The organism is Rhodanobacter hydrolyticus (assembly GCF_044904645.1).
Genome location: NZ_JADIKK010000008.1, coordinates 2,166,872 through 2,224,542 on the forward strand (window position 1 = coordinate 2,166,872; position 57,671 = coordinate 2,224,542).

General features: G+C 64.8%; 44 protein-coding genes, 1 pseudogene and 1 riboswitch (2 of these 46 running past the window's edge). Of the genes and pseudogenes, 32 read left to right on the forward strand and 13 right to left on the reverse strand.

Translation table 11 applies throughout. The features are described 5' to 3' along the window. On the reverse strand, positions 1-175 hold the 5' portion of the coding sequence (locus tag ISP25_RS12405; protein WP_192156088.1) for a YdcH family protein. Its footprint begins 32 nt before the window's first position; 175 of the gene's 207 nt are visible here — the first part of the coding sequence; its start codon is at positions 173-175; the stop codon falls past the left edge of the window. A gap of 98 nt (positions 176-273) precedes the next feature. Here ISP25_RS12405 and ttcA point away from each other — a divergent pair. From ttcA to ISP25_RS12425, 4 genes and pseudogenes are all read left to right on the forward strand, one after another. Beyond that, a pseudogene (gene ttcA / locus ISP25_RS12410) lies at positions 274-1,146 on the forward strand (tRNA 2-thiocytidine(32) synthetase TtcA); the annotation flags it as partial. Between the two features lie 197 nt (positions 1,147-1,343). Further along, on the forward strand, positions 1,344-2,546 hold the full coding sequence (locus ISP25_RS12415) for an amino acid aminotransferase (protein ID WP_404614263.1): 1,203 nt from the start codon (positions 1,344-1,346) through the stop codon (positions 2,544-2,546). Positions 2,547-2,612: 66 nt separating this feature from the next. After that, complete coding sequence (locus ISP25_RS12420) at positions 2,613-3,530, forward strand: recombination-associated protein RdgC (protein WP_192155816.1); 918 nt, start codon at positions 2,613-2,615, stop codon at positions 3,528-3,530. Positions 3,531-3,785: 255 nt separating this feature from the next. Continuing rightward, positions 3,786-4,556, forward strand: a complete 771-nt coding sequence (locus ISP25_RS12425) for a M48 family metallopeptidase (protein ID WP_192155818.1) — start codon at positions 3,786-3,788, stop codon at positions 4,554-4,556. Between the two features lie 123 nt (positions 4,557-4,679). Here the strand turns inward: ISP25_RS12425 and ISP25_RS12430 are convergent, their stop codons facing one another. Further along, on the reverse strand, positions 4,680-5,108 hold the full coding sequence (locus ISP25_RS12430; protein WP_404614265.1) for a nuclear transport factor 2 family protein: 429 nt from the start codon (positions 5,106-5,108) through the stop codon (positions 4,680-4,682). Positions 5,109-5,447: 339 nt separating this feature from the next. Between ISP25_RS12430 and ISP25_RS12435 the strand changes: the two genes are divergently transcribed. From ISP25_RS12435 to ISP25_RS12455, 5 genes are all read left to right on the forward strand, one after another. Further along, positions 5,448-6,086, forward strand: a complete 639-nt coding sequence (locus ISP25_RS12435; protein ID WP_404614267.1) for a carboxypeptidase regulatory-like domain-containing protein — start codon at positions 5,448-5,450, stop codon at positions 6,084-6,086. A 4-nt stretch (positions 6,087-6,090) separates the two neighbouring features. Further along, on the forward strand, positions 6,091-8,436 hold the full coding sequence (locus tag ISP25_RS12440) for a putative bifunctional diguanylate cyclase/phosphodiesterase (RefSeq protein WP_404614269.1): 2,346 nt from the start codon (positions 6,091-6,093) through the stop codon (positions 8,434-8,436). Next, positions 8,433-9,662 (forward strand): porin family protein, encoded by a 1,230-nt coding sequence (locus tag ISP25_RS12445; RefSeq protein ID WP_404614271.1) that lies wholly within the window; start codon positions 8,433-8,435, stop codon positions 9,660-9,662. Before ISP25_RS12440 ends, ISP25_RS12445 begins: the two co-directional genes overlap by 4 nt. A 104-nt stretch (positions 9,663-9,766) precedes the next feature. Next, on the forward strand, positions 9,767-9,922 hold the full coding sequence (locus ISP25_RS12450; protein ID WP_404614273.1) for a hypothetical protein: 156 nt from the start codon (positions 9,767-9,769) through the stop codon (positions 9,920-9,922). A gap of 102 nt (positions 9,923-10,024) precedes the next feature. Beyond that, positions 10,025-10,645 (forward strand): methyltransferase family protein, encoded by a 621-nt coding sequence (locus ISP25_RS12455; protein ID WP_404614275.1) that lies wholly within the window; start codon positions 10,025-10,027, stop codon positions 10,643-10,645. 67 nt (positions 10,646-10,712) lie between these two features. Here the strand turns inward: ISP25_RS12455 and ISP25_RS12460 are convergent, their stop codons facing one another. Further along, positions 10,713-12,329, reverse strand: coding sequence for an alpha-glucosidase family protein (locus ISP25_RS12460; RefSeq protein ID WP_404614277.1), 1,617 nt, complete (start codon positions 12,327-12,329; stop codon positions 10,713-10,715). Positions 12,330-12,427: 98 nt separating this feature from the next. Between ISP25_RS12460 and ISP25_RS12465 the strand changes: the two genes are divergently transcribed. From ISP25_RS12465 to ISP25_RS12490, 6 genes are all read left to right on the forward strand, one after another. Further along, positions 12,428-12,598: a hypothetical protein gene (locus tag ISP25_RS12465; RefSeq protein ID WP_404614279.1), complete on the forward strand. Its 171-nt coding sequence runs from the start codon at positions 12,428-12,430 to the stop codon at positions 12,596-12,598. A gap of 164 nt (positions 12,599-12,762) precedes the next feature. After that, on the forward strand, positions 12,763-15,711 hold the full coding sequence (locus tag ISP25_RS12470) for a TonB-dependent receptor (RefSeq protein ID WP_404614281.1): 2,949 nt from the start codon (positions 12,763-12,765) through the stop codon (positions 15,709-15,711). Positions 15,712-15,875: 164 nt separating this feature from the next. Further along, positions 15,876-17,456, forward strand: a complete 1,581-nt coding sequence (locus ISP25_RS12475) for an alpha-amylase family glycosyl hydrolase (RefSeq protein ID WP_404614283.1) — start codon at positions 15,876-15,878, stop codon at positions 17,454-17,456. A 19-nt stretch (positions 17,457-17,475) separates the two neighbouring features. Continuing rightward, on the forward strand, positions 17,476-19,839 hold the full coding sequence (locus ISP25_RS12480; RefSeq protein WP_404614284.1) for a TIM-barrel domain-containing protein: 2,364 nt from the start codon (positions 17,476-17,478) through the stop codon (positions 19,837-19,839). A gap of 157 nt (positions 19,840-19,996) precedes the next feature. Next, positions 19,997-22,021, forward strand: coding sequence for a glycoside hydrolase family 13 protein (locus ISP25_RS12485; protein WP_404614286.1), 2,025 nt, complete (start codon positions 19,997-19,999; stop codon positions 22,019-22,021). Between the two features lie 238 nt (positions 22,022-22,259). Beyond that, on the forward strand, positions 22,260-24,446 hold the full coding sequence (locus ISP25_RS12490; RefSeq protein ID WP_404614288.1) for an alpha-L-rhamnosidase-related protein: 2,187 nt from the start codon (positions 22,260-22,262) through the stop codon (positions 24,444-24,446). Positions 24,447-24,961: 515 nt separating this feature from the next. Here ISP25_RS12490 and ISP25_RS12495 read toward each other — a convergent pair. Next, positions 24,962-27,847 (reverse strand): sensor domain-containing protein, encoded by a 2,886-nt coding sequence (locus tag ISP25_RS12495; protein WP_404614290.1) that lies wholly within the window; start codon positions 27,845-27,847, stop codon positions 24,962-24,964. 77 nt (positions 27,848-27,924) lie between these two features. After that, on the reverse strand, positions 27,925-28,989 hold the full coding sequence (locus ISP25_RS12500; protein WP_404614292.1) for a LacI family DNA-binding transcriptional regulator: 1,065 nt from the start codon (positions 28,987-28,989) through the stop codon (positions 27,925-27,927). Positions 28,990-29,102: 113 nt separating this feature from the next. Between ISP25_RS12500 and arfB the strand changes: the two genes are divergently transcribed. The 4 genes from arfB to ISP25_RS12520 all read left to right on the forward strand — a co-directional run bounded on the left by arfB (position 29,103) and on the right by ISP25_RS12520 (position 32,761). After that, positions 29,103-29,525 carry an alternative ribosome rescue aminoacyl-tRNA hydrolase ArfB gene (arfB, locus tag ISP25_RS12505; protein WP_192155833.1) on the forward strand — a complete coding sequence of 141 codons (423 nt, stop codon included), beginning with the start codon at positions 29,103-29,105 and terminating at the stop codon, positions 29,523-29,525. Further along, positions 29,522-30,118, forward strand: coding sequence for a 1-acyl-sn-glycerol-3-phosphate acyltransferase (locus ISP25_RS12510; protein ID WP_404614294.1), 597 nt, complete (start codon positions 29,522-29,524; stop codon positions 30,116-30,118). The genes arfB and ISP25_RS12510 overlap by 4 nt, the downstream gene beginning before the upstream one ends. A 79-nt stretch (positions 30,119-30,197) precedes the next feature. Next, positions 30,198-31,514 (forward strand): ABC transporter permease, encoded by a 1,317-nt coding sequence (locus ISP25_RS12515; protein WP_404614296.1) that lies wholly within the window; start codon positions 30,198-30,200, stop codon positions 31,512-31,514. Positions 31,515-31,525: 11 nt separating this feature from the next. Next, positions 31,526-32,761: an ABC transporter permease gene (locus ISP25_RS12520; RefSeq protein WP_404614298.1), complete on the forward strand. Its 1,236-nt coding sequence runs from the start codon at positions 31,526-31,528 to the stop codon at positions 32,759-32,761. A gap of 28 nt (positions 32,762-32,789) precedes the next feature. Here the strand turns inward: ISP25_RS12520 and ISP25_RS12525 are convergent, their stop codons facing one another. Then, entirely contained in the window at positions 32,790-33,824 is a 1,035-nt protein-coding gene (locus ISP25_RS12525) for a LysR family transcriptional regulator (RefSeq protein ID WP_404614300.1), read from the reverse strand. A 129-nt stretch (positions 33,825-33,953) separates the two neighbouring features. Here ISP25_RS12525 and aceB point away from each other — a divergent pair, with 129 nt between their 5' ends. Together aceB and aceA are read left to right on the forward strand one after the other, a co-directional pair. Continuing rightward, positions 33,954-35,552: a malate synthase A gene (gene aceB / locus ISP25_RS12530; RefSeq protein ID WP_404614302.1), complete on the forward strand. Its 1,599-nt coding sequence runs from the start codon at positions 33,954-33,956 to the stop codon at positions 35,550-35,552. Between the two features lie 207 nt (positions 35,553-35,759). Further along, on the forward strand, positions 35,760-37,055 hold the full coding sequence (gene aceA, locus ISP25_RS12535; RefSeq protein ID WP_404614304.1) for an isocitrate lyase: 1,296 nt from the start codon (positions 35,760-35,762) through the stop codon (positions 37,053-37,055). 81 nt (positions 37,056-37,136) lie between these two features. Here the strand turns inward: aceA and ISP25_RS12540 are convergent, their stop codons facing one another. From ISP25_RS12540 to ubiK, 3 genes are all read right to left on the reverse strand, one after another. Continuing rightward, positions 37,137-38,927, reverse strand: a complete 1,791-nt coding sequence (locus tag ISP25_RS12540) for a cation:proton antiporter (RefSeq protein WP_404614306.1) — start codon at positions 38,925-38,927, stop codon at positions 37,137-37,139. A 115-nt stretch (positions 38,928-39,042) separates the two neighbouring features. Further along, positions 39,043-40,542, reverse strand: a complete 1,500-nt coding sequence (locus tag ISP25_RS12545) for a YifB family Mg chelatase-like AAA ATPase (protein ID WP_404614308.1) — start codon at positions 40,540-40,542, stop codon at positions 39,043-39,045. A 174-nt stretch (positions 40,543-40,716) separates the two neighbouring features. Beyond that, entirely contained in the window at positions 40,717-40,974 is a 258-nt protein-coding gene (ubiK, locus tag ISP25_RS12550; protein WP_192155845.1) for a ubiquinone biosynthesis accessory factor UbiK, read from the reverse strand. Between the two features lie 182 nt (positions 40,975-41,156). Between ubiK and glnK the strand changes: the two genes are divergently transcribed. The 8 genes from glnK (at position 41,157) to ISP25_RS12590 (ending at position 49,593) form a co-directional block, all read left to right on the forward strand. Then, the gene (gene glnK, locus ISP25_RS12555; RefSeq protein WP_192155849.1) at positions 41,157-41,495 is read left to right on the forward strand and encodes a P-II family nitrogen regulator; all 339 of its coding nucleotides are present in this window, start codon (positions 41,157-41,159) and stop codon (positions 41,493-41,495) included. Positions 41,496-41,537: 42 nt separating this feature from the next. Then, positions 41,538-41,751, forward strand: a riboswitch (cobalamin riboswitch). 149 nt (positions 41,752-41,900) lie between these two features. After that, positions 41,901-44,378, forward strand: coding sequence for a ribonucleoside-diphosphate reductase subunit alpha (locus ISP25_RS12560; protein WP_404614311.1), 2,478 nt, complete (start codon positions 41,901-41,903; stop codon positions 44,376-44,378). A gap of 6 nt (positions 44,379-44,384) precedes the next feature. Further along, entirely contained in the window at positions 44,385-44,756 is a 372-nt protein-coding gene (locus ISP25_RS12565) for a DUF4180 domain-containing protein (protein ID WP_404614313.1), read from the forward strand. Positions 44,757-44,776: 20 nt separating this feature from the next. Then, a complete protein-coding gene (locus ISP25_RS12570) occupies positions 44,777-45,802 on the forward strand; it encodes a ribonucleotide-diphosphate reductase subunit beta (protein ID WP_192155853.1) in 1,026 nt (341 codons plus the stop codon). Positions 45,803-45,854: 52 nt separating this feature from the next. Further along, positions 45,855-46,415, forward strand: coding sequence for a TetR/AcrR family transcriptional regulator (locus tag ISP25_RS12575; protein ID WP_404614315.1), 561 nt, complete (start codon positions 45,855-45,857; stop codon positions 46,413-46,415). A 38-nt stretch (positions 46,416-46,453) separates the two neighbouring features. After that, entirely contained in the window at positions 46,454-47,131 is a 678-nt protein-coding gene (locus tag ISP25_RS12580; protein ID WP_404614317.1) for a CPBP family intramembrane glutamic endopeptidase, read from the forward strand. A gap of 100 nt (positions 47,132-47,231) precedes the next feature. Then, on the forward strand, positions 47,232-47,618 hold the full coding sequence (locus tag ISP25_RS12585) for a BlaI/MecI/CopY family transcriptional regulator (RefSeq protein ID WP_192155856.1): 387 nt from the start codon (positions 47,232-47,234) through the stop codon (positions 47,616-47,618). A 1-nt stretch (position 47,619) separates the two neighbouring features. Then, entirely contained in the window at positions 47,620-49,593 is a 1,974-nt protein-coding gene (locus tag ISP25_RS12590) for a M56 family metallopeptidase (RefSeq protein ID WP_404614319.1), read from the forward strand. 103 nt (positions 49,594-49,696) lie between these two features. Here the strand turns inward: ISP25_RS12590 and ISP25_RS12595 are convergent, their stop codons facing one another. After that, positions 49,697-52,039, reverse strand: a complete 2,343-nt coding sequence (locus ISP25_RS12595; RefSeq protein WP_404614321.1) for a S9 family peptidase — start codon at positions 52,037-52,039, stop codon at positions 49,697-49,699. A gap of 200 nt (positions 52,040-52,239) precedes the next feature. Here ISP25_RS12595 and ISP25_RS12600 point away from each other — a divergent pair, with 200 nt between their 5' ends. Further along, positions 52,240-52,632, forward strand: coding sequence for an acyl-CoA thioesterase (locus ISP25_RS12600; RefSeq protein WP_192155862.1), 393 nt, complete (start codon positions 52,240-52,242; stop codon positions 52,630-52,632). A gap of 52 nt (positions 52,633-52,684) precedes the next feature. Here the strand turns inward: ISP25_RS12600 and ISP25_RS12605 are convergent, their stop codons facing one another. Further along, on the reverse strand, positions 52,685-53,059 hold the full coding sequence (locus tag ISP25_RS12605) for a hypothetical protein (RefSeq protein ID WP_192155864.1): 375 nt from the start codon (positions 53,057-53,059) through the stop codon (positions 52,685-52,687). A gap of 501 nt (positions 53,060-53,560) precedes the next feature. Next, positions 53,561-55,231, reverse strand: a complete 1,671-nt coding sequence (locus ISP25_RS12610; protein WP_404614323.1) for a S53 family peptidase — start codon at positions 55,229-55,231, stop codon at positions 53,561-53,563. A 462-nt stretch (positions 55,232-55,693) separates the two neighbouring features. Here ISP25_RS12610 and ISP25_RS12615 point away from each other — a divergent pair, with 462 nt between their 5' ends. Next, positions 55,694-56,443 carry a glutathione S-transferase family protein gene (locus ISP25_RS12615; protein ID WP_192155867.1) on the forward strand — a complete coding sequence of 250 codons (750 nt, stop codon included), beginning with the start codon at positions 55,694-55,696 and terminating at the stop codon, positions 56,441-56,443. 60 nt (positions 56,444-56,503) lie between these two features. Here the strand turns inward: ISP25_RS12615 and ISP25_RS12620 are convergent, their stop codons facing one another. Further along, a complete protein-coding gene (locus tag ISP25_RS12620) occupies positions 56,504-57,403 on the reverse strand; it encodes a LysR family transcriptional regulator (protein ID WP_404614325.1) in 900 nt (299 codons plus the stop codon). Between the two features lie 116 nt (positions 57,404-57,519). Between ISP25_RS12620 and ISP25_RS12625 the strand changes: the two genes are divergently transcribed. Further along, a protein-coding gene (locus ISP25_RS12625; RefSeq protein WP_404614327.1) for an aldo/keto reductase crosses the window boundary here: on the forward strand, positions 57,520-57,671 show its 5' end (the start). 841 nt of this gene lie beyond the right edge of the window; 152 of the gene's 993 nt are visible here — the first part of the coding sequence; the start codon lies at positions 57,520-57,522; the stop codon falls past the right edge of the window.

A 57,671-nucleotide genomic window follows, 5' to 3' on the forward strand; every position in this document is an offset into this window, starting at 1 on the left:
CCAGCCGTGCGATGTGGTCCTTCAGCAGCAGCTTGCGCTTCTTCAGACGGGTGAGCTGCAGCTCGTCGCGGCCGATCGCGGCGGCCAGTTGGCCGATGGCGGAGTCGAGGTCGCGGTGCTCCTGCCGGAGTTCGGCGAGCAGTCGGGCGGTTTCGGCTTGATCCTGTACCTGCATGGCGGGCGCGACGGTGCGGATGATGCCCGCTAGTGTAGCGCCGCCCGATGCAGCCTGAGCGGGCAGGTACAATGGTTGTCCTGCCGTCCGCCGTCCCGATGCCCGCCATGTCCGCGCTGCCCGAATCCACCGCCACGCCCGCCGCCGAGACGGAACGCCTCGCCACGCGACTGCGTCACCTCACCGGCAAGGCGGTCACGGATTTCCGGATGATCGAGGACGGCGACAAGGTGATGGTGTGCCTGTCCGGCGGCAAGGATTCCTACACCCTGCTGGACATGCTGCTGCAGCTGCAGGCGAAGGCGCCGGTGCGCTTCGAGCTGATCGCGGTGAACCTGGACCAGAAACAACCGGGGTTTCCCGAACATGTGTTGCCGGAATACCTGAGGTCGCGCGGCGTTCCGTTCCACATCATCGAGCAGGACACCTACAGCACGGTCACCCGGGTGATCCCGGCGGGCAAGACCATGTGCAGCCTGTGTTCGCGGCTGCGGCGCGGCTCGCTGTACACGTGGGCGGCGGCGAACGGCATCACCAAGATCGCGCTGGGCCACCACCGGGACGACATCCTGGCCACCTTCTTCCTCAACCTGTTCCACCAGGCCAGCCTGAAGGCGATGCCGCCCAAGCTGCGCTCGGACGACGGCCGCCACGTGGTGATCCGCCCGCTGGCGTATTGCCGCGAGAGCGAGATCGCCGAATACGCTGCTCTGAGGGAATTTCCCATCATCCCCTGCAACCTTTGTGGCTCGCAGGAGAACCTGCAGCGCAAGCAGGTGCGGCGCATGCTGGACGAATGGGAGCACGAACACCCCGGGCGCAGCGAGACGATATTCCGCGCGCTGGGCAATGTGGCTCCTTCGCAGCTGGCCGACCGCAAGCTGTTCGATTTCGAGGGATTGGGAGCCTGCCGGACGTTGGCCGATCGGGCTGCAAATCCGCCTGATGCGGCTTCGACTTCCGCCGAGTCTTGCCTTGTGCCATCGGCACAGGGCGGCAATCCGTCGAAACTCGATCCTCGCGCAGTCGAATTTTCGCCTAGATCGCCAACATCCGACCGGCTCCATGGCGCCGGCGGCAGCGAAATCTGACATCATTGGGTGTTCGTCCGTATGGACGTCCATACTTCCATTTGAGTTCCCCATTCAAAGCAGCAGCGAGAAAACACGTGTCCATCTTTGCTTCCGTTGAAATGGCGCCGGGCGACCCGATCCTCGGCCTCACCGAAACCTACCTAGCCGATCCGCGCAAGGAGAAGGTGAACCTTGGCGTGGGCATCTACGTGGACGAGCAGGGCAAGGTGCCGGTACTGGGCGCGGTGCGTCAGGTGGAACAGGCGCTGGCCCGCGACGACCAGCCGCGCAGCTACCTGCCCATCGATGGCCTGCCCGCGTACAACCGCGCGACGCAGAAACTGCTGTTCGGCGAGGGCGCGACCATCCTCGAAGCGGGCCGCGTGGCCACCGCGCAGACCATCGGCGGCAGCGGTGCGCTGCGTGTGGGTGCGGATCTGCTCAAGAAAGTACTGGGCGCGAATGCGAAGCTGGCGATCAGCAATCCCAGCTGGGGCAACCACCACGTGGTGTTCCGCACCGCCGGCTTCCAGCTGATCGATTACCGCTATTACGACGACGCCAGCCATGGCCTCGATTTCGCCGGCATGCTGGAAGATCTCGGCAAGCTGGAACCCGGCACCGTGGTGCTGCTGCATGCCTGCTGCCACAACCCCACCGGCGTGGACCTGGACGCCGCGCAGTGGGCGCAGGTGGTGGCGCTGGTGAAGGATCGCGGCCTGCTGCCCTTCGTCGACATGGCCTACCAGGGCTTCGACAAGAACTCCACCGACGATGCCCTCGCGGTGCGCCTGCTGGCGGATTCGGGCATTCCGGCCTTCGTGGTGGCGAACTCGTACTCCAAGTCGTTCTCGCTGTATGGCGAGCGCGTGGGCGCGCTGAGCTTCATCGGCGCGGACCGCAGCGAGGCTGCGCGCCTGCTGTCGAACATCAAGACCACCATCCGTGCCAACTACTCCAGCCCCGCCACGCACGGCGGCAGGCTGGTGGCCGGCGTGCTGGAAAGCGCCGAACTGCGCGCGTTGTGGGAGCGGGAGCTGGGCGAAATGCGCGGCCGCATCCACGCGATGCGTGCGGCCTTCGTGGACAGGCTTGCCGCGTTGGGCGCACCGGACTTCGGCTTCATCAACAAGCAGGCCGGCATGTTCTCTTACTCGGGTCTGAGCAAGGCGCAGGTGGATCGCCTGCGCGAGGAATTCGCCATCTACGCGCTTTCCACTGGCCGGATTTGCGTGGCCGCGCTCAACACCGGCAATATCGAGTATGTGACCAGGGCTATCGCTGCTGTCTGCCGCTGATCCCGTTGGTTTGTCGTTCCGCGAACGGCCGCCGCAAGGCGGCCTTCGCATCTGCATGGATATCCAATGTTCTTCCGCAACCTCACCCTGTTCCGTTTTTCCCCTGCCGTTGCCGACGACCTGAAGCGCCTGGATGAAGCGCTGGGCGAACATCGCCTGCGTCCTTGCGGTCCGCTGGAGATGTTCACCAAGGGTTTCGTGCCGCCGGTCGGCCGTGGCGAGGAAGCCGCCCTCACCCATGCAGTGAAGCACTGCACATGGCTCACCGTGGGTGGCGAAGACAAGTTGCTGCCCGCTGCCGTGGTCAACGACGAGTTGCAGCGCAAAGTGCGCAAGATCGCCGAAGAGGAAGGCCGCAAGGTGGGCGGGCGCGAGCGCAAGCGGCTCAAGGAAGATCTGCTCACCGAGCTGCTGCCGCGCGCCTTCGTGCGCAGCTCGCGGCTCTCCGCCTATGTGGACACGCGGCACGGCTGGCTGGTGCTGGACACCTCCAGCCGCAAGAGTGCCGAGAACGCGCTCAGCCAGATCCGCGAGGCGCTGGGCAGCTTCCCCGCCGTGCCGCTGGCGCCGGAGGAAGGTCCGCGCGTGCTGATGACCGACTGGCTCGCCAACGGCACGCTGCCCGCCGGCCTCGCGCTGGGCGACGAGGTGGAACTGCGCGACCCGGCCACCGCCACCGGCGCCATCGCCAAATGCCGCCGCCAGGATCTCGATGCGGAAGAGGTGAAAGAGCACCTGCGCAACGGCAAGCAGGTGTTCCAGCTCGGCCTGGTGTTCGACGATCGCATGAGTTTCGTGCTGGGCGAGGACCTGATCGTGCGCAAGCTGAAATTCCTCGACGTAGTGACGGAAGAACTGGGCGACAGCCACGAGGACGCGGCCGCCGAGGCCGACGCCGGGTTTGCCCTGCTCACGCTGGAACTGGAGCGTTTGCTGGCCAAACTGGAGGAATGGTTCGGCCTACCGCGTCCCGCCGATGCGTGAGATTGGGCTCGGACAAGGGTTTGCGGGCACCATGACCCGCGGCCCTTGCGTCAGGGCGTAGTCCTCCCCCCATACTGTCCATCCGGGCTCTCGCCAACCCATGGCGGCGCCCGCGGCACAGGGACGGGCCGCACGCGGTCAAGCACGCAAGTGCCTGATCCGCGACAGCGAGACCGGACAGGTGCCGGACTCGCTGACTCGAACAATCGCCAGAAGGCGGCAGTTCGGGATTCCGGTTAGGCAGGCAGCAGGATCATGGCGCAGCATCTCGAAGGCGACTGGCTGGAACTGGCGACCGCAGGCGGCAACACCATCCGCGTGCTCAAGGCCGCCCATCCGCGCGCGCGGCGCCTGCGCCTCACGGTCACGGCCAGGGGCGCGCGCGTGACCTACCCCGACGGCACCCATCCGGCGCAGGTCAGCGCCTTCCTGCGCCACCACGCCGACTGGCTGGAACAGAAGCTCGACGAGCTCAACCTGGTCGTGAAGCCCCTGCCGCCGCTGCGCGTTGGGCACGCCACCACGGTGTCGTTGCGTGGAGAGGAAGTCGCGCTGGACTGGGACGAAGGCGCCTATCCGAAGGTTGAGGCGTCCGCCGGCGGACTCACCCTGGTGATCCCGCGCCCGCACACCCGCGCCCTGCTGGTGGCGCGCGGCCTGCTGGCCTCGCATTTCGAAACGCTGATACGCCGAGACGTGTCGCGCTGGCTGGCGTTGTACGTGCCGCAGCTGGGCCTCGCACCCACCGCGTTGAAGGTGCGGCCAATGAAGAGCCTGTGGGGCAGCCTCGACACCCGCGACCGCATCAACCTCGACCTTGCCCTGGCCTTGGCGCCCCCCGCTGCGCTGCGCTACGTGCTGGTGCATGAGCTCTGCCACCTCAAGGTACGCAGTCACGCACCGCGCTTCTGGGCGCAAGTGGAACAATTGATGCCCGAGTGGCGCGAACAGCGCGACTGGCTGCGCACGCACGGCGCCACGCTGAAAGCGGAACTGGATCGGCTGGTCGCGGACGTGGCGGACTGAAGTGCTGGAGGCTAGCGATGGCGTAGCAGCACGCCATCGCATTGCCGATCAGGCCATCGCGCCTGGGTGTAAGCAAATGGCGCGCATGGCGGTCGCTTGAAGATCAAGCCATCCTCGGGCCGGTCAGCTCTGCGGCGGAAACCAGACATGCCGGATCTTGCCGTCTCGCACTTCGTATACCGCGACGGCCTCGGGCTGCCCCTTGCCCGGCGGAAGACCCATCAAACGCTCCTGGTCGACCACGACGGGGCCGTTGACGACGCGCTGGACGATCACCACGCGAAACTCCTTCGGTGCAGTCGCAAGAAAGGCATAACCGCGCTTCAGCGCTACGACGCCTGTAATCGCCGGACGTTTGCCGCCGAGGTCGGCGACGGTCACGTCATCGGCGTAGCAGGAGGCAAACGTGGCGACATCGTGCGCGTTGTAGGCGTCAACCTGCGCCTGGACAACCTCCGCCGGATCATTCGATTTGTTTGCGCATGCCAGAGCGGACAGCGGATGCAACAAGGCCAGTATGGAAACGGAAAGAATTCTGGTAACTGCAGACATGTGCTTCTCCGAAGTGGTGACGCGCATCATCGGACCCATTCGTAGCCTGTGCCAGCGTTCGTTGAACTGTCCCCGTAGCAAATTGCCGGGTGGCTCTAGCGCTCCTGTCCAGACAATACGAGCCGCCAGGCATCACACGGAACGGTCCACATCAAACACACACCGGCAGCCCCTGAGGCGTCCGGCGCTTCAGATCCATATGCCCCTGCCGACAAATGTCTGGATGCCTTGGTCCGCGCTCCAATCGAGACTCAGAGATCAAAATCCGGCGATAAACCTCGGTTAGCCTGTATGGCGACCGGGGTAGACGATGTGGTGTGCTCAAGCAGGGGGCTGTCGATGAACCACTGGCGTTCGCGCGTGCTGTGTCTGTGCGCCTGGGGTGCCGCAATGGCCGCCCACGCCGGTTCCTTGACCGTGAAAATGGTCGATAGCCAGGGTCACCCCATCAGCGACGGAGTGGCGACCATCGACCGCGCCTACAAGCCATCCGCACCGAGCACGCACTACGTCGACCAGAAGAACGAGACCTTCATCCCGTATGTGGAAGTCGTGCATCCGGGTGACAGCGTGGTGTTCCGCAACAGCGACAGCACGCGTCACCATGTTTACACCTTCTCCCCGCTTGGCGCGTTCCAATTCATCCTGAGCCCGGGTGAAAGTTCGCCGCCGGTGGCCTTGAACCGCGCCGGCGTCATCGCGGTCGGCTGCAATATTCACGACCACATGATTGCGTATCTCGTGGTAGCTACTGACTTCGCGGAGGTCACCACGCAGAATGGCCAGGCGCATTTCGACGACCTGTCGCCTGGCCACTACACCGTCACGGTATGGCATCCGCAGCTATGGCCAGGCCGTCCGCCGATAAGCGCGGCCGTTGACGTTCCGGCCGAAGGCGCGACACAAGAACTGGCGTTCACGCTGAAACTCATGCCCGATCCGCGTCATTTCGTCGATCGGGAACATCTGGACTACTAGCGCGATGCGTATGGTCCTCGGCTTCCGTCTCCGCCTTGCGCTGTTCTTTGTCGGAATGCTGGCGGCGCTGCAGCTGATCACCGGCGCACTCGTCTATGGTGTGACGCGGCATGCGCTGATCGTGGATGGCGAGCGCCAGCTGGCCGCCAGCGCCAAGGCCTTCACTGCGCAGCTGGAGGACGTTTCCGCGCGCATTGCGGGCAACGTGCGGGTCATTGCGCTGGACTTTGCATTGCGCCAGGCCATTGCCCAGGGAGATCGCGGCACCGTGCTCTCGGTCCTGCACAATCATGGGCGCCGGGTAGGCGCTTCGCGGATGCAGCTCGTCAATATGGATGACACCATCGCCGCAGACACGGCTGACGGCCATGCCGATGGCAAGTTGTTTCAGTTTCCCGAATTGATCCAGCGAGCCTTCAATCAGCAGACCGCCGTGATGACCGCCGTGCAAGGGCACGTCTACTGGATCGTTGTCGTGCCCATCTACGCACCTCAGCCGGTGGGGCTGATCGTGGTCTATGTGCAGGTCGACGACGAGCTGCTCGCACACATGCAAGAGCTGAGCACGTTGCGGCGCGATGTGGCACTGGAAGTGCAAATGGCACCATCTCAGTGGCGTGCCGTGGCGCGAGGCGATCGATCCACGCCTTTCGCACGCGGGCTGGAACAGGTCACCGGTGATTTCCCCACCGAGCCCGGGTTGCGCCGAATCGCGCAGAGCGATTACATCGTGTTGGCGCAACCGCTTCAGCATCCCGACAACAGCGCGCCCGTCGTGGCGCTGTTTGGTTACTCGCTGGACGACGCGCTACGGCCCTACCACAACCTTGTATTGGCCTGGTTGGCACTGCTCGCGCTGGGACTGGCTGCCGGCCTGCTGGGCATCTGGGTGATTGCACGCAACGTTTCGCGGCCGGTTGAGTGGCTGGCCACCGTGGCCAAGCGCATCGAGCAAGGCGACTATCACATCCCGGCGCGCTCGAACCGACGAGACGAAATCGGCGCGCTGGCCAACGCCATCGGCACGATGGCGGCAGCCGTGCAGCAGCGCGAGGAACGCATCTATCACCAGGCAACGCATGACGACGTAACAGGTCTTCCAAACCGCGCGTCGATCGAAGATGACATCGCGCGCGACATGGCCGGCAACGTGACGCGTGGCAGCCTGTTGATGATCGGCCTTACACGGAGGCTGGAGATCATCAAGACCATGGGGCATGCGCTGTGCGATCGCTTGATGCGCGAGGCTGGCGAGCGTATCCAGCGCGCCGCAGTCGGCGCTCAGGTCGCACGCGCCACCGATGGCAATTTCGCCGCATGGTTTGCGGGGAGCGATCCCGACGACGCTGTCAGTGCAGCGAACCGCATTCTCGATGCACTTGCCATGCCCTATACGGAATCCGGGGTGAGCATCGACATGGGGCCCGCCATCGGCATTGCCCTCTACCCCACTCATGCTATTGCCGCCTTTGCATTGCTCCGTTACGCCGAAACTGCTCAGTTCGCTGCTGCCGGTTCGTCCAAGGCATGGGCGTTTTACGATGCATCGATCGATCCTCATCGCCCGGAAAGACTTTCACTGATGGGGGAGCTGCGCGAAGCGATCACGCAAGGCCATCTGGAGCTCTACTATCAACCTAAGTTGACGCTGGCGACGCGCCACCTGGAAGGCGTGGAAGCTTTGGTGCGCTGGAATCATCCGCAGCGGGGTTTGATATCGCCTGACGTATTTATCGCCATGGCGGAGGACACTGGGAATATCCAGCACCTGACCCGCTGGGTGCTGGGTGCGGCGGTCACTCAGGCCAGTCGATGGCATGAGCAAGGTTTGAATCTGAGCATGGCGGTAAACCTCTCGGCTCATGATCTGAGCGATGTGGACCTTCCTAGATACCTTGCCGACCTGACCGATTTGCATCGTTTGCCGCACGCGCTGTTGACGCTGGAAATTACCGAGCGTGCGGTGATCGGGGAATTTGAATCGGCCTTGCGTGTGCTGCAGCAACTTGGCGAGCACGGCTTTCAGATTGCCATCGACGACTTTGGTGTAGGCCAATCGTCATTGTCATACCTGCACCGACTTCCGGTCGACGAACTGAAGATTGACCAGAGCTTCGTCAAACACCTGATCGACGATGTCGATGACCGTGTCATCGTGCGTTCCATTGTGGAGCTCAGTCACAACCTCGGGTACAAGGTCACGGCAGAAGGCGTGGAGGACGAAGGTACGCTCCATTACCTGTCCTCGATCGCTTGCGATCACGCACAAGGTTTTTTTGTGGCAAGGCCGATGCAGGCCAGGGCGCTCCACGACTTCGTCGCCACCCAAATCGACAGCAGTGACGTATGAAAGTCCGTCGACTGTACCCAATGCTTGCGTTGTTGATCGCCACGACATCGCTGCGCGCGCAGGACTATGTTCTGCATGCCTATATCGATGAGCGGCTGGTCGCGGCGCCCGACGACACCAGCTGGACCAACGGAGGTTTCGGAAAAACCCGCTACGGCGGCAACCAGACACAGCTTCATTTTGGCGGTGCCGCGGTATACGGCGCGGCACAAATCACGCCGGATCTGCTCGCGATGGGGCAGGTGCAATACCAGACGGGCGACCGTGGCAGAGTCAGTTTGCTGGAAGGCTGGATTCGCTACCGTCCGGTCTCCACGACACCATGGCGCTGGTCCTTGCGCGCTGGCGCGCTGTTTCCTCCCGTATCGATGGAGAACGACGGTGTCGGCTGGACCAGCCCGTGGACGCTCAGCTCTTCCGCCATAAATACCTGGACGGGAGAAGAATTGCGCGCAGTCGGCGGCGAGTTTGAGCTGGAGCATCGCGGCGAGGTCAGCAATTGGGATTTCCGTGCATCGCTGTTCCGTCGCGACGATCCTGCGGGCACCGTGTTGGCCATACGGGGCTGGTCCATCGGCGATCTGGTTTCCGGCATCGGCACTCGCTTGCGCGAACCCGATGCCGAGGTCAGCGAGGAGGATGAGACGCCGCCAAACTATTACGACCCGTTCCGCAGTATCGGCGCATCGCACTGGGGCGACTATGTGGCCGTCAGCTGGCACGCGCCGGGTGAGACGAGCGTGAGTGTCATGCATTACGACAACCATGCCGATCCGGGCGCATCCGCTCCTTATGCCGGCGGTGACGAGCAATACGCCTGGCGAACCCGTTTCTGGAGCGCTGGTGCGCGCACGGATACCGGCGCCATCACCTGGATCGCGCAGGCATTGGACGGTTACACCACCATCGAACCCGTGGAGGACGCATACCAGCGCACGCATTACCGCTCCGCCTTCTTGCTCGCGGGATGGAATCGCGGCGCATGGCGTCCCGCTTTGCGAATCGAGCACTTCAGCACCCTGACGCCGTCGAGCGATGTCGACTGGAGTCAAAGCGAGCACGGCAATGCGGTGACCGGGGCCTTGAATTGGAGACCGCGCAGCTATCTGCGCCTTACGGCTGAAGTACTGCGCATCGACAGCACGTCAACGCTGCGCGCCGAATACGGATTGCCCGCAAGAATCATCGACACCCAACTCCAGCTAAGTGTGAGGTTGCTGTATTAGCGCGTCATGCGTATGCGCCTCCGAACGGCACTCATGGAAGAAGTTTGCGGTGGCGTGGCAGGTGGGTGCGAGATGGTTGCTCAGATACCGTAGCACCCTGTCCCGTGACCGGCTGGACCGACTGCGCGCTGATGCTCTACCCCGACATGGCTGAGCGGCCAGAGCGCAAGGCGTTCGAAAACCATGCTGACAGCAGGACGCCGCGCAGCCACACGCCGCTCGAAGGCGCCTCGCGGCAGGTTCGTCTGGCGTTTGCGTAGCGATAACCGCCCCAGGCTGACGCCGGCTTTCGAAAGCGAAAGAGGGCGGCTGGTCATAAGCCACCTGACAACCGTCACTCGATCAGGCCATGGCAACGGCGCATGCTTGGCGCATCGTCCTCGCTGGTTACCGTCATGTCGCCTTTCGAGAACTACACCAAGCTTGCCGTCGCCGTGATCTGGGTGGCGTGGCTGCTGTACTGGTTCATCAGTGCATTCGGCAACAAGGCGGCGGCGCGGGTGGATGGCTGGGCTTCGTTCCTGACCTACCGCGTGCCGCTGATACTCGCCTTCCTGCTGCTGTTCGGCAGGGCCCTGGGACGGTTTTGGCCCTGGTTGGGGCAGCGCTTCTTGCCGCATGGCATGGCGTGGCCGTGCGTCGGGCTGGCCGTATTGCTGCTGGGCTTGGCGTTCGCGTGCTGGGCGCGCGTTGCACTCGGGCGCAACTGGAGCGCCACGGTGCAGCTGAAGCAGGGCCATGAACTGGTGACCGCGGGGCCGTACCGATGGGTTCGCCACCCGATCTACACCGGCATGTTGTCGGGCGTGCTGGGCAGCGCGCTGGTGATAGGCGAATGGCGCGGCCTGATCGCGCTGGTGCTGGTCTTCGCCTCATTCGCCTACAAGCTGCGCCATGAGGAAAGCTGGATGCGCGAGCAGTTCGGCGCCACCTACACGGAATACATGCGGCACACGAAAGCGTTGATTCCCGGCTTGCTGTGAAGCTACTTGCACCCGGCAGAGGAACCTGCGAAATCGCGGTGCAAAGCTCCTCGTTGAAGCGCCACAGTCAAACCACGCGCGCGAACAAGCTGCCGTGAGCCGGCAGGTTCAAACGCCCGCCATTCATCGCGCCTTCCACCAGGCCATGCCCTTGCAGCGGCTGCAATGCGTCCGATAGCGGCGGCGCACACTCCACCGCTGCGGCGGAAAGATTGAACACCGCCAGCAGGCGCTCGTCGCCCAGTTCACGCACGAAGGCGAGCACCGGTTCGGGCGTTTCGAGGAAGCGGATGCTGCCGTGACGCAATGCGGGTTGTTCGCGCCGCCAGCGCATGAAGCGACGGTAGCCGTTGAGTGCCGACGCGGGATCGTCCTGCTGGTACGCCACGTTCAACGCACCATGCTCGGTCGGCACCGGCAGCCATGGCGTGGCGCGGCTGAAGCCGGCGTGCTCGCCGTCGTCCCACGGCATCGGCGTGCGACAGCCGTCGCGACCCTTGAATTCGGGCCAGAAGGTGATGCCGTAGGGATCGCGCAGCGCTTCGTAAGGCAGCTCGGCTTCGGTGAGGCCCAGTTCTTCGCCTTGGTAGACGCATACCGAACCACGTAGCGCACAGACCATCGCAGTGAGCTGGTTCGCCATCGCAGCGGAAGCGCGACCCTTGCCCCAGCGGCTGAGCACGCGTTCCACGTCGTGGTTGGAGATCGCCCAGCACGGCCAGCCTTCGGTCATCTTCGCCTCCAGCGCGCGCACGGTGTCGCGGATGTAGGCAGCGCTGAAGTCGTTGGTGAGCAGCTCGAAGCTGTAGCCCATGTGCAGGCGGCTGCCGCTGGTGTATTCGGCCATCGTCGCCAGCGAATCCTCGGAGGAGATCTCGCCCAGCGTGGCGATGTTGGGGTAGCGGTCCATCAGCGCGCGCAGATCCTGCAGGAACGCAAGATTCTCCGGCTGCGTGTTGTTGTGGAAGTGGTACTGGAACGCGTACGGGTTGTCCGCGCTGAAGCCGCGACCGGTGCGCATGGCCTTGGGCTTGGCCGGGTTGTCGCGCAGTTGCGCGTCGTGGAAGCAGAAGTTGATGGAGTCTAGGCGGAAACCGTCCACGCCGCGGTCCAGCCAGAAGCGCAGGTTGTCCAGCACCGCGGCGCGCACGTCCGGGTTGTGGAAGTTGAGGTCGGGCTGGCTGGCGAGGAAGTTGTGCAGGTAGTACTGGCCGCGCCGCGGCTCCCACTGCCATGCGCTGCCGCCGAAGATCGAGAGCCAGTTGTTCGGCGGCGTGCCGTCCTCGTTCGCGTCGGCCCACACGTACCAGTCGGCCTTGGGATTGTCGCGGCCCTGCTTGCTTTCCTTGAACCACGCATGCTCGTCCGAGGTATGGCTGAGCACCTGGTCGATCATCACCTTGATGCCGCGCGCGTGCGCTTCGCCCAGCAAGCGGTCGAAGTCGCCCAACGTCCCGAACAGCGGATCGACATCGCAAGGATCTGCGATGTCGTAGCCGAAATCCGCCATCGGCGACTTGAAGAATGGCGCCACCCAGATCGCGTCCACGCCGAGACTGGCCACGTAGTCGAGCCGTTCGATGATGCCCTGCAGATCGCCCACGCCATCGCCATTGGTATCGAGGAAACTGCGTGGGTAGATCTGGTAGATGACGGCTCCGCGCCACCAGGGTGAATTGGTCATTGCTGTCCCCATGACGTGAGGCAATCCGCCTGTCGTCGAAGTGGCGATCAGCTTAGTGGCAGGCCGCGCGCACCCTGCACAGTGCTGCATACGTATTCATGGATGCTGCAGTCGCGTCATGCCTCGAAACAAATGGACGTCCAAATGATTTTCCGCCGATTGATCCGCATGCGAGGAAATTCAGCAACGGCGCGGCTTGGCGCGCAAAAGAAGGCGTGACGGACCGCGCGATGCTGCACTGCGGCGGCCGCATTTCAGCCGCGCCATGAATACGTATGCATGAATCGCTCGCGTCGAAAACGCAGGCCTACCATGCAGTCACGCGAAAGGGGCACGCATGCGCAAGCCGGCTTTCCGACTGCCGCCGCCGAGGAAATCGCCGGACGGTTCGCGCGACAACGACAATAATCATTCTTCGTGGGGAGACGAAAACATGCTGATGAAACACAAGCTGTTGGCCATGGCGATCGCGACGGCCTGCTTCGGCGCCTGCGCCGTGGCGAATGCCGCCACCGCGCCTGCCGCGCAGCAGCAGGACACACAGGCGACTTCGCAGGGCACCACTACCGGCACCAGCGCCAATTCCCAGTCCGACGGCCAGAACAAGAAGGACAAGGAAAAGGCCAAGCAGATGCAGGCCGTGCAGGTGAACGGCTTCGTCAGCAGCATCGAGAACTCCACCGCGCTGAAGAAGAACGCCGACACCATCGTCGAGGCGGTCTCGGCCGAACAGGTCGGCAAGCTGCCCGGCGCCTCCATCGCCGACGCGCTGGGCCGCCTGCCGGGCATCGCGGCGCAGGACGTGGACGGCCGCCCGCAGGTGCTGAACATCCACGGCCTTGGCCCCGACTTCTCCAACGTGTTGATCAACGGCGGCCAGCAGGTCAGCACCAACAACAACCGCGACGTGGCGCTCGACCAGTACCCGTCGAGCTGGTTCGACAACGTGGTGGTGCACCTCTCGCCCGAGGCCGACCTGATCGGCCAGGGCATGGCCGGTACGACCGACATGCATACCATCCGCCCGCTGGACAAGAGCGGCCCCGAGGCGGCCGTGAACGCCAAGTACATCTGGAACAGCATGTCCCAGCTGGCTCCGGGCGAGGGCGAGGGCGTGAGCAACAAGGGCTACAACGTCAACGGCGTGTGGGTGGACCAGTTCGCCGACCACACCTTCGGCGTGACGCTGGGCGTGGACCTCGAGAACAACCCGACGCAGATCGAGCACCAGGCGCCGTGGGGCTACCTGGCCGACAGCAACGGCGACCAGGTGATCGGCGGTTCGAAGAACTACGGCATCACCGACTCGATGAAGCGCAACGGCCTGCTGGCCACCTTCGAGTGGCAGCCGAACGAGCACTACACCAGCACGCTCGACCTCACCTACGACAACTTCAAGGAAACCCAGGTAGCCAAGGGCATGGAGCTGCCGTTCCTGTGGGGCAACGGCGCGATCAAGCCCGGTCCGACCCTGGTGCCCGGCAATGTCGAGAACGGCTTCGTGCAGAGCGGCACGTACCAGAACATCGACCCGGTGATCCGCAACGACTTCAACAGCACGACCGCCCGCGTCTACAACTTCAACTGGGACAACAAGTTCACGATCAACGAAGACTGGTCGATCGACGCCGACGCCAACTACTCGCGCGCCACCCGCCAGGACGTGAACCTGGAAAGCTATTCGGGCACCGGCTACTACGATGCGGCGGCCGGCACGCGCGGCCAGCCCGGCAACTTCGGCTTCGCCGAGCTGCCCGACGGCATGCTCTACGCCGTCCCCTCGCTCGACTACACCCAGGGCGTAGTGCTGACCGACCCGCAGGCCTGGGGCTCGGGCAGCAACGTGGTGCAGGCGGGCTTCATCAACGCACCGCATACCGTCGACTGGCTGGCCAACTTCCGCGTCGCGGTGGAGCGCGACTTCGACAGCGGCATCTTCTCCAGCCTGAAGTTCGGCCTGTCTGACACCACCCGCACCAAGACCTACAACATCACCCAGGACTTCCTGACCCTGGGCGGCGGCACCCTGAGCAGCGGCAATGCGGTCATGACGGCACCGTTCAGCGGCAGCACCTGCAGCCCGCTGGCGTGGATGGGCATGGGTTCGGAGGAGTGCTACAACCCGTTCAGTCTGATCGACAACGGCACCCTGGTGGAAGTCCCCACCTTCATGTCGTCGCTGCCGCTGCCGCCGGACTGGCGTGTGCATGAGCGCGACTTCAACCCCTACCTGCAGTTCAACCTCGACACCACACTGGGCGCCGTCGCTCTGCGCGGCAACTTCGGCATCCAGATAGCCCACACCGACCAGACCTCGGATGGCGAGCGCGTAGCGCCCGGCAGTGCGCTCACCGGCGGCCAGACTCAGCTGATCCCGGTGACCGGTGGCACCAGCTACACCCGCTACCTGCCCAGCGCCAACCTGATCTTCGGCTTCACCGACAACGACGACCTGCGTGTCAGCGCAGCCCGCACCATGGCCCAGCCGCGCATGGACCAGATGAACGCCAGCCAGAGCGTGAGCGGCAACATCACGAACCTGGCGTCCACCAATCCGAACCAGGCGTTCTTCAGCTCCACCGGTGGCAATGCAGCGCTGCTGCCCACCATGGCCGACAACTACAACATCAGCTACGAGCACTATTTCTCGGGCCCGATCACCGGCGGCTACCAGTGCAACGACGCCGACCAGAAGAACTCGGACCTGTGCCGCAACGGTGGCGGTGGCGGCTACATCGCGGTGTCGGCCTACTTCCTGAGCCTGCATGACTACATCGACCCGAACGCGGCCTACCTGTACGACTTCAGCGCGTTCATTCCGAACTACCTGACTTCGGCGCAGCAGGCCCAGCTCGGCACGCCGTACGGCATCGTTTCCGGTCCGACCAACGACGGCCACGGCTTCATCCGTGGCGAAGAGGTCACCTTGAACCTGCCGTTCAACTTGCTCACCCCGGTACTCGACGGCTTCGGCACCATCCTGACCGGCACCCACAACGACAGCTCGCTGGTGTACGGCAGCAATCCCACGCCGATCACCGTGCCGGGCCTGTCGAAGTGGGTGGCCCACGGCACGCTGTACTACCAGCACAACGGCTTCGAGGCGCGTATCAGCGACGACTACACCTCCAGCTTCCTGGGCGAGGTGTCGGGCATCAGCGCCTCGCGCATCGAGCAGACGCTGAAGGGCGGCAGCACCTACGACGCACAGGTGAGCTACACGTTCAGCAGCGGCACCTTCAAGAACCTGACCCTGATCGCGACGGGCTCCAACCTGTCGAACAAGATCTTCTCCACCTACCAGAACAACGATCCGCGCCAGGTGCTGATCTGGGAACGCTACGGCCGCACCTACTCGCTGGGCGCCTCGTACAAGTTCTAAGTTCCGACGATTGCCACTCCCCGACCGCCCCGCCGCGTACCAACCCGTCCGGCGGGGCATTTTTTTGTGGCAGCCATTCCTGGCGGCCACTTACGGGCCATTGCCGGCGCGATGTCAAAAACCGCTGCTGGCGATATTCCCGGCCGAGAAACGACGGATGTTCCATGAAAACCCACCTTCGCCTTGCGCTGCTGCTGTCCGTTGCGCTGTTGCTGTCCACGTCACCCACGTCACCCGCATCGGCCGCCACAGCCGCTGTTGCGACAACAGCACAGGCGCCCTCGGACACGTACTATGAAATCTTCGTGCGCAGCTGGTACGACACCAACGGCGACGGCGTGGGTGACCTCGATGGCGTCACCGCCAAGCTTGATTACCTGAAATCGCTAGGCGTGGACGGCATCTGGCTGATGCCGATCAACCCTTCGCCCAGTTACCACGGCTACGACATCACCGACTACGAAGCGATCAACCCGCAGTACGGCACGATGGCGGACTTCGAACGCCTGGTGCAGGAAGCGCACAAGCGCGGCATCAAGGTGGTGATGGACCTGGTCATCAACCACACCAGCGATCAGTCGCCATGGTTCAAAGCCGCGCGGGATCCGCGCAGCCCATACCGCAACTGGTACGAGTGGGCCACGCGCGCCACCGACCTCAAGCAGATCAGTGCCACCGGCGGCTCGCTGTGGCACCCACTGCCGGGCGCGGACAAAAGTTCAGGGCAGTTCTACCTCGGCGTGTTCACGGCACAGATGCCCGACCTCAACTACGACAACCCGGCCGTGCGCGCGGAGATGGTGAAGGTGGGGCGCTTCTGGCTGGACAAGGGCGTGGACGGTTTCCGCCTCGACGCTGCACAGCATATCTATGACGACAGCGAGGCCGACATGGAGAGTCCGGCCGCGCTGAAGAAAAACCTCGCGTGGTGGCATGAATTCCACCAGGGCATCGATGCGTCGAACCCGCATGCGTGGCTGGTCGGGGAAGTGGCGCGACACCATGAAAACGAACTGCCGCCATGGATGGCCTCGCTGGACGCGGTGTTCAACTTCCCGCTCGCGACGCGCCTGGTCGACAGCGCGAAGCAGGAACGCGATCGCGACATCGGTGCCACGCTGGAGCGCATGTACGACGCTTTCCGCACCGATGCGCACGGCCGCTTCGACGATGCGCCTTTCCTGTCGAACCACGACCAGGAGCGCGTGATGAGCCAGCTCGACGACAACCCCGAGCACATGCGCACCGCCGCGGCGATGCTGCTCACCCTGCCCGGCCATCCCTTCGTCTATTACGGCGAGGAGCTTGGCATGCGCGGCGAAAAGCCCGACGAACACCTGCGCGAACCGATGCGCTGGTATCGCAGCGGCAAGGGCGCGGGCGAGACGACATGGGAAAGCTGGAGCGCGGGCGACGGCAACGCCGTATCCGTGGAGGCCGAGCAGGCCGACCCCCATTCGCTGCTCAACTGGTATCGCATGCTGATCCAGTGGCGCCGCGACATCCCCGCATTGCGCACAGGGGTGCTGCACAACTGGCGCGACGCCGGCGAGCATGTCGCCGCGTGGGAACTGGACGACGCGCAGGGCGACGTCCTGGTGCTGCACAACCTGGCCGGCACACCGCAAACGGTGCCCCTACCAGCACAACGTTTCCACACCTTGCTGAAACATACTCTGCCTGGCACCACCGTTGCCGACGGCCACCTGCAACTGCCCGCCTACGGCAGCGCAATCCTGCATTGATTTTCAAAGGAGCAGCATGATGACGACACCGAAACGGCGCACGCTCGCACTTACCGTGCTGCTGGGCCTGGGCCTTGTTCCTGCCGCATTCGCTGCGCCCGGCACCGCCGTCGCGCAGGTGCAGAGCGTCGGCAGCGACCGCCTGAACCTCACGCTGGGCGACGGCACCGTCACCTTGCAGCTGGCCGCCCCTGGCGTGCTGCATGTGCACTACCTGCCGAAGAGCGGCGCCACGTCCGCCAACCTGGTGATGGACCCGAAGCCGACTGGCACGGCGGCATTCCAGCCACAGGTACAGCAGAACGGCGACACCGTGACACTGCGCTCCGACCGCCTCGTCGCCATCTGGCATCGCGCCGCCGGCAGGCTCGACGTGAGCGATGCCCAGGGCCATCCGCTGCTGCAACAGGCCGACCTCGGCGCGCTCGCGCAAGGCCGCATTGTGTTCGACCACGCCGCCGGCGACGCGCTGTACGGCATCGGCGGCTACGACGCCTTCGAGAAGGACACCAGCGCGGGCATATTGCGCGAAGGCAAGCAGGTGGCGAAGGCCGGCGAACAAGGCCATCCCGGCGCACCTTTCGTGTGGAGCACCGCCGGCTACGGCGTGCTGGTGGATTGCGACGGCGCGGACTTCAATCTCGCACACGGCCGCATCGCGATCGACAAGACCGCGCGCCCCGACGCCGACTACTACATCCTCGCCGGCTCGCCCACCGAGCTGTTCGGCGAGCTCGCCGACCTCAGCGGCCACGCGCAGCTGTTCCCGAAGTGGGCCAACGGCTTCATCAACAGCCAATGGGGCATCGACGAAAAGGAATTCCGCGGCATCGTCGATACCTATCGCGGCAAGCACATCCCGCTCGATGCCTTCACCTTCGACTTCGACTGGAAAAACTGGGGCAAGGACTGGGGCGAGTTCAGCTGGAACCCGGTGAAATTCCCGGACGGCCCCACCGGCAAGCTGAAGGCCGACATGGACGCACTGGGCGTGCACATGACCGGCATCATGAAACCGCGCGTGCACGTGGATACGGTGGAAGGCCGCTACGCCACCGCGCACGGCCTGTGGCTGCCCGGCGAGAAGGCCAGCCCCGACTACTTCTCGCACCTGCCGGTGAAGGACATCGACTTCGACAAACCCGAATCCCGCGCATGGTGGTTCAACGATTACCTCAAGCACAGCTTCGATACCGGCATCGTGGGCTTCTGGAACGACGAAGCCGACACCACGCCGAGCAATACGCAGTTCCTCAACATGCAGCGCGCCACCTACGAGGGCCAGCGTGCGTACTCGAAACTGCGTGCGTGGTCGATCAACCGCGATTTCTGGCTGGGCGCCCAGCGCTACGCCTACGGCCTGTGGTCTGGCGACATCTCCACCGGTTTCGCCAGCATAGCCGGTCAGCGCGAGCGCATGCTCAGCGCGATCGACGTGGGCGTGACGCAATGGGGCATGGACGGCGGCGGCTTCCACGGCCATCCCTCGGACGAGAACTACGCGCGCTGGATCGAATTCGGTGCCTTCGTGCCGATCTTCCGCGTGCACGGCGACGACAATGAAAAACGCCAGCCGTGGCGCTACGGCCCGGTGGCCGAAGCCGCGGCCACCAAGGCCATCCGCCTGCGCTATAGCTTGCTGCCTTATATCTATGCCTACCAGCACCGCGCAAGCGCACACGGCGTGGGTCTGGTACAGCCGCTCAACTTCGTGTGGCCGAACGATGCGAAGTTGCGCAACGACGTGGATGCCTGGCTGTTCGGCGACTGGCTGCTGGTATCGCCGGTGGTCGCCCAGGGCCAGACCAGCAAGCAGATCTACCTGCCCGCCGGCACATGGACGGACTGGTTCAGCGGCAAGACCTATCAAGGTGGCCAGACCATCACCGTGGCGACGGAAGCGAAGACCTGGGACGACATCCCGCTGTTCGTCCGCGAAGGCGCCATCATCCCCACCCAGCCGGTAATGGACTGGACCGGCGAACACGCGGTGGCGACGGTGAACGTCGACGTGTTCCCTGCCGCGCAAGCCACGCACTTCGACTACTACGACGACGACGGCGAGACCTACGCCTACGCGGACGGCGCGTATTTCAAACAGCGTCTCGCCGCGCAGCGCATGGGCGACACAGTGAGCTTCAGCACCGCCGCGGCCGAAGGCAGCTACCGCCCCGCGCTGCACGCCTATCTCGTGCGGGTGCATGGCGTTGCCGCCAGCACGGTCGACGGCTCGCTGCAGCACTACGCCACCGCTTCCGCGCTTGAGGCCGCCAACGGCGAAGGCTGGAGCACGGGCAGCGACCGCTACGGCGCGTTCACCGTGCTCAAGCTCGATGCCAGTGCCGCACGCACGGTGAAGCTGCAGGCGGCTGCCGCGCACTGAGGACAGGCGCGCCGCGCCGGATGGCGCGGCGCGAGTGGCAGTCCTGCTGCCAGACATGGTTTCCATCGCCGCCACGCGAGGAAATGCCGGCCCTGGGCACGGCGAGCGCGGCGACATCAGCCCAGTCCAACCAGGAGGGGTTTCGATGAGTCATCCGATGAAGCGTGAACCGTATGGCCTGCACCGGCTGCCGCTTGCCCTGTGCATGGCGCTTGCCTTGTCCAGCGCATCGCTGTGGAGCACGGCCGCGCGCGCCGCCAGCAACGACAACAACGTCGAATGGGCCGGCCTGTTCCACGACCAGGGCCCGGTCTACGACAGCGCCCCCGAGCCCACGGCAAGCACGCCGGTGACGCTGACGTTCCGCACTTACAAGGGCGACATCACCAGCGCCAACATCAAGTACTACGACAGTGCCGACGGCCAGTACCACTGGGTGGCGATGCAATGGGTGGCCAACGACGCCACCGGCACCTACGATCTGTGGCAGGGCACCATCCCCGCCAGCTCGTCAGAGAAGTACTACCGCTTCCAGATCAACGACGGCACCGCCACCGCCTGGTACAACGCGGCCGGCATCACCAGCAGCGAGCCCTCCTCCGGCGACTTCTTCATCATCCCCGGTTTCAAGACGCCGGCCTGGATGAAGAACGGTGTGATCTACCAGGTTTTCCCCGACCGCTTCTACAACGGCGACACCAGCAACGACGTCACCAACGGCGAGTACACCTACGCCGGCTGCGCCACCGAGCAGCACGCCTGGGGCACAGCCGTGACCTCCAACGTCAGCGGCTGCAACAGTGCGGTGTTCTTCGGCGGCGACCTCGCCGGCGTCGACCAGAAGCTGAGCTACATCAAGGGCACGCTGGGCGCGGACATCGTCTACCTGAACCCGATCTTCTCCTCCCCGACCAACCACAAGTACGACACGCAGAACTACTACACCGTCGACCCCGCCTTCGGCAGCAACACCACGCTGCAGCAGCTGATCGGCGACATCCACAGCGCCAGCAACGGGCCCGCCGGCTACGTCATCCTGGACGGCGTGTTCAACCACAGCGGCGACAGCAACTGCTGGTTCGGCGCGCAGACCTACGATTCGCTCACCTGCTCGCAGCCGGGCGCATACCAGTCGCAGTCCAGCCCGTACTACAGCTACTACACCTTCCAGACCTGGCCCAGCAGCTATTCCACGTTCTTCGGCATTACCAGCATGCCCAAGCTGGACTACGGCGCCAGCGGCTCGGCCACGCGCAACCAGATCTACGGCAACGCCGGTTCGGTGGTGCAGACTTATCTGGCACAGCCCTATGGCATCGACGGCTGGCGGCTGGACGCGGCGCAATACCTCGACGCCGGCGGCAACAACGGCAGCGACACCACCAACCACCAGATCATGCAGGAGCTGCGCACCGCCGTGAAGTCGGTGAACTCGAATGCCGAGATCGTCGGTGAGTACTGGGGCGACGCCTCGTCCTGGCTGGACGACGGCGCCGAGTGGGACAGCGCGATGAACTACAACGGCTTCACCCAGCCGGCGTCGGAATGGATCTGCGGCGTGGACGAAAGCGGCAACAGCGCTTCACTGACTCCCAGCCAGCTCGACAGCTGGCTGCTCGGCACGCGCGCCGACCTGCCGATCGACGTGCAACAGACCATGACCAACTTCCTGGGCAGCCACGACACCGAGCGCTTCGCCACCCGCTGCGGTGCCGACATCTGGAAAACCTACCTGGGCCTGATCTTCCAGATGACCTACGTGGGCACGCCCACCATCTACTACGGCGACGAATACGGCATGCAAGGCGGCGCCGATCCGGACAACCGCCGCACTTTCGACTGGACCCAGGCCACCACGAGCAACGCTGCAGTCGCGCTTACCCAGCAACTGATCCGCATCCGCAACGAATATCCAGCGCTGCGCACCGGCTCCTTCATGACGCTGGTCACCGACGATACCAACGACATCTACGCGTTCGCCCGTTTCGACAAGAGCAACCGCCTCGCGGTGGTGCTCAACGGCACCAGCAACACCGAAACAGTGACCGTACCGGTGTACGAGGAGAGCATGACCAACGGCAGCCAGGTCACCGACCTGATCACCGGAACCAAGTACACGGTCAGCAACGGCAATGTCACGGTGAGTGTGGAAGGGCATTACGGCGCGATTCTCGCGCAGTGAAACTGGTGTCCCTTCCGCCTCTCGGCGGAAGGGACACCGTTCGCGCCGAACAGCAGGACCTCTCGGAGTCCACATGCGCGTAGACTGGCTGCCGGTTGCGCACACCGCGACGGCGAGGGCTGCCGGCCAGCCGGTTGGAGGGCGAGATGACAACGACGGCGGGCGGATCCGCGTTTCACGACAGATCAGCAGTTCGGCAACGAGCCGGCGACGCCCCACAGTTCACGGATATTTCGGCATGAGCATTTTCAGCAGCATGATGATGGCCTTGACCGCCGGCGCTCACGGCCCGATGTGGCACGACAGCCTGCAATGGCGCGGCCAGACGGCCAGCATCGAGGTGCAGGCTGGCGGCGGCTTCCTGCTGCACTCCGCGCACGACAAGCGCCTGATTCCCGCACCACCGTACGCGGTACAAACCGCCAGTCCATTGTTCGACGGCCTTTACGCGATGGCGCAGGACGACCTGCGGCAGGATTCCGTCAGCGCCATCCGCGACGGCGCCTACGACCACGACCAGCCGATTCCCTGCGATTGCTTCGCCACCGGCGACAAATGGCCTTACGTGTGGACGCGCGACCTCTCGTATTCGGTGGATCTCGGCTTGTGGCGCTACGACGACGCCCGCTCGCGCAACGGCCTGCGCTTCAAGCTCTCCGATACCCGCGCGACCGACGCGCCGAAAGGCCCATACGTGATGCAGGACACCGGCTCGGGCGGGAGCTGGCCGGTGAGCACGGATCGCGTGGCGTGGTTCCTCGCCGCACGCCACCTGCTCGACGACAATGCGTTCGCCAGCGACACCTGGCAGGCGCTCACCAACACCCTGGAGCAGGATCGCCAGTACGTATTCGACGCCAACATGGGTCTGTACCGCGGCGAGACCTCCTTCCTCGATTGGCGCGAGCAGACCTATCCCGCGTGGACGCAGGACAACGTGGTGTTCATCGCCCAATCGTTCTCGCTGTCCACCAACGTGCTGCATTACCAGGCGTTGCTGCTCGCCGCGCGCCTCGCGAGCGAGCGCCACGATCCGCGCGCGACCGACTACCAGGCGCAGGCCGACGCGCTGAAGGCCGCGATCAACGCGCACTTCTGGCGCGACGACCGCGGCATGTACATGAGCTACATCGGCGGCGACGGCGCGCCCTTCGACACCTACGACCTGCTTGGCATCGCACTGGCCATCGACAGCGGTGTGGCCGACGGCGACCGCGCGCGGCAAACGATGGCGAACTACCCGGCGTGGCCTGCCGGCAGCCCGGTGATCTGGCCCGAGCGCACCGACCAGCCGATCTACCACAACCGAGCAATCTGGCCGTTCGTGAGTGCCTATGCGCTGCGCGCTGCGCGCAAGCTCAACGACCCGGAACACATCGCATTCGAGATCGCCTCGGTCATGCGCGGCGCGGCGCTGGCCGGCTCCAACATGGAGAACTACGAGCTGACCACCGAAGCCCCGCACGTCGACGACGGCAAGCTCAGCGGCCCGGTGGTGGATTCGCCGCGCCAGCTGTGGTCGGTGGCCGCTTACCTTGCGGTGGTGGACGAAGGCGTGTTCGGCCTCGAAAACGACGGCCGCATCGAGCCCAAGCTGCCCGTGTCGTTGGTGCCGATGCTGTTCGGCCAAAAGGATACGATCAGCCTGCAACTGCCCGGCAAGCGCATCACCCTGAAACTCCCGAAGAAACTGGACGGCAACCTGCTGGTGGCCGGTGACACCGCCCAACGCGGCAACGAAAGCGTGGTGCAACTGATGGCGATCAAGGTCCCCGTGCTGGGCGTGCGCGGCACGGTGCCGCCGTTCGCGCCGTCGGCGCCCGCCGCACCGCAGGTGACGCGCGACGGCGCCGACTGGTTGGTGCGCAGCACGGCACCTGGCGTGCTCTACCTCAACGGCAAGCCCGTTGGCGCCATCGAGGGCAAGCTCTCGGTTCCGGTGGCGAACGTGCTGCAATGCTTCAGCCTTACGCAAACCGGCGCCGGCGGCCTGGAATCGCTGCACAGCCCGGCGCAGTGCGAAGGTCCGTTCGCCAGCGTTGATGGCGCTTGGCCGCGCGCGTGGGTCGCACCCGGCACCGGCAGCTATCAGGTGGCCCTGAGCTACCGCAACGACCACGGACCGATCAGCACCGGCATCACCGCCGCAGTGAGGATGCTCGCCATCAGCTGCGACGGCAGCCCCAAGCAGCGCGTGCCGATAGTGATGCCGCACAGCGTGGGCGAAGAGCTTTCCACCACCGCGCGGTTCAGCGCGAATGCCGGTGCGCATTGCAGCTTCACGCTGGCCGACGGCTTCAACATGAGCGACCTCGCGCACAATGCGCACTACACCGGTGGTGTTGGTGGCAGCGAAGGACCGTTGAACGACGCCCATGTCGGCGCGTTGCGCGTTGTGCCGCTGCCTACGGATAGCGCTCCATGATGTGCCGCCTGGATGTGCCGGCCTCGCGTCGCCATTCCGGCAGGTATTGAACGGGTTTCGAGAGTCTGTTCCTTATCTGCAGTTCGCCCTTTCGAATTTGTGGCCGGGATGTTCTGTGTTGCCGCGAGGGGGCAACGCGGTTTCAGACGCCTGCCGGCGACCAAGTTCTTTTTTGCTGGCCTACGCCACCCAGGCGCGCGGCGAACGGCGAAGCTGGCCTGAAGGGTGGAGGGCAGGATGCCCTGAGTGAAAAGAAAGAACTGCCAAGAGAAGCGGTCGGATTCAATCCGCCGAAACTGCAGGCAAGCTGTGCCGCGGACATCGAAACCATTTCCACCCAGGCGATGGACGGCACGACCGCGGCACGGTCTATCTGGAAACCGAGGGCATTCGTCATCCTGGCAGTGGTCGGATGGATACGAAGCGCAAGACGTCCGTGGAGAAATGCGCGGCCTCGGCGTGAAGCCGTGCCCGACACAAGACACGGGGTTTTGAACAAGTTCCCAGGCTGGGATTCAGACGAGAAACGAATCCCGCACACCGACGAAGTAGCGCTCGGCATCCATCACGGGTAGCGGCATGCCGAGGGCGTAGCCCTGCAGTTCATCGCAACCCAGGCCGGCGAGGAATGCGGCTTGCGCCTGCGTTTCCACGCCTTCGGCCGAGACCAGCATGCCCAGCTGGTGGCCCAGCTCGATGATGGTCTGCACGATGGCGCAGTCGTCTTCGTCGGCAGGCAGATCACGCACGAAGCTCTGGTCGATCTTCAACTTGTCGATCGGGAACTGCTTGAGGTAAGCGAGACTGGAATAGCCAGTGCCGAAGTCGTCCAGCGACAGCTGCACGCCCAGCGACTTGAGGCCCGCCAGCGTCGTGCGGATGCGCGCCACGTTCTCCATCAGCGCGCTCTCGGTCATCTCGATGTCCAGCATCGCCGCCGGCACGTTGTAGCGCTGCAGCACTTCGGCCACCTGCTCGACCAGGTGCGGATGCTGTACCTGCTGCGCGGAAACGTTCACCGCGATGGTGAAGCCGCGATGCCCGCGGTCCAGCCATTCGCGCATCTGGCGCGCGGCCTGCGCAAATACCCAGCAGCCGATCTCAGGCATCATGCCCAGCGCCTCGGCCACCGGGATGAAGCGCGCCGGCGAAACCTGCCCCAGTTCGCCGCAGTTCCATCGCAGCAACCCTTCGAAGCCGGTCAGTTCATGGTCGAGCGCGCGGTACTGCGGCTGGAAATAGAGCACCAATTCGTCATGGCGCAATGCATCGCGCAGGCGGCCTCCCAGCATCACTCGCTCGTCCAGCGCGCGCTTCTGCGCCACGCTGAATTCGCCGATGCGATCGCGGCCGTCGCGCTTGGCCTGCACCATGGCCGCCTCCGCACCGCGCAGCAGCGCCGCCGGCGTGTTGCCATGCACGGGCGCATGGCTGATGCCGGCGCTGGCGGTCAACAGCAGACGGTAGTCCTGGCCCTCGATGGGCCGCGCCACTTCCGCGCGCAAGCGCTCGGCCAGCGCCAGCACTTCCTCGTGGTTCATGCCGTCCACCGCCATCGCGAACTTGTCGCCGGCAATGCGCGTGACCAGCCACTGTGCGTCGACCGCCGCGCGCAGACGGTCTGCTACTCGACGCAGCACGTCGTCGCCGATCACATGGCCAACCGACTCGTTGACCACCTGGAAGCGGTCCAGGCCAACCACCACCACCCATGCCTCGCTCCATGGGCTGTCCAGCATGCGCGCCATCGCTTCGTCCAGCATGGCGCGGCGCGGCAGGCCGGAGATGGAGTCGTGGCTGGCGGCATGAATCAGCTTCTGCTCGACCCGGTGGCGTTCGGTGATGTCGCGCGCCACGGCGTAGAGCAAGCCATCCGACGTGGCGAATGACGTCCATTCCAGCAGGTGCTCGCTGCCGTCTTTCGCCACGCAGCGGTTCACGAACTCGCGCGTCTGACCCGGCTCCACCGTGGTTGGAATCGCCTCCGATGCATCGCCGCCCTGAAGCGGCTGCAGGAACTGCCGGTAACCGAGAGTCTTCAGTTCGTCCTCGCCGTAACCGGTGAGGCGCTGCAGGCAGGGGTTGAACTGCACGAGGCGTTCGCTGCGCGGATCGAGAATGCAAAAGATTTCCTGCGACATCTCGAAGAAGCGATCGCGTTCGCGCAGACGACCCAGCAACCGGGCACTTTCGATGGCGATGCCGGCAAGTGGAATCAGGCGGTCGATGCTGGCCAGCTCGTCCGGCTGCGGCGCGCGCGGTTCGCGGTAATACACCGCGAACGTGCCCAGCACCTCGCCGTGGCTGCCTGGCACGGCGGTCGACCAGCAGGCGCGCAAGCCGTACGACATCGCCAATTCGCGGTAATCCTCCCAGTACGGATGCGTGGCGATGTCCTCCACCACCACGCGCTTGCCGCTCCATGCCACCGTCCCGCAGGAGCCGCGGCCTTCGCCGATCACCAGGCCGTGGATGGCCTTGGAGTAATCGTCCGGCAAGCTGGGTGCGGCACCGTGCAACAGGCGCTGGCCATCGAGCACCAACAGCGAACACAGCGAACCCGGGTTCATCACCTCGTGCTGGCACGCGATGCGTTCCAGGCTCGCCGCCAAAGGCTTGTGCGCAGCGATGTCGAGCAGGATCTGGTGCAAGCCCGCGGACATGCGTTCCTCGCGCTTGCGCGCGGTGATGTCCTGGCAGACGCCCAGCAGGCGAGTGACACGGCCGTCCGCGTCGGTTTCCACCACGCCGCGGCTGTACAGCGTGCGCTCGCCGCCGTCCGGTCGCACGATGCGTTCCTCAAACTCGAACGCGGCGCCATCGTGCAACGCCCGCTGGATGATGCCGAGCACCCGCTCCCGGTCGTCCGCATGCACCAGCGCCAGATAAGCCTCCACGTTGGCCGCATGCTGCGCGGGATCCACACCATAGATGCGATACAGCTCGTCCGACCAGGCGACGTGATTGGCGGCGACGTCCCAGCTCCAGTTGCCCACGTGCATCAGTTGCTGCGCCTGCTCCATCAGCTGCTGCTGCGTTTGCAGCCGCAACTCCTCGCGCTTGCGTGCGTCGATGTCCTGGAACAGCACCGTGATCCCGTCGGGCGCGGGATAGGCCCAGCTGGCGAACCAGCGCCCGAGCGGTGCGAACCACGCCTCGACCATGCACGGTCGCTGCTCGGCCATGGCCTGTTCGTAGGCCGCGCGGAACGGCCTGACGGTTTCTTCCGGGAATTCCGTCCAGGCGCACTTGCCGAGCAGCTCCTCGGCGCTACGGCCGAGAAAGGCGGCGGCGGCGGCGTTGACGTAGGTGTAGCGCCACTCCACATCCAGCGCCACGTACGCCTCGGCGATGCGCTCGAAGGCGTGGCTGGATGCGAGTTCGTACCGGCAGCTCCCCATGGATCGCATTGCCTCCTGTGCAGTGCTTCCTTGAGCAGGTTATGCCAGTGCCCAGGTCACTACAATGTGGAGGGCACTCATTGGTTCCGTAGCATCTTGCGAAACGCTGGCTCCGGCTCGGGCCGCAGGCTGGATCGGCGTACCTTCAACTGCGCCGGCAACATCGCGCTTTCGGCGCCTTCGCCGCCGATCTGCCGCACCAGCTGTTCCACCAGCACTTCGCCGGCCTTGCCGGTGTCCTGGCGTACCGTGGTGAGCGAAGGGTTGATGAAGCTGGCCATGGGGATGTCGTCGAAACCGGCCAACGCCACGTCGCCCGGCACCGAAAGGCCGCGTTCCGACAGCGCGCGCAGGGCACCAATGGCGATCAGGTCGCTGGCACCGAACACCGCGTCGAATTCCGCGCCGCGCTCAAGCAGCAACTCGGCGGCCTCGTAGCCGGCGCGTTCGGTAGTCTCGGCATCGGCCTGCAACACCTCGTCCACCCGCAGGCCTGCCTCGCGCAACGCCGCCGCATAGCCGCGGTAACGCTCGTGGAACTCAGGATAGTGCGGCGTGGCGTCGCCGAGGAAGGCGATCCGGCGGCAACCCTGTTCGATCAGGTGCTGGGTGGCGAGCCGGCCGCCTGCGAAGTTGTCGCAACCGATGGAGACGCCCGGCTGCCCGGGCAGCACCGCTCCCCAGCGCACGAAGCGCGTGCCCTGCGCCACCAGCTTCTCCAGCTTGTCGCGGTGCGACTGGTAGTCGCCATAGCCGAGCAGGATCAGACCGTCGGCCTTCTGGCTGCCGGTGAAGTCCGCGTGCCAGTCGCGCGAGAACTGCTGGAACGAGATCAGCAGGTCGTAACCCCGCTGCGCGCTGGCGCGGGTGATCGAACCCAGCATCGACAGGAAGAACGGGTTGATGTGCGAGTCGTCCGCGGTGGGATCCTCGAACAGCAGCAACGCCAGCGTGCCGGTGTGCTGGCGACGCAGGTTGGAAGCGTTCTTGTCCACCTTGTAGTTGAGCGTGTCGGCTGCCGACTGGATGCGCCGGCGCGTTTCCTCGCTGACCAGCGGACTGCCGCGCAGCGCCCGCGACACCGTGGACTGCGAGACCCCGGCGAGGTGTGCGATATCGAACGATGTGGCCTTTCCCTTCATCCGCGACCCAGGGCTGCGTGGCGTCCCGCCATCGTAGCAGGCGATGGATTCGGCCATGGCGATGGTACGGGCGCCGCATTCCGGCGCCGCGTGCCATCCCCTAAACTCCCCGCATGCTGACCATCAGCCGCACCCTTGCCCTGCCCGAATCCGAACTGGTCGAGCGCTTCCTGCGCGCCGACGGCCCCGGTGGCCAGCACGTGAACCGCACCGAGAGCGCAGTGGAACTGCGCTTCGACGTGGCGCGCTCGCCCACGCTACCCGAACCGCTGCGTGAGCGCCTGCTGGCCCGCAGCGACCGCCGCCTCACCGACGACGGCGTGCTGGTGATCCAGGCGCGCCGCTTCCGCGACCAGGCCCGCAACCGCGAGGACGCACGCGAACGGCTGGTCGAAATCATCCGCGTCGCGCAGGTGGTGCCGAAGAAGCGCGTTGCCACCAAGCCCACGCGCGCCTCGAAGGAACGCCGCCTCGCCGGCAAGCAGCAGCGCGGCAAGCTGAAGCAACTGCGCGCGAAGAAGCCGGGGCACGAGTGAACGGAACGGTCTTCACGCCATCGCAACTGCCGCCGCACATGCCACGCCTGCACGACAGCTGGCGCCGCGGGCTGTGCCGGGGCGTGCTGCGCCTGTGTGGCTGGAGCCTGGTCGGCACCTTCCCCGACGTGCCCAGGCTGGTGCTGATCGCCGCGCCCCATTCGTCATGGTGGGACGGCATCTGGGGCCTGCTGACCAAGGCCGCCATCGGCGCCGACGTGCACTTCATGGCCAAGCGCGAGCTGTTCCGCGGCCCGCTGGGCGCGCTGCTCGTCAAGCTCGGCGGCATCCCCATCGACCGCGGCGCCGCCGCGGGCATGGTCGAGCAGATGGTCGAACGCTTCGGCCAGCAACAGACACTGTGGCTGGGCATCGCCCCCGAAGGCACGCGCCGCCACATGCCGCGTTGGAAAACCGGCTTCTGGCGCATGGCCCACGGCGCCAGCGTGCCGGTGTTCCCGGTCGCCTTCAACTATCCCGACAAGACCATCCGACTCGGCCCGCTGTTCGACACCACCGACGACATGGCTGCCGACATCGAGCGGCTGCGTGCGTTCTATGCGCCGTTCCAGGGGAAGCATCACGGGGTGTAGCTGCCGGGCGATTACGCCTAACAACCGCCAAGATCGACGCGGCTTCGATTGAGCATCAGGCTAGGGGACAAGCAAGCGGATGTTTGGCTATTACCTTGAATTGGCCTTGCGCAGCATGAAGCGCAGTCCAGGGCTGACTGCGCTGATGATCCTGGTGATTGGCTTCGGCGTGGCGTCGTCGATGACGATGTACTCGGTATTTCGCGGTCTGTCTGCCGACCCCATTCCTTGGAAGTCATCACGACTTTTCGTGCCGCAAATCGACCTATGGGGACCGGGGTACCGTGAACCGGGTGGCGAGCCTCCCAGTGGCCTGGACTACATCGATGCAATGGCACTGATGCGCCAGCACCGGGCCATCCGGCAATCGGCAATCTATTCGATGCTGTCGTCGGTCATGCCAAACCGTGTCAACGGAGACACCAGCCCGATCCCGGTTCGGGGTTATGCGGTCTCCAACGAGTTCTTTCCCATGCTGGATGTGCCTTTCCACTATGGCAGCAGTTGGAGTGCCGAAGACGACGCGCGCCGAGTACCCGTGGCGATCATCAGTGACCACCTGAACCAATCGATATTTGGCGGTGGCAACAACGTAGGCAAGACTGTTGAAATCGGCGGGCGCGACTATCGCATCGCGGGCATCATTTCATACTGGAACCCCCAGCCGGATTTCTTTGCGGATCTCCAGTACCGGGTCGAGGCGCCGGATGTCTTCCTGCCGCTTCAGTACGTAGTCGATAACCATGCTATCGGCGACGCGGAAGCCAATTGCAAGAAGGATGCGGATGATCCCGGTACGGATTTCGCGGCGCTGCTGCGCTCGGACTGCACTTGGATTTCCTTCATGGTGGAGCTGGACGATGCAGCGGCTGTGCGCTCGTATCGCGAATACCTCGATGCCTACGCAAGCGAGCAGCAAAAAGTTGGTCGCTTCAACTGGGCACCCAACAACTGCCTACGCGACGTGCCGGCGTTTCTCGACCACGAGCATGTCATACCCGATACGACCCGAGTGTCGTTGCTGGTGGCACAGGGCCTGCTGATCGCATGCCTGGTGAACACGACCGGGTTGTTGCTGGCCAAATTTCTCCGCCGCCGCGGAGAGATTGCCATACGACGCGCTTTGGGAGCGTCGCGTGCAGCCGTTTACACACAATTCCTTGTTGAAGCAGGCCTGATCGGGATGGGTGGCGGCATCCTTGGGTTACTGCTAACCACCGCGGGAGTGCTCAGCGTCGGCCTGGTCATGCCGGCGCACCTCGCTGTACTGGCGAGAGTCGACCCAGGCCTGCTTTTGTTCGCCCTGCTGCTTGCCTTGATCGCCACTTTGCTCGCAGGTGCATATCCCGCACATCGCGCATCACGTGTGCCTCCTGCATTGCAGCTCAAGGGCTAGTAAGGGGCGTCGTGAGCATTCATCCCATCCTTGCGGCATTGAAGAAGCACAAGAGCGCCGTGCTTCTGATCGTGCTGCAAATTGCACTGACGCTGGCAATCGTTGCTAATGCGCTCTCCATCATCGGGCACAGCATCGAGCGAATGAGCCGCCCGACTGGCATCGAGGAAGATGGTTTGATCCGCGTTTTGCAGCAATGGCCAGCATCACCAGGCAGCGACGATGCTGCCGACATCAAGAAATTCGATGCCCTGCAGCGCGCGGATCTCGAAACGTTGAGGAATCTCCCGGATGTGAAGGATGCTGCTGCGTCAACAAGCAACCCCATACTGAGCGGCTATGAGGCCGGGGACGTTTCTCTAGGCGCGAGTCGCAAAGGCAAGTTTGTGCGCGCAGCCTATTACTACGGCGACGAGCACATGCGGCCTGTTTTTGGCCTGCGCCTGACTGCCGGACGCGATTTTTACGCCAGCGAGATCCGACACGGACATGGCGTTCCGGGCTCACCTGTCGTCATCGTGAGCAAACCCGTCGCCGACCAGCTCTTTCCCAACGGCAATGCACTCGGTCAGACGGTGTACCAGGATGGCAAGCCAGCCAGAATCGTGGGCATCGTCGAGCGATTGCAGACACCGAAAAGGGGGGATAGCGACTGGTCCTTCAACTCGGTTCTTGAACCGTTGCGTGCAGACGATTCATGGGCAAGCTATGTAGTGCGGGCACGCCCTGGTCGCACCGCAGAGGCGATGCGCGAAATCCACGATGCCCTGTTTGCACTCAATCCGATGCGCCTCATGCCCGAACCCTATGCCGGCATCCATTCGTTTGCCGAGATACGCGCCGCCGCCTATTTTCCGGATCGCGGCATGGCGCTGCTGATGAGCGCAATCTGCATCATCCTGCTCAGCGCTACTGCTGCTGGCATTGTCGGCCTGAGCAGTTTCTGGGTAGTGCAGCGTCATCGTCAGATCGGGGTGAGGCGGGCGCTTGGGGCGCGCAGGATCGATATCCTGCGCTATTTCCAGATCGAAAATTTCCTGATTGTCGTAGGCGGCGTAACGGGCGGCACGGCTTTGGCTTTTGGCCTCAACGCATGGCTGATGACGCATTACGAAATGGGGCATCTGCCTGTGATCTACGTGGCATCAGGCGCGATTGTCGTGGTTGCGCTTGGTCAGGCAGCAGTGCTGGTACCAGCGCTGCGCGCTTCCCGCGTACCACCAGTCGCGGCTACACGTTCGCTCTGATGGCCAAGCATCGCGACGTGTAAAGCATCTATCGACCCGAATGCCCCGACTCGTCGTAGTCCCGATGCGTCAGCAGCCCCGGGCGGATCAGGTCGATGAAAGCGCGCGCCTCGGCGCTGAGGAGCTTGCCCTTGCGCATCACCACGCCGTAACTGCGCTGCGGGAACCAGCGCTGCATGTTGCGCACGACCAGGCGTTCGCGATCAGCGTCGGTGATGCAAATGCCGGTGACGACAGAGATGCCGAGGCCCATCGCCACGTATTCCTTGATGACGTCCCAGCCGCCCACTTCGATGGCCACCTGGTAGGGCACCTGGTTCTGCTGGAACACCAGGTCCACCAGGCGATAGGTGGACAACCGCTGCGGCGGCAGGATCAGGCCGTAAGGCGAGAGATCCGCCAGCGCCACTTCCGCCTTTTCCGCCAGCGGGTGGCCGGGCGGCAGGATCAGCATGGGGTCGTACTGGCGCACGGGCGCCCACGCGATGTCGTGCGGCACGTCCAGCATGGAGCCCACGGCGAAATCGGCCTTGTCCTCGCGCAGCATCGCCATGCCGTCCTTGCCCGTGACATTGGCGAGCTGCAGATGTACGGCGGGATAGCGCTCCCGGTAACGGCGCACCAGCTCCGGCAGCAGGTACTGGATGGTGGACGTGCCGGCGGCAATGGTGAGCTTGCCGGCGGTGTGACCTTGCACCCTGGCCTGGAAGTCGCGGTCGAGATTCTCCCAGCCCTCCACCAACGGGCGCGCCAGCTCGTACAGCGCCTCGCCCGCATCGGTGAGGTTGATGCGGCGGCGGCGGCGTTCCAGCAGGGTCGCACCCAGCTCGCGCTCCAGCGCCTGCAGCTGCAGGCTCACCGACGGCTGGGACAGATACAACGCCTCGGCGGCACGGCTCAGCGTGCCCAGTTTCACCGTGGCCACGAAGGCGCGCAGTTGCTTGTGGCGGTTGCCCTTGTAGTAGAAACGGGCGCTCTCGGCCGCCGAACCATGCGCAGGCGTACGCCTTTTTGCTGCGCCGCGGGTCGGTTTTTCTGGCGATTTCGCCGCTTTGATCGGCATTTTTCGCTCTTTCATGTCAATGACTTGCAATCTGTATTGATATTTACAATATCAAAAATTGAAACATTTGCTTTGTCAAACTATAAATCGATGGCCTAGCTTCGAGTCGTCCAACGACCGGAGCCGATCATGGCCTTGCCCCGCGAACGCCTAGCCACCGAAGCCGTGCAACTGCACGCCCAGCCCAGCCCTGCGCAGCAGGCGATCCTCAGCCCACAGGGGCTGGCCTTCCTCGCCGATCTGCACCGCCACTTCGACGCCCGCCGCCGCGAACTGCTGGCCGCCCGCCGCGAGCGTCAGGCCCGTTATGACGCCGGGGAGCTGCCGGACTTCCGCACCGACACCGCCGCGATCCGCGAATCGGAATGGACGGTAGGACCGATCCCGCCCGCGCTGCGCGACCGCCGCGTGGAGATCACCGGACCGGTGGAACGCAAGATGATCATCAACGCGCTGAACTCGGGCGCAAAGGTGTTCATGGCGGACTTCGAGGATTCCTCCGCGCCCAGCTTCGCCAACCAGCTCGACGGCCAGATCAACCTGCGCGATGCGGTGGCCGGCAAGCTCGACTACACCTCGCCCGAGGGCAAGCACTACTGTGTTGCCGACAATCCCGCCGTGCTGGTGGTGCGCCCGCGCGGCTGGCACTTGCCCGAACGCCACATCACCGTGGACGGTGAAGCCATGGCCGGCGCGCTGGTGGACTTCGGCCTGTATGCCTTCCACAACGCACGCGCCCTGCACCGCCGCGACCTCGGACCGTACTTCTACCTGCCCAAGCTGGAATGCATGGAGGAGGCCGCGCTGTGGGATGCCGTGATGACGCACGCGGAAACCGAGCTGGATCTCCCGCCCGGCAGCATGAAGGTCACCGTGTTGATCGAGACTCTGCCGGCCGCTTTCCAGATGCACGAGATCCTGCACGCGCTGCAGCCGCGCGCCGTGGGCCTCAACTGCGGGCGCTGGGACTACATCTTCTCCTACCTGAAGACCCTGCGCGGCCACCGTGACCGCCTGCTGCCCGAACGCGGCCAGGTGCTGATGACGGTGCCCTTCCTCAAGGCGTATTCGGAGCTGCTGATCCAGACCTGCCACCAGCGCGGCGCGTTCGCGATGGGCGGCATGGCGGCACAGATACCCATCAAGGGCGACGCGGCCGCCAACGAGGCAGCACTGGCCAAGGTACGCGCCGACAAGCTGCGCGAAGTGAAGGCCGGCCACGACGGCACCTGGGTGGCACACCCAGCGCTGGTGCCGGTGGCGCAGGCGGTGTTCGACGAATACATGCCCGAGCCGAACCAGCGCGACGTGGAGCGCGACGACGTGCGCGTGACCCGCGAGCAACTGCTGGCGCCGTGCACCGGCACCATCACCCGCGCCGGCTTCGACAACAACGTCGAGGTGTGCCTGCGCTACACCGCGGCATGGCTGGACGGCCAGGGCTGCGTGCCCATCCACCACCTGATGGAAGATGCGGCCACCGCCGAGATCGCCCGTGCACAGCTGTGGCAGTGGCTGCACCACGGCGGCGTGGAATTCCCCGACCACGCACCGATCGACTTCGCCTTGTTCGACCATGCACTCGCCACGCACGCCCATCGCCTGCGAGATAGCGACGTGCCCGGCGCGGCGCGCGTGGATGCCGCCGCGCGGTTGCTGCGCGAACTGATCCACGCCGACACGCTGGCCGACTTCCTCACCCTGCCTGCGTACGAACAGCTCGCCTGAACTCTCCAGGCAGGCAAACGCCACTTCGCGAAACCCGATTTGCGGCAACCCTCAGCCCGAGATTTCGTTCGCGCCGAGCGTAGCTTGCGACAGCAAGCGAAATCGAAGCACCTCGCATCCTTCGACTTCGGCCCTGCGGCCTGCACTCAGCACGAACGGCAGCGGCACCCGAAAGTTTTACAGCCTCGCATCCACCGGAGCCATGCCATGAAGACCACCCTGCCAACCGCCGAACAGATCGAACTGGACTGGAACAACAACCCTCGCTGGACTGGCATCGAGCGCCATTACGGCGGCGCGGACGTGGTGCGTCTGCGCGGCACCGTGGCCGTCGAGCATTCGCTGGCCCGTCGCGGCGCCGAACGCCTGTGGAAGAGCCTGCACGAGGAGGATTTCGTCAACGCGCTGGGCGCGCTCACCGGCAACCAAGCAATGCAGCAGGTGAAGGCCGGCCTCAAGGCGATCTATCTCTCGGGCTGGCAGGTCGCTGCCGACGCCAACCTCGCCGGCGAGATGTATCCCGACCAGTCGCTCTACCCTGCGAACTCGGTGCCGCAAGTGGTGAAGCGCATCAACAACACCTTGCTGCGCGCCGACCAGCTGCACCATGCCGAAGGCCAGGACGGCATCGACTGGCTGGCGCCCATCGTGGCCGATGCCGAGGCCGGCTTCGGCGGCGTGCTCAATGCCTTCGAACTGATGAAGGCAATGATCGAGGCCGGCGCAGCGGGCGTGCACTTCGAAGATCAGCTGGCCTCGGTGAAGAAGTGCGGCCACATGGGCGGCAAGGTGCTGGTGCCCACCCGCGAGGCGGTGGACAAGCTCACCGCCGCGCGCCTCGCCGCCGACGTGCTCGGCGTGCCCACCTTGATCGTGGCGCGCACCGACGCCGACGCCGCCGACCTGCTCACCTCCGACATCGACGACAACGACAGGCCCTTCGTCACTGGCGAACGCACCGTGGAAGGCTTCTTCCGCGTGCGCGCCGGCCTAGGTCAGGCGATCAGCCGCGGCCTCGCCTATGCGCCCTACGCTGACCTGGTGTGGTGCGAAACCAGCAAGCCGAACCTGGAGGAAGCGCGCCAGTTCGCCGAAGCGATCCACAAGCGGTTCCCAGGCAAGCTGCTCGCCTACAACTGCTCGCCCAGCTTCAACTGGAAGAAGAACCTCGACGACAACACCATCGCGAAATTCCAGCGCGAACTGGGCGCGATGGGCTACAAGTTCCAGTTCATCACACTGGCCGGCTTCCACAGCCTCAACTACGGCATGTTCGACCTGGCCCACGGCTACGCACGCCGGCAGATGAGCGCCTTCGTGGAGCTGCAGGAAAGGGAATTCGCCGCCGCCGAACGCGGCTTCACCGCGGTGAAGCACCAACGCGAAGTGGGCACAGGCTATTTCGACGCGGTGACGCAGGCGATCCAGCAGGGGCAGTCATCGACCACGGCGCTGAAGGGCTCGACGGAGGAAGCGCAGTTCGCGCGCCACGCGGCGGCGTGATCTTCACATGTAGGAGCGCACTCTGTGCGCGAATGCTCTGGCGTTGATCGCAGCAAAAGCATTCGCGCACAGGGTGCGCTCCTACAAGGCAGCTTCCGGCGGCACCAGCGCAATCACCGTCCAGCCCGCCTTCGGCTCCAGTTCGCGCTTGGCGGAAGCCACGCGCAACACGCCTTTCTCCTCCACGCCGAACAGCAGCATGCTGTCCGGCCCGTATTCCTCGATGAAATGCGGCCAGTCGAAGGTGGCGCTGAGCCGCGTGGTCTTGATGCGCCAGCCGCGCGCAAGCAGATCCGCGAAGCGCGCATGCGTCATCGCCTCGTCGAACAGCGGCGGTGCCAACAGCTTGTCCGCCAATGCCATGCGGTCGGTGTTTTCTTCAGGCGCAAGCACCCGCAGGCGATAGACCTTGTGGCGGCCGAACTCCTGCCGGTAGTGCAGGCACGCCAGTGTGTTGCGCTCGCGATGGACGGACATCGCCAGCAGTCGGCCGATGCCGGCGAGATCGAGATTGCGCTCGGCATGCGTCGAAGCCGGGTTGCCGAAGAAGGTGCTCAAGCCCTCCATGCGTGCCCGGCGAATGCCGTCGTGGTCGTCGTCGGCCAGCACCACGCGGAAGTCCGCTTCATGCAGCGCCCGGCCCACGCCGCGGGCCACCGCATCGGCACCGAAGATCAGCACGCCGCGCGGCTCCGGTTCGGCGACCTTCAACCACAGCGCCAATGGCCGCGCAGTGGCGCTCTGCAGCACCACGGTCCCGATGATGAGGATGAATACCAGTGGCACCAGCGCCTGGGCACCCGGCACGCCCAGCGCCTGCAATCGCAGGGCGAACAAGGCGGAAACCGAGGCCGCCACGATGCCGCGCGGCGCCACCCAGCCGATCAGTGCACGCTCGCGCCAGCTCAGGCCGCCGCCCAGGCTGGCAACCAGCACACTGAGCGGCCGTATCGCGAATTGCGCGATCAGGAAGATCACCGCGCCCTTCCAAAGCAGGTCGCCCGGCAACGGCCACGGCAGCCGCGCCGCCAACAGGATGAACAGCATCGACACCAGCAACGTGGTGAGGTGCTCCTTGAAGTCGAGGATGTCGTCGACGTGCACGTCGCGCATGTTGCCCAGCGCGATGCCCATGATCGTCACGGTGAGCAGCCCCGAGTCATGCGCCATCCGGTTGGACAACGTGAAGGCCAGCAGTACCGTGGCCAGCACGCCGAAGTTCTGCAGGTACTCGGGAATCAGCTGCCGCCGCAACAGCTGGCCAAGCGACCACGCCGCCAACGCCCCCACCACTGCGCCGCAGAACACCGTGCCCAGGAAGACGCTGAGCGCATGCCCCTCCTCGCGCGACACCACGACTTCGTAGATCAGCACCGCGAACAAGGCACCCAGCGGATCGATCACGATGCCTTCCCAGCGCAGCGCATTGGCGATGCGCGCGTTGGGCCGCAACGTGCGCAGCATCGGTGCGATCACGGTAGGCCCGGTGACGCAGGTGAGCGCGCCGAACAGCAACGCGATCGGCCACGCCAGGCCAGTCACCAGATGCGCGGCCACAGCCAGCAGCAGCAGTGCGAGCAAGGCGCCGTAGCTCACCAGCCCGCGCACCACGCCGCCGATGCCGGGAAGTTCGTGGAAGCGCAGCGCAAGGCTGCCCTCGAACAGGATCAGCGCCACCGCCAGCGACACCACCGGGAACAGCAGGTCGCCCAGCAGCGCATCGGGGCGCAGCAGGCCAAGCACCGGCCCCAGCAGCAGACCGGCCAACAGCAGGAATACGATCGCCGGCAGCTTCGCTCGCCATGCCAGCCACTGGCACAGGAAGCCGATCACCAGCATGCCGGTCAGCACGAGGCCTGGTTCGATGCTCATCGCAATCCTCGTTCGGCGTGGCTAGACCTTATCCGAACACGCCGCGACGCGGCGCGTCCAGGCAGGCTACACGGAACGGATTCAGGGGCCAGGCCAGCTGTTTCCGCTGTACCGCTCAGAAGCGGCGGTACTGCAGCGCCTCCGCGAGATGCTCGCGCTCAAGCACGCCGGCGCCACCGTCGATATCGGCAATGGTGCGTGCCACGCGCAACACACGATGGTAGGCGCGCGCGGAGAGGCCGAGCTTCTCCAGCGCCTGCTCGTACCAGCGCCGCTCGGCCGGGCCCAAGGCGCAGTCGCGTTCCAGCTCCCGGTGGTTGATCTCCGCGTTCGGTCGACCTGCACGCATCAAGGCATGGCGCCGCGCGTTGAGCACGCGGGCGCGCACCGTGACGGAATCCTCGTCGTGCGGGCCGCGCGCCGCATCCATTTCGCGCAGCGGCAGCGAAGGCACCTCGACCGCAAGATCGATGCGATCCAGCAGAGGCCCGGAAATGCGCGAGCGATAGCGCTGGATCTGCTCCGGCGTGCACTGGCAACGCCGCCGCGTGTCGCCGGCATGGCCGCAGGGACAGGGATTCATCGCCGCCACCAGTTGGAACTGCGCTGGAAAGGTGGACTGCCTCGCCGCACGTGATACCACGATATGGCCGGATTCCAGCGGTTCGCGCAAGACTTCCAGCACGTGCCGGTTGAATTCCGGCAGCTCGTCAAGGAACAACACGCCGTTGTGCGCCAGCGAGATCTCGCCTGGCCGCGGCTGTGAACCGCCGCCCACCAGCGCCACCGCCGAAGCGGTGTGATGAGGTGCGCGAAACGGCCTGCGGCGCCAACGCGCGGGATCGGTTGGCTGACCGGCCACCGACAACACCGCGCAAGTCTCCAGCGCCTCGGATTCGGAAAGCGGCGGAAGGATGCCGGGCAGGCGTTCGGCCAACATGGTCTTGCCGGTGCCCGGCGGCCCCACCAGCAACAGGTGGTGGCCGCCCACGGCGGCGATCTCCAGCGCACGACGGGCCTGCAGCTGGCCACGCACGTCGCGCAGATCCGGACCGTCGTAAATGCCGCCCTCGGTGTCGACGCCCGTGGGCGTCGCCAGATCCTGCGCGCCGTGCAGCCAGCCGCAAACCTCGGCCAGCGAGTCAGCCACGCGCACATCCACTTCGGAAACCAGCGCAGCCTCGGCCGCATTCGCCCGCGGCACCACCATCTTGCGGCCGCGCGCACGTGCGCGCAGCAGCGCCGGAAGCACACCCGAGACGCTGCGCAACGAACCGCTGAGCGCCAGTTCGCCGAGGAACTCGCAATCGTCGAGCTTCTCGCGGGGCACTTGCCCACTGGCGGCAAGGATGCCCAATGCGATCGGCAGGTCGAAGCGGCCCCCGTCCTTGGGCAGCTCGGCGGGCGCAAGATTCACGGTGACCTTGCGGCCGGGGTATTCAAAAGCAGTGTTCTGGATGGCCACGCGCACGCGATCACGCGCCTCGCGTACGGCTGCCTCCGGCAGGCCAACGATGCTGGTGGCCGGCAAGCCGCCGGAGAGATGCACCTCGACCATTACCTGGGGCGCAGCGATGCCTTCCTGCGCGCGGCTGAGAGTGACGGCGAGACTCATGCAGCCGTCCCTAGCCGGTGTGCGTGCTGGCCCACGAACCAAGCCATTGGCAGGCTGAAGCCGCGGTCGCGCACCCGCATTGAACACTCCATGTATGGCGTCAAGTCGTAAATAACCGCCCCCGATCGCAAAACTCGGGGTGAGGGTGACGAATCGGGGGCGGCTCCCGGGAGGCTAGTCCCCGCGGGCGACGACGGCGGCCTCGAGTTCGGCCACGCGCCGCTCCAGCTCTTCGACCTTGGCGCGGGTGCGTGCAAGCACCTGGCTCTGGACGTCGAACTCTTCGCGGGTGACCAGGTCGAGGCGGCGCAATCCCTGTGCCAGGACATCGTGGAAATTGGTTCGCAAATCCTGTTGCGCCTGTGCCACTCCGGGCGGAACCAATGATGCCAGGCGTCGTGCCAGCTGATCGATGTCCAGCCTATCCATCATGGACGGCGCCTCGAACTTGTCGAGGGAGAGTGTCTATGAACGAATGGCAGACGCACCATCGGCGGACTCCGTGATTTGATGTAGGAATTGTCCTACATGGTATCCCCAGGCGACAGCGACAGACTGCGGAGGCAGAATGTCTGCCTGCGTCGCGTCGCGGCGCTCCTGCCCGAGGAACCCCCATGAAGCTGGTCGTGGCGATCATCAAGCCATTCAAGCTGGACGACGTGCGCGAAGCGCTGGCCGAGGTCGGCGTGCAGGGCATCACGGTGACCGAGGTGAAGGGCTTCGGCCGCCAGAAAGGCCATACCGAGCTGTACCGCGGCGCCGAGTACGTGGTCGACTTCCTGCCCAAGATCAAGCTGGAGGCCGCCGTGGCCGACGAGCAGCTCGACCGCGTGCTGGAAGCGATCCAGAACTCCGCCCGCACCGGCAAGATCGGCGACGGCAAGATCTTCGTGAGTTCGCTGGAACAGGTGATCCGTATCCGCACCGGCGAGCTGGATCAAGACGCCCTGTAAGAGTTGTCCACAAGTTGTTGGGTTGACCCAACCGATTTGGCCCGATATGTTGTGCCAGTCGGTGCCCTGCCAGACGCGATCGTCGGCCGGGCTCAAAAGGGAATCCGGTGCGAATCCGGAACTGCCCCGCAGCGGTAAGTGGAAACGAACGTCTCGATAGCGCACTGATCCACAGCGATCGGGAAGCGGAGACCAGTAGGCGGGCCGAAGGCCCACGTCCACGAGTCCGAAGACCTGCCGACGCGGTCCAGCCATAGCGCTGTACCGGGTAGTGGCGGCTTCCGCGGGGAGGCGCGTCGGATCGTCGGGCCATGGCGCTCGACGGGCGACCGTCCGCGTGCAACCACTGCATCAGCCCTGCGCGCGGGAGCAGGCAGTTGATTGCCACGGCCTGGAGCCACCGACATGCAGCCTCTCGATACCGATACCCGCGAGCGTTCCGCTGCGCGCGCGGAGTCGTCTCCGCTTTCCGCCGAAGCCCCGGTCTCCGCCGGCGAGGCCTTCACTCTCACTCCACCGCACAATCCAGGCCAGATGCGCGTGACCAAGCGCAACGGCCGCCAGGAAGTGGTGGACGTCAACAAGATCGTGCGCGCCGTTACCCGCAGTGCGGAAGGCCTTCATGCAGTCGACCCGATGCGCGTAGCGCTCAAGACCATCGGCGGCTTGTACGACGGCGCCACCACGCAGGAACTGGATCAGCTGTCCATTCGCACGGCTGCGGCACTCACTGCCGAGGAGCCCGAGTACGGCCAGCTTGCCGCGCGCCTGCTGGGCGCGTTCGTCGACAAGGAAGTGAGCGGCCAGGAAATCCAGAGTTTCTCGCAATCCATCGCGCGCGGCGCGGAATTGGGCATCCTCAACGACCGTCTGCGCGACTTCGTGTCGGCCAACTCGCGCAAGCTCAACGATGCGATCGATCCGCTTGCTACACGCCGCTTCGAGTATTTCGGTCTGCGTACGGTGTACGACCGCTACCTGCTGCGCCACCCGCAGCTGCGCAAGGTGCTAGAGACCCCGCAGCACTTCTTCATGCGTATCGCCTGCGCGCTCGGCGGCAACGAAATCGGCGAGACGCTGGAACTGTACCGCCTGCTCTCCTCGCTGGAATACATCGCCAGCTCGCCGACTCTGTTCAACGCGGGTACTGCGCACGAACAACTCAGTTCCTGCTTCCTGCTCGACTCGCCGCTGGACTCGCTCGAATCCATCTACGAGAAGTACGGCGACGTGGCCAAGCTCAGCAAGTTCGCCGGCGGCATCGGCCTGGCCTACTCGCGCGTGCGTTCGCGCGGCTCACTGATCAAGGGCACCAACGGCCACTCCAACGGCCTGGTGCCGTGGCTGAAAACGCTGGACGCTTCCGTAGCCGCAGTGAACCAGGGCGGCAAGCGCAAGGGCGCGGCCTGCGTGTACCTGGAGCCGTGGCACGGCGACATCGAGGAATTCCTCGAACTGCGCGACAACACCGGCGACGAAGCGCGCCGCACGCACAACCTCAACCTCGCCAACTGGATTCCGGACGAATTCATGCGCCGCGTCGAGAGCGACGGCGAGTGGTCGCTGTTCGATCCCAAAGTCGTGCCGCATTTCGTCGATAGCTGGGGCGAGACCTTCGAGAAGGCCTATCGCGAAGCGGAGGCCGCCGGCCTCGCCGTGAAGAAGGTGAAGGCGCGCGAGCTCTACGCCCGCATGCTGCGCACGCTGGCACAGACCGGCAACGGTTGGATGACCTTCAAGGACCGCAGCAACGCCACCAGCAACCAGACGGGGAAGGCGGAAAACGTCATCCACCTGTCGAACCTGTGCACAGAGATCCTGGAAGTCACCAATGCCGACGAGACGGCCGTGTGCAACCTGGGTTCGATCAACCTGGCTCGCCACGTGGTCGACGGCCGCTTCGACTTCGACAAGCTTGCCGCCACTGCGCGCACCGCGGTACGCCAGCTGGATCGCGTGATCGACCTCAACTTCTATCCCATCGCCACCGCCAAAGTCGCCAATAACAAGTGGCGCCCGGTTGGCCTGGGCGTGATGGGCCTGCAGGACGTGTTCTTCAAGCTGCGCCTGCCATTCGACTCCACCGAGGCTCTGGAGCTGTCCACGCGCATTGCCGAGGAGATCTACTACAACGCACTGTCGCAGTCGAACGAGCTGGCGATGGAGTTCGGTGCGCACCCGGGCTTCGCGGAAAGCCGCGCCGCCAACGGCGAACTGCAGTTCGACTACTGGACCAACGCCAAGCCGAGCGACCAGGCCCGCTGGGACGCGCTGCGCGAATCGATCAAGGCCAAGGGCCTGCGCAACTCGCTGCTGATCGCGATTGCGCCGACCGCCACCATCGCCTCCATCGCCGGTTGCTACGAGTGCATCGAACCGCAGGTGAGCAACCTGTTCAAGCGCGAGACGCTGTCGGGCGACTTCCTGGTGGTGAACCGCTACCTGGTGGAGGAACTGAAGACGCTCGGCCTGTGGACCGCCGACGTCCGCGATGCGATCAAGCTGGCGGAAGGTTCGATCCAGGGCATCGCCGCGATTCCGGAACGCCTGCGCACCATCTACCGCACGGTGTGGGAATTGCCGCAGAAGGCACTGATCGATCTCGGCGCCGCACGTGGTGCATACATCGACCAGAGCCAGTCGCTGAATCTGTTCATGGAGAACCCGAACATCGGCCAGCTCAGTTCCATGTACATGTACGCATGGAAGTCCGGCATCAAGACCACCTACTACCTGCGCTCGCGCCCGGCGACCAAGATCGCCAAGACCACCGTATCAGCCGCTCCGACCGCCAAGGCGGCACCTGTCGCCGACCAGGAACAGGCGACGGCGGCGGTGTTCTGCTCGTTGGAGAATCCGGAGTACTGCGAGGCCTGCCAGTAAGGCGCGATGTCGACCTCGCCCTCCATCGTCATCGCCGCGGACCGCTCCCTCCGGATCGGTTCGCGGCAGGACGTCTCCGACGCGCTCGCCGCGAGCTTCGGCTCGGACGGGCTGGTGCTGACGGAGCAGGATGTGTCGCCGGATTTCTTCCGCCTGGCCACGGGGCTGGCCGGCGAGCTCTTCCAGAAGTTCGCCAACTACCGGATTCCCGTGGCCCTCGTGATCCGGGATTTTGCCTCGCACGGCGAACGTTTCACGGAACTCGCGCACGAGCACGCCCATCACCCGGCCATCCGCTTCGTGCATTCCATGGCCGACGCGCTCGGCTGGTTGAGCACGCGGCCGGCGAACCGACCGCAACCGAACCACCATCTATAACAATCCATCGGGAACCCCCCATGTCCGCCCAACCCGAACGCGCCCAGCACATCCTCGACCCGGGCTTCGAACTCACCCTGCGCCCGATGCGCTATCCAGAGTTCTACGAGATGTATCGCAATGCGATCAAGAACACCTGGACGGTGGACGAGGTGGATTTCTCGCTGGACACCACCGACCTGCGCTCGAAGATGAGCGAGGCCGACCGCCACCTGATCCATCGCCTTATCGCGTTCTTCGCCACCGGCGACACCATCGTGTCGAACAACCTGGTGCTGAATCTGTACCAGCACATCAACGCGCCGGAAGCGCGCATGTACCTCTCGCGCCAGTTGTACGAGGAAGCGCTGCACGTGCAGTTCTACCTGACCCTGCTGGACACCTACATTCCCGACCCGGCCGAGCGCGTCAAGGCGTTCTCGGCCATCGAGAACATCCCCTCGATCCGCCAGAAGGGCGAGTTCTGCTTCAAGTGGATCGACTCGGTCCAGAACCTGCAGCGCCTGGAAACGCGCGAACACCGCCGCCAGTTCCTGCTCAACCTGATCTGCTTCGCCGCGTGCATCGAGGGCCTGTTCTTCTTCGCCGCCTTCGCCTACGTGTACTTCCTGCGTTCGCGCGGACTGCTGCACGGGCTGGCCTCGGGCACCAACTGGGTGTTCCGCGACGAAAGCTGCCACATGGCGTTCGCCTTCGAGGTGGTGCGCAAGGTGCGCGCGGAAGAACCCGACCTGTTCGACGACGAAATGCGCACGCAGATCGAGGAGATGCTGGAGGGCGCCATCGCCTGCGAAACGCAGTTCGCCGAAGACGTGCTTTCCGGCGGCGTGGCCGGCCTGTCGGTGAAGGACATGCGCCAGTACCTGGAGTATTGCGCCGACCAGCGCCTGGCCCAGCTCGATCTGCCAAAGAAATACGGCGTGAAGAACCCGTTCGACTTCATGGACCTGCAGGACGTGCAGGAAGTCACCAACTTCTTCGAGCGCCGCGTCTCTGCCTACCAGGTGGGCGTGCAGGGCGACGTGGCGTTCGACATGGCGTTCTGAAGCCGGCACGCCCACTTGACATGTAACGGACGTTACACGTAACGTCCGTTACATGCAGACGCGAAAAGAAGAACTGGTCGATTCCATCGTTGCCTACCTGCTTGAGCACGGCCTGGCCGATCTTTCGCTGCGCCCGCTTGCCGCAGCCACCGGCACCAGCGCCCGCCTGCTGATCTACCACTTCGAATCCAAGGAGGGGCTGCTCGCCGAAGTCCTCGAAGCGATGCAGGCGCAGCTTCGACGGTCCTTCTCACGGCTGCTGGAGCGGCCGCCCGCGAACGGCCATGCGAATCCGCCGCTGAAGCTGCTCTGGGAATGGGCGGTCGCACCGAAAAACTTCCCCTACCTGAAGCTGCTCTATGAACTGCAGATCCTGGCCGTCCAGAACCCGGACGTCTATGCGCAATACCTGCAGCGCAATAACGCGAACTGGTCGGAACTGGTACTGGCGCTGCTTCCCGCACAAGACCGCGACCCCGCCTTCGCCACGCTATGCGTCGCGGTCTTCGACGGCCTTTTCATCGAGTTGATGAGCACCAGCGACCGCAAACGGACGACCCAGGCCATCGACCGGTTCATCCGCATCGTCGGCGACGCGCGCGCGAACACCTGACGCATTCCATCCGCCCGTCCAGTTACCCGGAGATATTCATGCAGACCTTGGCCAGCGACTTCAAGGCGGTCGAACGGCGCACCTGGCTCATCACTCTGGCCGGGCTGGTGCTCGCGCTCGGCGTGGTCAGCCTTCCTTTCAGCAACTGGGACCATGAGTTCGCAGGCATCGGGCATCTGCTCGGCAACGAAGCGATCTGGTGGACCTACATCGCGGCGATGCTGCTCTACGTGCGCAAGGTCGAGCGACGCCCGCTGTCGTCCATCGGTTTCCGTCCGCCCGGCGTTGGCAACGTGCTCATCGGCATGGCGGCTGGCGTGATGGTGCTGGCCGTGCTGGGTACGATGTACTTCCTCGTACTCCCCGCGTTCCACCTGAGCGACTCGATAGCCTCGACGGCGAACGGCGGCGCCCTGATGGCCACGCCCTTCTGGTGGCGCTTTATTTCGACCATACGTGCCGCGGTTTCCGAGGAAGTGTTGTTCCGCGGCTATGCGATGCAGCGGATCGAGGAAGTGAGCGGCAGCCGCATCGCCGCGCTGCTGCTCTCTCTCACCGTGTTCACTATCGACCACGTGACTTACTGGGGCTGGAGCCACGAGCTGATCGTCGCTACCGGCGGCCTGGCCTTCTCGCTGCTGTACCTGTGGCGGCGCAACTTGTGGGTCAACATCATCGCGCACTTCATCGTGGATGCCGCCTCGGTCCTCGCCTGAGGCGACGGAAGGATCTGCCGGGGAGGCGACGAAGCCCTATTGACTACACGTGTCAGCAGAGGTAGCTTGGCGACACGTGTAGTCATAACGGAGCCGCGCCATGCCACGCCCCACCATCGGCGACCAGGAACTCGCCCTACTGCATTACCTCGCCGCACACGAACCCGTCTCGGTGGGCGAGGTGGCCTCCGGCTTCGGCGAAGCGCAAAGCCTCGCCCGCTCCACCGTACTGACGATGATGGAACGCTTGCGCGCCAAGGGCTACCTCAAGCGCCGCCAGGTGCAGGGGATGTACCGCTACAGCACCGCCACGGGTCCCGGCGAGGCGATGCGCAGTGCGGTGGGCCGCTTCGTGGAAAGCACGCTGAGCGGCTCGGTGTCGCCCTTCGTGGCGTGGATGGCGGAGCGCGGCGAAGTCAGCGACGACGAACTGGCCGAACTGCAGGCATTGGTGAAGCAACTCAAGACCACGCGCAAGGAGAAGTGAGATGACGACCTTCGATCATCTGGCCTCCGCCTGGCTGGAACGCCTGATCTGGACCTCACTGCAGGCCGTGCTGCTGGTGGCAGCGGTGGCGCTGCTCATCCGCGCGCTCCCACGCCTGCCTGCCGCCGCACGCTGCGCGCTGTGGTGGCTGGTCGGCCTGCAGGCCCTGCTGGGCTTGTGCTGGCAGTCCCCGATCCGCTTGCCACTGCTGACGCCGCCGTCGATCGAAGCGCCCGTCGTCGCTCCGCAAGGCAATGCGATGGCCGACGTGACCATCACTACCATGGGTTTCGACCATGTCAGCAGACACACCTTGGTTGCACCAGCCACTCTGGCACCCGTCGCCCGACCCGCCGCGACCGACTGGATCTCCACGCATTGGCACACGCTACTGCTCGCAGCGTGGTTGCTCCTGTTGCTGGCGCAGTTGCCTGCGCTGATTCGCGAACATGTCCGCTCGCGCCGCCTGCATCGCACTGCGCACTCAACGGCGGATACCGACTTGCTGGCGCGCTGCGCCCGGCAGTCGCGCACGCTCGGCTTGCGCCGCACGCCCCGCGTACTTGCTTCGTGGGACATCACCTCGCCGCAGGTCAGCAGTAGCCTGCGACCGGTGGTGCTGTGGCCGGCCGACGGTGCGCTGAGCGCGGACGAGGCCTCGCTGGCGCTGGCCCATGAACTGGCGCACCTGAAACGCGGCGACCTGGTGTCCGGCTGGGTTCCCGCGCTGGCCGGCCGCCTGTTCTTCTTCCACCCGCTGCTGCGTTGGGCAATGCGCGAATACGCACTCAACCGCGAAGCCGCCTGTGATGCGCTGGCCATGGAGCAGCAATGCGTCGCACCACAGGACTATGGCCGCCTGCTGCTGCGCCTTGGCGTGCACCACCCGATGCATGCCGCGCTGGCCGGTGCTTCCCCCACCTTCCTCAACCTGAAGAGGCGATTGACCATGCTGCAACAGACATCCACGACCATGTCTCGCGTGCGCGGCTGGCTGCTCGTCGCACTCGTCGCGCTGATCGGCGTGCTGCCGTACCGCGTGGTGGCGGGCGATCAGACGCCCCTCGCCGCTGCCCCTGTGGCCATGCCCGCGATGGTCAGTTCCACCGCAATGCCGCCGCCTCCACCACCGGCGCCTCCCGCACCACCGGCACCACCGGCACCGCCGGCTCCACCCGTATCGATGCCCGGTGTCCCTCCGCCGCCACCGCCGCATGAAGTGCCGCCACCTCCGCCGCCGCTGCCCCCACCTGCTCCTCCCGCACCGCCGCCGCCCCCTGCGCCCGATTTCGGCTTCCACGCCGACAGTGTGAGCATCGATATCGAACCCGGCATGCAACGTGGCTTCGCATTGTTCGACGGCAGCAGCCTCACGATTCGCGGCACCGAAGCCGATGCAGCGACCGTCAAGCATTTGCCCAAGACCGGCGGCCCACTGCTGTGGCTCCGTCGCGGCGACAAGACCTACGTGACCCACGACAAGGCCACCATCGAACGCGCAAGCCAAATCTGGCTGCCGCTCAACGAGATTTCGCATCAGCAGATTGGCCTGGCTGCACAACAACGCTCTGCGGCCATGAAAGATGCCGAAATGGCGAAGCGCTCGGCAGCGCTAGCGCGCGCCCAGGCCGAGTTGGCACGTTCGCAAGCCACGCTCGTTGCCGAGCGTATATCCCTCGACGCCACCGCGCAGGCAGAGGATTCCGCCGCGCAAAAGGCTGCCGCGGACACCGCTCGCCAAAAGGTCGAATCGCAGCAGCAAGCCATCGAGGCACAACGCCTCGCCATTGAAGCGAGGCAGGCCGCAATGCAGGCGAGCGTGCAGCAGCATCAACGTGACATGGATGCGCGGCAAGCCACCCTCGATAAGCAGCAAGCCACTCTCGACCAACAAGAACAGACCATCACCCGCAAGGCGTACGGCGAAATGGACAAGCTGATCGATGAGATGCTGGCCAAGGGCGGCAACACTTGAGGGCTTGTCCAGATAACGGGTCGCACCGCATCCGCATGTCGCAAAACGAAAGGCCGGGACTCGCGTCCCGGCCTTTTGTTTTGTACCGCTCAAGCAGCCGCGATCAGAACCACGGCCACTTCTTCAGCTCGTACTCCTTCGGCGGCGTGTCGCCGGCGAGGTATTGCACGAAGTAATCCCAGCGTCGGCGCGTGGCGTAGGGCGTGGCGGCGGCGTAGCCATGATGGACGTTCGGGATGATGAGCATGTCGAAGTCCTTGTTGGCCTTGATCAGCGCATCGGCCACCAGGAAGGTCTCGCCCACCGGCACGTTGTCGTCGATCGTGCCGTGCACCAGCATCAGGCGGCCCTTGAGGTTTTTCGCCATCAGCTGGTTGGCCTGGTTGTCGTAGCTGGTGCTGCCGTCCTTGTCGGTGGTCAGCAGGCCTTGGTACTTCTCGCCCCAGTCGTTCTCGTAGTTGCGATTGTCGTGGTTGCCGCTCTCGGCCCAGCCGACCTTGAAGAAATCCGGGTAGCGGAACATCGCATCGGCGGTGGTGTTGCCGCCGCCGGAGTGGCCCCAGATGCCCACGCGGTTGATGTCGATCCAGGGGTAGCGCTGCGCCAGTTCCTTGATGCCGGCGACCTGGTCGGGCAGCGTGTTGTCACCCATCTGGCCGTACCAGGTGTGGTGGAAGCTGGCCGAGCGCCACGGCGTGCCCATGCCGTCGAGCGCGATCACGATGAAGCCGAGCTCGGCCAGCGCCTGGTTGTCGCCCTGCGCCGGCAGGAAGCTGCGGGTGCGCACCGAGCCGGTCTGCGGGCCGGGATAGACGTAGTCGATGATCGGGTATTTCTTGCTGGGATCGAAGTGGCTGGGCTTGAACATCTGGCCGTAGAGCTCCGTCTTGCCGTCACGCGCTTTCACCGTGAACGGGATCGGCGCCATCCAGCCGGCAGCCTTGAGGCGCGAGAGGTCGGCCTTGGCGATGGTGGCGATGACATGGCCGTCGTCGCTGGAGCGCAGCACAGTGACCGGCGCCGTGTCGACCGTGGAGTAGCTGTCCACGAAGGTCTTGCCGTCGGGCGACATGCTGATGGTGTGATCGGCGTCTTCCGGCGTCAGCAGCACGGGTTTGCCGCCATCCACGCCCACCTTCCAGAACTGCTTGAAGTACGGGTCCACGCCCGCCACGCGGCCGGTGCCGATGAACCACAGCTCGCGCGACTTGCGGTCGAGGTGCAGCACATCGATGATGTTGCCGTCGCCGGTGGTGATGGAATGCAGCTCCTTGCCGGTATTGATGTCGTACAGATAGAGGTTTTGCCAGTCGCTGCGCTCAGACGGCCAGATGGCTTCGTGCGAATCCGGCAGGTAGCGCCAGTTCACGTGGTCCATGCCGCTTGAGTAGTAAGTCGCCACCTTCTCGTCGAAGGCGGTGCGCACGGCGCCGGTGTCGGCGTTGACCACGCGATACCAGGCCTGCTGGCGGTCGCGCGAGCTGTTGACCATGGCGAGGGTCTTGCTGTCGGGCGCCCACTGCAGGTCGTCCCAGTGGCCGTCGCTGTTGTAGCTGAGGTCATCGTCCAGGGTGGACAGGCGCTGCTGCGGCGGCAGCTGCAGGCGCACCACCTTGTGCGTGTCCACGTCGACCACCACCGGCTCGATCATGAACACCTTTTTGTCGCCTGGCAGCGGATATTTCCACGCATCCAGCTCAGGGTGGCCCACCTTCGTGCTCACGGTGTACATCTCGCCCACGCCACGCTGGTCCTGCTGGTAGGTGGCGATCCTCTTCGAGTCGGGCGACCAGTCCACCACGGCACGGTCGGTATGGATCCAGCCCGCGTTGTCGGTGGCGTAGCCGAAGTCCTTCACGCCATCGGTGGTGAGCTGGGTTTCCTTGCCGGTGGCGAGGTCGCGCACCCACAGGTTCCAGTCGCGAATGAAGGCTTCCTTGGTCTTGTCAGGCGAGACAATGCCCGGCTCGTTGCCGGTCTTCGCCACGGCCTTGGCCGTGCAATCGCCCGCGCCACCGAGGTCGCACATATAATGCTTGCCCATCACCGCGACGTCGTAGCGGCCATCCTTCTGCACGCTGAAGTCGAAGCCGAACGGCGGCACCTTGTTGGCCGGCATGGGCTTGCCGGTGACCTTGCCTAGTGCGGCAGCGAGCTTGGCCTGATCGAAGGCCGGTGCGGCCTTGCCGCTGACGGTGTTCATCTCCATCACGCGGTCGCCGCTGGCATCGTGGTCGACATACCAGAAGTGGGTGTTGTCCAGCCATTTCACGCGCTGCACGTCGTGGTCGACCAGCGGCAGGGTGTTGTAAATCATGAATCGCTCAGCCTGCGCGTAATCCTGCGCGGCGAGCGTACGTGTTTGCGCCATCGCGCCCGTGCTGCCCACCAATAGTGCCGCTGCCAGCGCGCCGGCGAGGCGCGTCTTGCCGATAGTCGAGCTCATCTTCTTTTCACCCCTTGAGGGAACGAAACCGGCGCCCGCGATGCAGGCGCGCCAACCCCCGATGCTAACGCCTCACCCCCATGCCCACCCATGTGCCAAAGGTTGAGCCCGGGGAAACGGAATAAAGACGGCGGGACGCGTAAACCGCGTCCGCACTACGGCAGAATGTCGGGTTCACCCATTCGCCCACGGAGCCGCCGATGCCTGCCACCCCGCCCGAAGCCCGCCTGCTGGAGATGGTTTTCCCCGACCACACCAACCACCTCGGCACGCTGTTCGGTGGACAGGCACTGGCCTGGATGGACAAGGCCGCCTTCATCGTGGCGTCGCGCCATGCGCGGCGCATCGTGGTCACCGCACGCTCGGAAGAAGTGAATTTCCGCGTTCCGGTGCGCAAGGGCCAGTTGGTGGAGCTGGTGGCGCGCATCGTGGGCACGGGCCACAGCTCGATGCAGGTGGAAGTGGAAATGACGGCCGAGGATCCGCTCAGCGGCGATCGTCGGGTGTGCACCACCGGCCGCTTCGTGATGATCGCGCTGGATTCCAATGGCACGCCGACTGCGGTGCCACCGCTGCCGGGCCCGATCGACTGAAACCGTGATCGCGATTGCCGGGGCGAGGCCCGGCAATCGCGACGAAACCGGTTCAGTCGTGGACGTAACCGGTTTCCTGCGTGTTGACCGTGACCTTGATCAGCTTCAGCGAGGCCTCGTTGCCGATGCCGCCGCCGGAGAAGGTCAGCTCGCCCTCGCCCTTGTAGAGGTATTCCACGCGATAGTTGTCGCTGCCGAAATGGAAGGGGATCCAGGCCTTGCCGGTCTGGTACATCTTCTGGTCGTTGGGCAGCCCAATCAGATCGGTGACCTGCTTCGAATACATGCCTGGCTGGATCTTGGAGAACTTGCTGCCGGGCGCGGGCGTGCCCACGACAGCCTGATCATCCGGGGCACTGAATGCCAGCGGCGCATAAGCCGCGAACAGGCCGAGGGAAGAGATGAAAACAAGCGACTTGATCTTCACGATGTAGCTTCCTTGTGATTGTGGTGATCGCTGCAACGGGGCAGGTGCCTGTTTCCATCGGACGCTCCCGGAAACCGGACTGATCGACCATGCCCCCTTGGCTTGGCGTGATTGCGCTCTGCGACGCAGGCGGAATCGTGCCGGATGCTAACAGACACGCATGAAGGATCGCCGCGATCCGCCACATGCGCGCCAAAGATTCACCATGAGCGCAGGGCTCCGCACCTCGGTCCACTCGGGCACTTGCCTGATGATGCGTGAGGGCGAGGGTCGACAGCCTCGCGGGCACCGGACGCGATCGGAAATGGCAATGACCTGCGAAGACCAGCCCAGTTGCGGTTCCACCGATGCACCACCGCCGCTTGATGATGATCGCGCCGGATTTCATCGGCGTGGCTACGAACGTGACGGCACTCGCCGGCAGGAATGAAAAGGCCCGGGATCGCTCCCGGGCCTCGTTCCACGCTCCCGGATTCCCTCCGGGAACAGTACCGACCGCAACTACGGAACCAGTGCCGAAATCAGCGCCGCCTTCGGGCTGCCCCAGCCGGTGACCAGGTCGTAACCCGTCACGGCCGAGTAGGTACCGGACTTGCCGCTGGTGATGTCGTGGAAATCGGCGGTGTACGCGCTGGTCAACTTGCCGCCCGACTCGTTCTGCGCATAGATGGTCGGGTCGAAGAAGCCGACGGCGGAACCGCCGCTGGCCGCCGCCTGCTGGTTGGCCAGTGCGGCGAAGGCTGCCCACATCGGCGCAGCGAAGCTGGTGCCGCCGTAGTCGTTGGCCGTGCAGGTGGTCTGGTCTGCGCACACGTAGAACGTGAAGTTGGCATTGGCCGCGACGTCCGGGCCGTTGCGGTAGGTCGTCGAGCCCTTGTTGCTGCTGTTGATCACGCCGGAAGCCGCCTGCCACGAGGGAATGGCGATCTTGTCCGGCGAGATGCCGCCACCGCTGTCGACCCACGCCGTCTCCGACTTCCAGGCCCCGCCCGCCGAGGCGGTGGTCAGATCGGTGCCGCCGACGCCGATGACATAGGCGGCATCGGCTGGCCAAGCCTCGTTGCGCCTCGACCAGGTCGAACTGTCGCCCGACGCGGCGAAGAAGCTCTGGCCCTGCGCTGCCATCTTTTCCCAATAGGGATTCAGCGTGCTCGGGTCGGCCGGCGTCCAGCCCCACGAGCAACCGATGGTCTTCGGCAACGGGCTGTGCGTGGTCATGGAACTGAGGATGGCGGTGTCGGTGGAGCCCACATACACCGTCAGGCTGGCCAATCCCGGTGCCATGCCGAGTGCCTGGGTCATGTCCAGCGTCTGCTCGGTATCGTCGCAACTGCCACCCGCCCTGGAATCGACGCAGGACGTGCTGGTGCCGTCCGTCGACAGCAGCGTGACGGGCACGTTGTTGGTCTGCCCCACGTTCTTGTAGTACGTGGTCAGGTCGGCCAGGTCGGTACCTTCGAACTCGAACAGGCCCAGGTTCTGACCGGCGCCGGTCAATGCGCTGCCACCGTAGTAGGCCGCGCGCATGTCGCTGCCCAGGAACGAAGCGGAGGGACCCGAGCCCGTCGTGGCATGCGACACCACGGCTTCGGGGGAAATGCCGTGCTCCCGCGCATAGTCACTCTTCTTCACCAGCATGGGATGGGGAATCGAGTAATTGTTCAGGCCGGAGACGTGCCAGAGCGGGATCGCCAGCGAAGTCGAAGGTTCACGGTCCGGACTGTAGAAAACGCGGTTCTCGGTGGGATGCTGGTAGGTATGCATCTTCACGTTGAAGGCCGATTCCACCGCGGAGACCGGGCCGACGACCTGCACGTCCATGCCGTCGCGGCTGCCACCGGTAACCATGAAGCCGTTCCTGACCAGGTACTGCACCACAGCGTTGTAATCGTGCTGGCTGGGGCCGTACACCACGGTGAACTGCGCCGGCGTGAGGTAATCGCGATAACTGATGCTGGTGGGATCGGTTACGCTGGCCACGAACTGGTCGAGGCCGGCCTGATCGCCGACCGGCAGGACCACATCGAGGCTCATCAACTGATGGGCAGGCAGATCGCCTACCTGTTTCGCCGTTCCCTGGCGCACCGCATCGCGCACGTGATGCGTCATGAATTCCGCAGCCCGCGCCGTCGTCGTCACGCCCAGCGCCATGGCCACGGCGAGCGAGAGCATGCATGCGCCCCGTGTCAGACGTGCAGCATGACGGTTGAGACCTTCCCCATTGGAAATTGACCTGATCATGGAAAAACCACCCCTCTCTGCTAGATGACAGTGAAGTGGAGAGAGAAGCGGCATGCGCATCGCTGTCCGACGGTCGTTCGGTTGTGCCGGATCGGAATGCGGCCATCGTGAAGCCGCCACGCTGGCGTGACTCCCCTCTCGCCCATTACCACGTCCCCCATCGTTCACAGCGGCGCGCGCTGTCGCGGCTATTCGTATCTTGTTGCCGCTCTTCCCGCAAAAAGCTTCGATGACTGGCTATCTGCGCAATTGGATCAGAGCCATGGTGAACAAAATGAGTGGACAGGGTGAAACAAAACCGACGACGCCACGCACTGCACCCCCGGCATGCCGATTGACGCGGCCACGGCCATTCGCGCACGCTGTTCCGCATGCGCCCGATGGAGTGCCGCAATGGTTCGAATCAAGCTGATCGGCAGCTACCTCTCGCCCTATGTGCGCAAGGTGCTGGTCTGTCTGGAGCTGAAGGAACTCGAGTACGAGATCGATCCGATGCCGCCGTTCGTGGGCAACGAGGCATTCGCGCGCATCAGCCCGCTCAAGCGCGTGCCGGTGCTGGTCGACGACGGACTGGTGTTGAACGACTCCTCGGTCATCTGCCAGTACTTGGAGGACAAATACCCCACCCCGGCGGTCTTTCCGCATGACATCGTCGAGCGCGCCCGCGCGCGATGGCTGGAGGAATACGCCGACACGCGGCTGGCCGACGGTCTGATCTGGCGATTGTTCTACCAGCGATCGATCCGCCGCCGCGTGTTCAACGAGCCGCCCGACGAAGGCGTGGTGACACAGGCGCTGGAAGTGGAGATTCCCGCCGCCATCGACTACCTGGAAACCCAGTTGCCGGAAGATGGCTTCATCTTCGGCGCGCTGTCCATCGCCGACGTCAGCATCACCAGCTATTTCCGTACCGCCTTCTTTGCGCGCTACACCATCGACGCCACACGTTGGCCGCGTACCGCCGGACTGGTGGAGCGCACTCTGGCGCTGCCCGTCATGCAGAAACTGGCGCGCTACGAAGACTGCACGCTGCGTCTGCCGCTGGCCGAGCAGCGCCAGGCGCTGATTGCCGCCGGCGCGCCGCTCAGCAGCGAGACAATGGGCACCACTGCACCAAGGCCGATTTTGCCGCGGACGTCATGACCCCTGCCGGCGGCCTGTTCGATATCTCCACACGGACCGGTGGCGATATCGAACAGTCGTTCATGCCTGCCTCTCCATCAGCTCCACCAGCCAGTCCACAAACACACGCAGGCGCGCAGGCATTTGCTGCTGTGCGTACAGCACGTGAACCGACAGCGTCGGCGGTGGCAGGTCGGGCAGGATCTCGCGCAGCGTGCCCCTGGCCAGCGAATCGGCAACGCGATAGCGCGGGAATTGCGCAATGCCAAGCCCTGCCTCGCAGCAAGCGAGATAGGCATCCACGCCGCTGACGGTGACGCGTGAGGGCAGGTGCACCTCGCGGCGACGACGGTTCACCACGAACTCCAGCGAGGATTCCAGGCGCCGCGTGGTGGGCGAAGCCCAGTTCACCGCCAGGTGGCCCTGTTGCAGGTCGGCAAGCAAGATGGGTTTGCCGTGACGACGCAGGTAGCCGGCGCTGGCCACGGTGGCCTGCGCCAGCATGGCCACGCGGCGCCCCACCAGCCCCGAGTCCGGCAACTCGCCCACGCGCAGCACGCAATCCACGCCTTCGCGCAGCAGATCCACGAAGCGGTCGCTGGTGCCGATATCCAGCTCCACCAGCGGGAAGCGCGCACAGAACTCGGGCAAGGCGGGTATCACCACTTGTCGCGCCAGCGTGGCCGGCAGATCGATGCGCAGGCGGCCTTGCGGCTTCAAGGCCGCTTCTCGGAAGTCGGCCTCCACCTCGTCCAGGTCAGCCAACAGGCGCACGCAGTGCGCGTAATAGGCCTGCCCGTCGCGGGTGATGCGCTGACAGCGCGTGGTCCGTTGCAGCAGCTGCGCGCCCAGCCGCGCTTCCAGTTTCTTGATGGCGTGGGTGACGGTGGCGCGCGGCAGGTCGAGATCATTGGCAGCCGCGGTGAAGCTGCCCAGCTCGACGATCCGCGCATACAGTCGCATGGTGTCCAGACGATCCATGGATTGTTGTCTTCATCGGAATAGTGAAGTTGATTATTAGGTATTTATTCCATAACGGCCACGGCGCAGCATGACGCCACCTCCACCCATCACCTTCAGACACCAGGAGCATCCGCATGCAAATCCGCACGCTTGGCAAGAACGGTCCGCAAGTCTCCGCACTCGGGCTTGGTTGCATGGGCATGAGCGATTTCTACGGCGACCGCGACGAAGCCGAATCCGTCGCCACCATCCACCATGCGCTGGACCGCGGCCTGACCCTGCTGGA

Coding starts and splice junctions, on each gene's coding strand:
- ISP25_RS12445 (WP_404614271.1), top strand. CDS start 8,433: ATGAAAGTCCGTCGACTGTACCCAATGCTTGCGTTGTTGATCGCCACG.
- ISP25_RS12570 (WP_192155853.1), top strand. CDS start 44,777: ATGTCCGCCCAACCCGAACGCGCCCAGCACATCCTCGACCCGGGCTTC.
- ISP25_RS12460 (WP_404614277.1), bottom strand. CDS start 12,329: ATGACCAATTCACCCTGGTGGCGCGGAGCCGTCATCTACCAGATCTAC.
- ISP25_RS12595 (WP_404614321.1), bottom strand. CDS start 52,039: ATGAGCTCGACTATCGGCAAGACGCGCCTCGCCGGCGCGCTGGCAGCG.
- glnK (WP_192155849.1), top strand. CDS start 41,157: ATGAAGCTGGTCGTGGCGATCATCAAGCCATTCAAGCTGGACGACGTG.
- ISP25_RS12455 (WP_404614275.1), top strand. CDS start 10,025: ATGCTTGGCGCATCGTCCTCGCTGGTTACCGTCATGTCGCCTTTCGAG.
- ISP25_RS12545 (WP_404614308.1), bottom strand. CDS start 40,542: ATGAGTCTCGCCGTCACTCTCAGCCGCGCGCAGGAAGGCATCGCTGCG.
- ISP25_RS12615 (WP_192155867.1), top strand. CDS start 55,694: ATGGTTCGAATCAAGCTGATCGGCAGCTACCTCTCGCCCTATGTGCGC.
- ISP25_RS12540 (WP_404614306.1), bottom strand. CDS start 38,927: ATGAGCATCGAACCAGGCCTCGTGCTGACCGGCATGCTGGTGATCGGC.
- ISP25_RS12565 (WP_404614313.1), top strand. CDS start 44,385: ATGTCGACCTCGCCCTCCATCGTCATCGCCGCGGACCGCTCCCTCCGG.
- ISP25_RS12610 (WP_404614323.1), bottom strand. CDS start 55,231: ATGCTCTCGCTCGCCGTGGCCATGGCGCTGGGCGTGACGACGACGGCG.
- ISP25_RS12515 (WP_404614296.1), top strand. CDS start 30,198: ATGTTTGGCTATTACCTTGAATTGGCCTTGCGCAGCATGAAGCGCAGT.
- ISP25_RS12440 (WP_404614269.1), top strand. CDS start 6,091: ATGCGTATGGTCCTCGGCTTCCGTCTCCGCCTTGCGCTGTTCTTTGTC.
- ISP25_RS12485 (WP_404614286.1), top strand. CDS start 19,997: ATGAAGCGTGAACCGTATGGCCTGCACCGGCTGCCGCTTGCCCTGTGC.
- ISP25_RS12420 (WP_192155816.1), top strand. CDS start 2,613: ATGTTCTTCCGCAACCTCACCCTGTTCCGTTTTTCCCCTGCCGTTGCC.
- aceB (WP_404614302.1), top strand. CDS start 33,954: ATGGCCTTGCCCCGCGAACGCCTAGCCACCGAAGCCGTGCAACTGCAC.
- ISP25_RS12600 (WP_192155862.1), top strand. CDS start 52,240: ATGCCTGCCACCCCGCCCGAAGCCCGCCTGCTGGAGATGGTTTTCCCC.
- ISP25_RS12525 (WP_404614300.1), bottom strand. CDS start 33,824: ATGCCGATCAAAGCGGCGAAATCGCCAGAAAAACCGACCCGCGGCGCA.
- ISP25_RS12580 (WP_404614317.1), top strand. CDS start 46,454: ATGCAGACCTTGGCCAGCGACTTCAAGGCGGTCGAACGGCGCACCTGG.
- ubiK (WP_192155845.1), bottom strand. CDS start 40,974: ATGATGGATAGGCTGGACATCGATCAGCTGGCACGACGCCTGGCATCA.
- ISP25_RS12575 (WP_404614315.1), top strand. CDS start 45,855: ATGCAGACGCGAAAAGAAGAACTGGTCGATTCCATCGTTGCCTACCTG.
- ISP25_RS12500 (WP_404614292.1), bottom strand. CDS start 28,989: ATGAAGGGAAAGGCCACATCGTTCGATATCGCACACCTCGCCGGGGTC.
- ISP25_RS12480 (WP_404614284.1), top strand. CDS start 17,476: ATGACGACACCGAAACGGCGCACGCTCGCACTTACCGTGCTGCTGGGC.
- ISP25_RS12465 (WP_404614279.1), top strand. CDS start 12,428: ATGGATGCTGCAGTCGCGTCATGCCTCGAAACAAATGGACGTCCAAAT.
- ISP25_RS12490 (WP_404614288.1), top strand. CDS start 22,260: ATGAGCATTTTCAGCAGCATGATGATGGCCTTGACCGCCGGCGCTCAC.
- ISP25_RS12475 (WP_404614283.1), top strand. CDS start 15,876: ATGAAAACCCACCTTCGCCTTGCGCTGCTGCTGTCCGTTGCGCTGTTG.
- arfB (WP_192155833.1), top strand. CDS start 29,103: ATGCTGACCATCAGCCGCACCCTTGCCCTGCCCGAATCCGAACTGGTC.
- ISP25_RS12430 (WP_404614265.1), bottom strand. CDS start 5,108: ATGTCTGCAGTTACCAGAATTCTTTCCGTTTCCATACTGGCCTTGTTG.
- ISP25_RS12590 (WP_404614319.1), top strand. CDS start 47,620: ATGACGACCTTCGATCATCTGGCCTCCGCCTGGCTGGAACGCCTGATC.
- ISP25_RS12585 (WP_192155856.1), top strand. CDS start 47,232: ATGCCACGCCCCACCATCGGCGACCAGGAACTCGCCCTACTGCATTAC.
- ISP25_RS12560 (WP_404614311.1), top strand. CDS start 41,901: ATGCAGCCTCTCGATACCGATACCCGCGAGCGTTCCGCTGCGCGCGCG.
- ISP25_RS12425 (WP_192155818.1), top strand. CDS start 3,786: ATGGCGCAGCATCTCGAAGGCGACTGGCTGGAACTGGCGACCGCAGGC.
- aceA (WP_404614304.1), top strand. CDS start 35,760: ATGAAGACCACCCTGCCAACCGCCGAACAGATCGAACTGGACTGGAAC.
- ISP25_RS12435 (WP_404614267.1), top strand. CDS start 5,448: ATGAACCACTGGCGTTCGCGCGTGCTGTGTCTGTGCGCCTGGGGTGCC.
- ISP25_RS12495 (WP_404614290.1), bottom strand. CDS start 27,847: ATGGGGAGCTGCCGGTACGAACTCGCATCCAGCCACGCCTTCGAGCGC.
- ISP25_RS12620 (WP_404614325.1), bottom strand. CDS start 57,403: ATGGATCGTCTGGACACCATGCGACTGTATGCGCGGATCGTCGAGCTG.
- ISP25_RS12470 (WP_404614281.1), top strand. CDS start 12,763: ATGCTGATGAAACACAAGCTGTTGGCCATGGCGATCGCGACGGCCTGC.